This is a genomic window from Staphylococcus gallinarum, from assembly GCF_000875895.1.
Taxonomy (GTDB): domain Bacteria; phylum Bacillota; class Bacilli; order Staphylococcales; family Staphylococcaceae; genus Staphylococcus; species Staphylococcus gallinarum.
Window position 1 is genome coordinate 632,299 of the sequence record NZ_JXCF01000007.1, and the last position, 57,671, is coordinate 689,969.

Genomic DNA, 57,671 nt, shown 5'->3' on the forward strand with positions numbered 1-57,671 from the left:
ATCTCAGAGAAAACATAGTAAAAAAATCAGTTTCTACTATTATAATAGGAGAATTGTAAATTTTAGGCACTTAAAATAGCACAAACCCCGACATACTTCGGAATTTGTGCTTATTTAGTGCATTATTAAATTATTTAACTGTTAATAATTCATCATAAATGCCAGCTTCTTTTGCTGCTTCGATTAAAGTCGTACCAATTTCAGATGGTGTGTCTGCTGTTTTAACACCACAGCTATTGAGTGTTTTAATCTTTTCATCGGCAGTACCTTTACCACCAGAAATGATAGCACCAGCATGACCCATACGCTTACCTGGAGGCGCAGTTTGTCCACCTACGAAACCAACAACAGGTTTAGTCATATTAGCTTTAATCCACTCTGCAGCTTCTTCTTCCGCAGTACCACCGATTTCACCAATCATAACTACAGCTTTAGTTTCATCGTCTTCATTGAACGCTTTTAGGACATCGATAAAGTTTGTGCCGTTAACAGGGTCACCACCGATACCTACTGCAGTTGTTTGGCCAATACCCTCTTCAGTTAATTGGTGTACAGCTTCATAAGTTAGTGTACCTGAACGTGATACCACACCTACATGACCTTTTTTGTGAATGTAACCTGGCATGATACCAATTTTACACTCATCAGCAGTAATAACACCTGGGCAGTTAGGTCCTACAACACGTGTTTTCTTGCCTTCAGAATAACGTTTCACTTTAATCATATCCACAACTGGAATATGCTCTGTAATACAAATAGCTAAGTCTAGCTCCGCTTCGATACATTCTAAAATAGCATCTGCAGCAAATGGTGCTGGTACATAAATTACAGAAACGTTCGCACCTGTTTCTGCTTTTGCTTCTTCAACTGTATTAAATACTGGTACACCTTCTACAACTTGTCCACCTTTACCTGGCGTTACCCCTGCAACAATTTGTGTACCATATTCAAGCATTTGTTTTGTATGGAAAAGGGCAGTTGACCCTGTAATACCTTGTACAATTACTTTTGTATTTTTATCAATAAATACGCTCATCTTAGTGCTCCCATCCTTTCCTTACGCTTCTTTTACAAGTTTTACGATTTTTTGTGCGCCTTCTGCCATAGTTGCAGCTGGTTCAATTGCTAAACCTGAATCTTTAAGAATTTGTTTACCTCTTTCAACGTTTGTACCTTCTAAACGTACTACAAGTGGTAATGTAAGTTCTACTTCTTTAACTGCTGCAACAATACCTTCGGCAATAATGTCACATTTCATAATGCCACCGAAGATGTTTACAAAGATACCTTTAACATTTTCATCACCTAAGATGATTTTAAATGCTTCAGTAACCTTTTCTTTAGTTGCGCCGCCTCCTACGTCTAAGAAGTTAGCAGGATTTCCTCCAAAATGATTAATTGTATCCATAGTAGCCATTGCTAAACCAGCACCATTTACCATACAACCGATATCTCCATCTAAAGCGATGTAAGATAAATCATATTTAGAAGCTTCGATTTCTTTTGGATCTTCCTCTTCTAAGTCACGTAATTCTTGGATGTCTTTATGTCTAAATAATGCATTATCGTCAAAGTTGATTTTCGCATCCAATGCTAAGACTTCACCGTCACCAGTTGTTACTAATGGGTTGATTTCAACAATAGAACAGTCTTTTTCAATAAATACATTATAAAGCGAGATTAAAAACTTAGCTGCTTTATTAATTGATTCTTTAGGAATATTAATGTTAAATGCAATTCTTCTTGCTTGATATGGTGCTAAACCAACAACTGGATCAATTGTTTCTTTGAAAATCTTTTCAGGTGTTTTAGCAGCCACTTCTTCAATTTCAGTACCGCCTTCTTCAGAAGCCATCAAAGTGACCCTATCAGTTGCGCGGTCAATTACAAAACCTACATAATATTCTTTTTGAATATCGCAGCCTTCTTCTATGTAAAGGCGTTTAATTTCTTTCCCTTCTGGGCCAGTTTGATGCGTTACTAAAGTTTTACCTAGCAATTCATTTGCATAAGTTTCAACTTCAGAAAGTGATTTTGCAATTTTTACTCCGCCTGCTTTACCTCTACCCCCGGCGTGAATTTGTGCTTTAACCACATACACATCAGATTGTAATTCTTTTGCCTTTTCTACTGCCTCTTCAGCAGTAAATGCTACACGTCCTTCTGGGACAGCAACGCCCATAGAACGAAAAATTGCTTTACCTTGATACTCGTGGATATTCATTCTCCATCCTCCTGTTTCTTAGGTTAAGTTCATAATCAATTATAAGAAATGAAAGCGCTATTGTAAACTGATTTAGCACACTTCTTTTAATTAATTTATAAAATTGATTAATTGAAATGTGATTTAATTGGTTCAAATGATTTTCTGTGTTCACTGATAATGCCGTACTTCTTAATTCCATCAAGATGTTGTTGTGTACCATAACCTGCATTTTTTTCAAAACCGTAAACATTATATTTTTTTGAAAGTTGTTTCATATATTGATCTCTATGTTCTTTGGCCAACACACTAGCAGCAGCGATTGAAATACTTTTAGCATCTCCTTTAATAATAGAGGTTTGTGGGATATCAATGTCTAATGCCATGGCATCAATCAATAAATGGTCAGGTCGTACATCAAGTGCAGCAATAGCTCTTAGCATAGCCAATTTAGTAGCCTCGTAAATATTAAATGTGTCGATCTCTTCAACAGAAGCAGAGCCATATGCATAAGCATATACTTTAGACTTTAATTCTGTTTCTAACTCATTGCGTTTTTTGGCAGAAAGTTGCTTTGAATCATTTAAACCCGTAAATTGATGGTCTTTATTTAAGATAACAGCACAGGCAACAACTGGTCCCGCTAAAGGTCCCCTGCCTACCTCATCAATACCACAAATGAGTGCTTCACTATTCTGTTTTAAAATATCATTTTCATAGCTAGACATTTCAACATATTTATCTAACAGTGCTTGTTCTTTTTCTAATTGTTTAATTCTTCGTTTTATAGCATTTTGAACACCTTTACGCTCATCTTGATAATAAGATTGTTCTTGTATAGACGTAATAGATTGTTGATTTTTAAGTAAATTGGTAATTTCAGCAATAGTTTGTTTTATCATAATGACCTATACATCCATTTCTTTAAATATATCAAATGTATAGGTTCCAATTTTAGCGTTACGTACTTCATGTATAATCAAATCGATTACAGCTTCATAATCTATTTCATTACCACGTCTTAGTAATCCTCTTCTTCTACCAATTGCATCAAACCATTCTAATATTTCAGCATCTTTATCTACATCTACATTATAATGTTTAGTTAGCCCTTCAAAATCATGTTCCTTTAGAAATTCAAGACCATATATTGCTACTTCATCTAAATGGACAATACTATCCTTTATCGCACCTGTTATACTTAATTTTTTTCCTACAAGTTGATCTTCAAACTTCGGCCAAAGAATACCCGGTGTATCTAGCAATTGTAATGCATTTCCTACTTTAATCCATTGTTGTTGTTTAGTAACACCTGGTGTGTTACCCGTTTTAGCAATAGATTTATTAGCTAATTTATTGATTAGTGTCGATTTTCCTACGTTTGGTATGCCGACTATCATTGCTCTGATAGCTCGTGGTTTTAGTCCCTTTGCTTTTTCTCTTTCAAACTTTTCTTTTGTCGCTTTGATGGCTACCTGCTCTACTAATTTCAAGCCTTTACCATGTTTAGCATCAATTGCTATAGGATAATATCCTTTCGATTTAAAATACGACTCCCATTTTTCTAATTCTTTAAGGTTTGCCATATCTTTCTTATTTAAGATAACAACACGTGGTTTTTGTTGAATGACTTCATCTATCATAGGATTTCTTGAACTATATGGAATTCGAGCATCAACAAGTTCGAATACAACATCCACTTTTTTAAGTTGTTCTGATACCTCTCTTTTAGCCTTAGCCATATGTCCTGGATACCATTGAATTACCATAATTATCACCTTTCTCAATTTGAAAACTTCATTAATTTCAAACATATCATTTAATGTTCATACTTTAGCTTATATTTATTTTTAAATAGACTATAAAATAATAACATGTACATGCACGCTTTAAAATGAATGACAGTATCTAAATTCATTATTAATCTTAATTTTACAATATAATTGAGTTATATACCTTATAAATCTATAAATACATAAGTTATTGAGATTTACTTACGAATTGATTGGGGTATAGCTAAAAATATATAGTATTATTAATTAAACAGTAAAATATATTTTATGTATTCAATGCTTATTATCATCGAGATTTACTTGAATCATAAATTACTTACTAAACATCGCTATAGGAGATAAAAAATGCGGCGCAAATTGTTATACATCATTTTGTTTATTAGCTTGGCTTTGATCGGTCATAGTTACATATTATATAGATTCATCGTCAATGGAGTCTTATTTACAGGCCCAAATGATGGCATGGAACAAATGGTACCGATACAGATGTTTTTATATGAAAACTGGAGCAACGGTAACTGGTTTTATTCTTCAAAATTCGGCTTAGGCGGAGATTTTTTCACAGATTTAAGTTATTACTTTTCAACCAATATTATATTTATACTTAATACTTTGGTCGTAGCACTGATTAAACTCGTTATTCCACTGCAGACAGAATCTGTTATGTTTTGGATAACCAATGATTTAATTGTATCTATTCTTAAATCGAGTTTAGCCATGTTAGCAACGTTTCTGTTTATGAAATATATTGCGCTTAATCGTAACATAGCAGTATTAACAGCGTTTGTATTTGTCATTTCTCCTTTATATTTTCGTTTCACGGTTTACTGGCCATTTTTTAGTGATATCTTCATTTTGTTACCACTGTTATTATGGTCTATTGAACGTATCTTAAAAAGGAAACAGTTTGGCTGGTTTATCGTCATTGTGACATTATCCTTAGTTAATAATTTCTATTTTGCTTACTATCAGTTACTTACTGGTTTAATTTATTTTTCTATTAGAATTATTTTTCGTCATCAACACGATATTTTATCAAGAAAAAGTACAATCAAATGTATTATCATTGCCGCATTATTGGCATTAGGAAACAGTTTATTCTTCTTTTTTCATGGAGTTCAAAGTTATTTAAATAATAGACGTATACCTTTTACAGGTACAGTCGACTGGTTTGAACATTTTGATCAAAACACGAATGTATTGTTTGATAATTATCTCATTGTAATTCTTTTTGTAACATTACAAGCTTTACTTACTTTCAAACTGTATAAACATTATTACTTTAAGTTATTTGCTTGTCTTACCATCGTATGTATCGCAGCTAATTTTTTACCATTTGTCGACCAATTATTTAATGGTTTTTCTGCACCACAAAAACGTTGGCATTACTTATTAGCATTTAATTCTGCAACAATAATTGGTTTATATGTTAAGTATTTTCGAACTTTAACAATTAAAAGCTATATTTTTCCATCAATTATAGCGTTAGCATGTATTTTTATAAGTAGTTGGTATTATCAAGAAGTCGTAGCATGGCTTTATTTTACACCTGTCGTAACGATAATTGGTCTACTTATTTTATTAGTGAAAGAGCCAGCAATCCGTGTTAAATTTACAAATTTCTATATCATCGCAGTAATGATTTTAGCTGTTTTAGTCAGCTTTGTATTTACTAGAAATCAAATATATTTTGAAGATCACGTTAACAGAGCTAACCGTTTTTATGCTACTTCTAGTCTCTATGATTCTCAGTTGCAACAACAACTTGTTAAAGCAATGAACGCGAGTAAAAAGGCAGATGAACGTATAGATTGGCGTGTAAACGAACAAGATAATACACCGATGTATCAACATTTTAAAGGTATGAGTGTGTACTCTAGTATTTTTGATCATAATATTCTAGATTACTATTACGACGATTTACAAATCAATCTAAAGAACGAATCTGTTAGTCGTTATCAATCAACGAATGGACGACAAAATGTTGCGAGTTTATTTTCAGAACGATTTTTAATGTTAAAATCATATCAATCTAATGTGCCGTATTATTTTAAAAAGATAAAATCACGAGGCCAATATCAAATATATGAAAACACCTTAAACTTACCGACCGTTAGAGTGACAAACAAAGTATATCGAGCTGAAGGTTTATACAACCCTATTGATCGAGAACACGCAATGTTAGATGGTATTGTAATATCTCATAAAGGTGAAAACTATCCTCAAAAAGCTAAAAACCTTTTGAATTCAACGACAATGAGTCATAAAAACATAAAATTAAGGCAAAATCATAGGATACAACTTACTAAAGCAACTGGTTCGCTACAATTAAAAATACCTAAAAATATCAGACAACAATATAAAGATTTTTACTTATCATTAATAGTTAAACGCGGCAATCCAGACAGTAATTATCTCGTAAATGTAAATGATTATATCAATAACCGCTTGTACAATAATTCTACATATCGTACAGGTGTCGATCATCAATTATACAGAGCGACACCCGACAAAAATGGAAATATTAATATCACCTTGAGTCCAAGGGGGAATTATCAATTTCAATTAAAAGGATTGTATGGAGAGAATTATCAACATCTTAAAAAAGCATATAATGTTAAAAAAAATCATGGTTCATATAAAGATATTAAAAATGGTGTAAAGGTTAAATTACAGCCTCACAAAAAGGGTATTGCAACTATAAACATTCCATATAGAGAAGGCATGTCTGCTTATATCAATGGACACAAAGTAACACCCTTTAAAGTGAATTACATGATGACAGGCGTTAAAGTGCCTAAACATTGTGATGAAATCATTATTAAATATCGCCCAAAATGGTGGTATAGTATGATTTTTATTTCTATAATAACAATTGTTATGAGCTTTATTTGGGTGAAAAAGATTAAAAAATGATTATATTTTTGGCAGAAGGAGTTAGTTGGAGATGAGGTTTATCCATGTTTAGCAAGCTTTGGAACAAAAAACATACCAGATTTGCATGTATATTTGCTATGGGGTTGATTGTTGCATTATTTACGTTCGCCCCTTACATCTATCGTTTTTTCTCACAAGGCATTGTGTTTAGTGGTTCAGGCGATGGTTATAGACAAATGATGCCATTTCAAATGTATTTATATGAACATTTTACAAAATTCAAAAGTTTCTATGACCATTCATTTGGTTTAGGTGGTGACTATGTTAAAGGGTTATCTTACTATTACGCTACATCACCCTTTACCTTAATTAATTTCATAATCATTTGGTTATGCGATTTTGTCTTTAAAATTAATCCACATCACATTGAATTTTGGGCATATAATCAGTTGATTGTTTCGTATTTTAAAGCTGCAATTACATTTGTTTGTGCGTTTTATTTTTTTAGATACTTAAAATTTAAATTTAATCATACATTAGTTGCTGCCTTTTTATATGCAGCTTCTACAGTTGTCATTCACTTTAATTTCACTTGGTCATATTATGGAGATTTATTAATTTTTTTACCCTTATCATTATTAGCAATTGAAAGATTCTTTAAAGAAAAGAAAATAGGTTTATTTATTATTGCAATTAGCCTAACGTTATTTTCTAATTTTTACTTTAGTTATTATGAAGCAATCATTTTAATGAGTTATTATATTTATCGATGTCTATTTCCACATCCTTTAGATAAAGTGACCATCAAACAAAAGCTATGGATTATACCAATTGCAGTAATACTTAGCACTTTAGTAGGTATATGGGGATTTTATACTGGTGTTTCATCATTTCTTGCTAATGACCGAGTCAGTAACCCATATTTTAAAATACCTTTATTTACTGATTTTGCACGACAAAAACATTTTTTCTCATATGGTTTTTACATAACTGTATCACTACTTGCACTTATAGCATTGTTATCATTCAAATTATATAAGCATTATTATTATAGGTTATTTGCAATCGCGACTTGGATTATGTTGTTAGGTTCATTAACACCCTACTTTGACAGTATGTTCAATGGATTCTCAACACCAGAACGTCGTTGGATTTATATTTTCGCACTAACAACCGCAGGATTAATTGCCTTATTTATCCGTTATCTGAATGAAGTAACATTTAAATCTTTCGTTACCTCTAGCATTGTACCGTTGCTGATAATGACGACTAGCTTATATTTCAAACAAAATTTACATATCACTTGGATGTTGATATGTTTAATATTAATTGTACTAATCGCTATACTTTTAAAGTATAGACATTTACTACACAACAAATATAGTTTTTGGATAATTGCCATATTATTAGTAATTCAGCAAGCTGTTATCTTAACTAACGATCATCATAATAATGTTAAAAGTTATGAATCAACCTTGGACGCCATGTCTGCATCTAAATACAAGAGTCCTACCTTAACTAAAAAAATAAATAAAATTAATAAAAATCACCAAGATGATCCACTTAGTAGAATAGATTATATGTCTAAATATGGATTAAATTCACCTATGTTATACCACTATAATGGTATCTCACTATACTCAAGTATCTTTGATGGATCAATATTGAACTACTATGATAAAACGATGCAAATTAATATGCCTATAGATAAAAACAGTACTTACCGTTTATTGTCCAACCGAGCAAATTTAATGGCACTTTGGAACGTTAACGATCGCATACGTCGTCCTAATGATTTAAACATTCCGTATGGGTTTAAGATACAAGATACAATTTACCATTCGAAAAATGAGCCTTTTATTCATTCAACAAATCAGATTAACTATCCAAGTGCACATTTCACTGATAAAATCTATCGCAATTCAGAGCTAAAGACACCCATCGACAAGGAACACGCTATGTTAAATGGAGTCGTGTTCTCAGATTCTAATCAAAAAGCAAACAGTCATATTACACCAAGTAAAAACCTATTGCCAGAAACAACTCATAATTTACGGAATGCCTATCGAAGTGGACATAATAAAATAACTGTCACTGAAAATAATGGCGGTATGACATACCAATTTCCAAAAGAAATCAGCGACAAATATCAAGATATGTATTTAGAAATGGATGTAGAACTATTAACACCAAGCAAAAGACATTATGTAGGTGTAAATGAATATGCACAACAACGTAACGAACTAAACTATAAATATCGTCGCTTTGTAACACCTGTAACTATGCGAGTTAAAGCCGATCAAGACTTGAAAATAAGAATGCCTAAAGGTACATATCGACTCAATGTAAAGGGCATATATGGTGAAGATTATCGTACCTTAAAGCGTGCGACGCGTTCATTAGATAAAGTGGCTGTAAAACAAACACGAAACGGCTACACGATACGACATAACACAAATAAAGATGGATATGTAGTACTACCTATTGCATATAGTAAAGGCATGCAGGCCAAATCAGGATCACAAGCGTTACCAGTCAAAAAAGGTAATGGGATTATGACCGTTATACCAGTTAACAAAGGTCAATCAACTATTAAATTAACCTATACGCCTCCACACACAATGCTATTAATAATACTTAGTATACTTGGCATTATACTTAGCATCATTTTTACTAAAATAGTATCAAAATTGAAATAAACATTTTTTGATAATTATATCGAAACAGATTAAGAGATACTTTATATTTTTTATTTAACAGACATCATCATGTAATTTAGTGCTTTTGCTTAAATTACATGATGATGTCTTTGATTTTATAGTATTTTAGCGAGACGCAGTGGAAGAACAGGTCAAATTGAAAACTATAGGCGTAATCTGCTCCCTAGGTGAACAAATTGACCATACAAAGTATTAAATAAAAATAGAGGAATCTTATACAATAACTTGTACAAGATTCCTCTATATTTTCAAGTGATACCCAATTTGGCACACCTTTTTTATTTCTTATTTGCTGATTAACGAATTTCTTTAATTCTAGCAGCTTTACCACGTAATTCACGTAAGTAGTATAATTTAGCACGACGTACTTTACCGCGACGTTTAACTTCGATTTTTTCAATCTTTGGAGTGTGTAATGGGAATGTACGTTCCACACCAACACCTGAAGAAATTTTACGTACAGTGAAAGTTTCTGAGATACCTCCACCACGGCGCTTAATTACAACACCTTCGAATACTTGGATACGCTCACGAGTACCTTCAATGATACGTACGTGTACACGTAAAGTGTCACCTGGACGGAACGTTGGTAAATCTGTGCGTAATTGTGATTGTGTTACTGCTTCGATTAATTTGTGATTACTCATTATTTATTCTCTCCTTCAACCTATGTTCTTGCCTCGACAAAATATAGCAGCGGATCATAGTGATTTTTCGTGTATTGCACACTTAAAATATATTAGCATATCGCTAATCATTTTTCAATTGCTTTTTATATCTTTCAATAATCTCGCGGTCTTTATCTGTTAACTGATAGCTTTCAAGTAAATCCGGTCGTTTTTCGTAGGTTCTAATTAGTTTTTGTTCATGACGCCACGCATCAATATGCGCATGATTTCCAGAAACTAACACGTCAGGTACGCCTAATCCTTTATAGTCTCGAGGTCGTGTGTATTGTGGAAACTCTAATAAGCCATCTTGAAATGAATCATCCTCATGTGATTGTTGATTTCCTAACACGCCTGGTATCAATCGTACAATAGCATCAGTCATGACCATTGCTGGCAATTCACCACCAGTAAGCACATAGTCACCCATAGAAATTTCATCCGTCACTAAATGTTGCCGTATACGTTCATCATACCCTTCATAGTGACCACAAATAAATACAAGATGCTCCGCTTCGCTTAATTCTTGCGCGATATCTTGGTTAAACGGACGACCTTGAGGACACATTAAAACCACACGTGTGTCTGGGGTCTTATCAATACTTTCCATTGCATTGAATACAGGTTCAGGTTTCAATACCATGCCTTGACCACCACCAAATGGATAGTCATCAACTTGACCATGTTTATTTTCAGCAAAATTTCTAAAGTTTACAGTATTTACCTGTAACACTGATTTCTCTTGAGCACGTTTTAAAATCGAATGACTCAAAACGCCCTCAAACATTTCTGGAAAAAGTGTTAAAAAATCTATTTTCATTAATCTAACAATCCTTCCATTGGTGTTATTGTGATACTTCTACCTTCCACATCGACATCTTTAACCACATCAGCAATATACGGAATAAGATATTCTTTATTACCTTTAACAACCCAAACATCGTTAGCACCAGTTTCAAATATTTCTGTCACACGTCCAATTGCAGTTCCTTCATCATCAAATACAGTACAACCTATTATATCTGAATAGAAATATTCATGTTCGGCTAATTCTATCTCATCATGATCACGTTCTTGTAATAATGTTGCACCCTTTAAATATTCTATATCATTAATATTATTAATTCCTTCAAACTTAAGCATATGCAAGCCTTTATGCATTCTGTGGCTACTAATCTTAAACGTTTCTGCTTCTTTACCCTCAGCTTGAATTATTACAGATTCTCCCGGTTGGAATCGAGTATCTGTAAAATCAGAATGTGATTTAATCTTAATTTCACCTTTAACACCATGTGTGTTTACAAATTTACCAATTTCAACTTTCATTATTTTTCCTCCGTCATCATTACAACTATCTTCATAGGTAATGAAACTAAATAAAATTCGTAATCCATTATAACATGGATTGAGATAGCTGTAATACGTTATCGTATAGAAGTAGTGTTTACTAAAATAAATAAAAATTATTCAAGTAACTCGAACAACTAATACAGTATTTCTTATTAGCAAGCCGCTAATTTCAGGCAATAAGTATTTTATTTCTAAGCTTAATATTACGGCTTAAATCACCCTATTTACCGTTTAGCCTTCAAATTCAATATTGACCAATAAAAAAAGATGATTTCTACTTTAGATAAAAGTAAAAATCATCTTCTAGACTATGTTATAACCTTCTAGTTCTAACATATTTAAAATAAATCAATACGTTCGATTTATTATTATTTTTGTTCGTCGAATTTTTTCAAGATACCTTCTCTTGATAAGATGTTACGTACAGTATCAGTTGGTTTTGCACCTTGTGATAACCATTTTAATGCTAATTCTTCGTCGATTTTAACTTCTGGTGCATTTACATTGTTAGGGTTGTAAGTACCGATTTGTTCGATGTTACGACCGTCACGTGGCGCACGAGCATCAGCTGCTACAATACGATAGAATGGATTTCTTTTTGAACCTAAACGTGTTAAACGTAATTTAACTGCCATTTATATTCTCTCCTTTATGTTCTTAATATTTTTATTTTCTACAAGAAATAATATTAACAGTTCTGTAGTACTTTGTAAAGAGTTTTTTCTTTACCAATATTGAATCTATATTTTTAAACTGTGACTTTTAGTCATACACCTGATTTGTATTTAAATTTAAACTTTTGCACAACTTGACATGGTTTATTAAAAGCTATACATTGAAGTTAAATTAAATAACGCATGCACTAGGGGTGTTTTTTAAAACTGAGATGAGCAAAACTCAAACCCTTCGAACCTGATCTAGCTAAGACTAGCGTAGGAAAGTGTTACCAATATGATAATGAAACTGATAGTCTTTTTTGACGTATTCATATACTTTTTGATACACAACTTTCCTAGAGAGGGTTGTGTATTTTTTTATTTAATAAATCAATGATGAGGTGAATATATGACTAAAACAATTTTAATCACAGGTAGTAGCAGAGGGTTAGGTGCAACGATAGCAAGAACATTAGCTACACAAGGTCATAATGTAATTATAAATTATTTTAAAAGTAAAGACTTAGCTAAACAACTCGTACGTGAAATTGGTGAATCACAGGCTATCGCTTTACCAGCAGATATTACTGATAGAAACCAAGTTGATGAAATGATTGCACATGCAACAGAACATTTTGGGCAAATAGATGCGGTGGTAAATAATGCGCTTGTAGGATTTAAATTTGATCCCACTGCACAAAAAGCATTTATAGACTTAAGTTGGGATGACTATCAACAACAACTCGACGGCACGTTAAAAGGAGCATTCAATGTGACTCAAGCAGTCATTAAACAATTTATCACAAGAAAAACAGGAACAATTGTTTCGATTGGTACAAACCTTTATCAAAATCCAGTCGTACCTTACCATGAATATACCACTGCAAAAGCAGGTTTAATAGGATTCACACGAAATATCGCCGCTGAATTAGGTCAATATGGTATTAATGCAAATGTTGTATCTGGTGGTTTACTAAAGACGACTGACGCAAGTGCAGTGACGACACAAGAAGTATTTGATCTTATTGCTCAAACCACGCCATTAAGACAAGTCACATCACCTCAAGATGTAGCAAATATGGTAAGCTACCTCATTTCTGATCAAGCTAAAGGGATAACCGGTCAGAACTTTACAGTTGATGGTGGATTAACAATGAATTAAGAAATGGAGGATGAATCATCTTATGACACAAACTCGTCAACTTAACATCGGTGTACTAATTTATGGATGCGGTCATCATCAAGCGGCTTGGCGTATGAGCAATTCAAGTGTTGAACGTATAGGAGATATCTCGTATTATCAATCATTAGCTCAAATTGCAGAACGTGGATTATTTGATGCGATATTTTTTGCAGATAATCAATCTTTTCCAGCACAATCACCAAGTGATATGCCCGCATTTTGGTTTGACCCTTTGGTCAATTTAGCTGCAATAGCCCAAGTTACGCAACACGTTGGCTTAGTTGCAACGATTTCCAGTACCTTTGCTAATCCATATACAGCAGCTAGACAACTCTTAAGTATTGATCATATGAGTAACGGACGTGCAGGTTGGAACTTAGTAACATCTATGACTGATTTAGAAGCAGCAAACCACAGTATGGAGCGTCTACCAGATCATGATACGCGCTATGAAAAAGCAGACGAATTCGCTCAAGTCATGAATCCGTTATTAGATTCGTGGACAACGGCAGATTTCTTACATAATAAAGCAGAAAATACTTTAATCAACGCTGATGCAATTCAGCCAATTCATTTTAAAGGTCATTATTTCGATGTTCAAGGACCACTAACGACACCTGGAAGTCCTCAAGGCAAACCCATTGCAATGCAAGCTGGTGCCTCAGATCAAGGTATCACACTAGCAACTAAGTATGCAGATGCTGTCTATGCAGTCGCTTGGAACCTAAAGCAAGCTACAGCATTTCGCCAAAAATTAAATAACAAATTAACATCGGTTGGAAAACCAACGAACAGCTTAAAGGTGTATCCAGGTTTAGTTACCTATGTCGGAGAAACTTATGCTGAAGCTTACGCCAAAAAACGTCAATTGGACGAGTCCTTAGCCATTGATACAGCATTAAATCAATTAAAGTTCTTTATTCGCCAAGATTGTCATAGTTGGGATTTAGACGAACCTATTCCACCATTACCACCTGTAGAGAACTTTACAGGACCCAAAGGTCGTTACCAAACTGTACTAGAAATTATCAATGATAAAAATCCTACACTGCGTGAATTATTGGGTTACCTTAGCGCTGGTGGCGGACATTTAACGTTGATAGGTACACCTACTCAAATCGTTGACGAAATGGAAAAATGGTTTAATGCTAGTGTTGCAGACGGTTTTAACTTAATGCCACCGGTGTTCCCTAATAGTTTAGAAGATTTCGTTGATTATATCGTACCTGAATTACAAAAACGAGGACTTTATCGCATTGAATATGAAGGGACTACATTTAGAGAAAATCTTGGACTTTTGTAAAAATATTTCTGTAACTTTAACACATTGAAATACAATGCATTCAATTAGTATAATTAACTATGATTACATGTAGTAGCATTACAATAACAAGTGTACTATTGTTCTTGATAACCATTAGTTTATTACTCACATTAATAGTAATAATTCCATAGATAAATCAGCAATATGAATACAAAACATAAATAAAAAACCCCTTCAAAGTTATCAAATCATTGATTACCTTGAAGGGATTTCTCTTTTTCAAATTAATAGTAATATTGCAGAATTAGGTTAGTGGATTCAACTATCATCAAGCACTAACATTGTTTATCGCACTTTATTGATTGTTAAACGGTTAAATATCTTCTAGGACTAAACTACTAAGCAAATTGAATTAGAATGGTAAGTTCATACCATTTAACATATTCTCCATTTGCTTACGTTTACCTTTTTTACCTTTTCCGCCACCAGAAAATTGTTTCATCATTTTCTTCATATCATTAAATTGTTTCATCAATCTGTTCACTTCTTGTACTGAACGTCCTGAACCTTTAGCAATACGTTTCTTACGTGATACATTTAAACTATCTGGATCATTACGTTCAGCCGGTGTCATAGATTGAATAATCGCTTTAATATGGTCGATCTGTTTCTCATCCATATTTAAGTTATTGATACCTTTCATCTTGTTCATTCCAGGAATCATTTTCATAATATCATCAAGCGGACCCAGGTTTTTGACTTGGTCTAATTGTTCCAAGAAATCCTCAAGCGTAAATGATGAAGTGCGCATTTTCTTCTCAAGATCCTTAGCTTTATCAGCATCGACATCTTGTTGAGCCTTTTCAATTAAACTTAGCACATCACCCATACCAAGTATTCTTGAAGCCATTCTTTCCGGATGGAATGGTTCCAATCCATCTAATTTTTCACTCATACCCACAAATTTAATAGGTTTTTGAGTTACAGAACGAATTGAGAGTGCTGCCCCACCACGTGTATCACCATCTAATTTAGTCAGTGTTACGCCTGTTAATTCAAGTTGCTCATCAAATGATTGCGCTACATTTACTGCGTCTTGACCTGTCATGGCATCCACAACTAACATAATTTCATTCGGTTTCGTAATTTCTTTAACATCTGTTAATTCTTGCATTAACGCTTCATCAACGTGTAAACGTCCAGCTGTATCAATAATTACAAAATCCAAATGCTCTGCTTTAGCATGTTGAATTGCATTTTCGACAATTTGTTGTGGTTTAACTTGATCTCCTTCACTATAAACAGGAATATCAATTTGCTTACCAACGGTTTGCAATTGGTCAATTGCTGCAGGTCTATAGATATCAGCTGCTACGAGCAATGGTTTTTTATTATATTTCTTTCGCATTAATAACGCTAACTTACCAGCTGTAGTTGTTTTCCCTGCACCTTGTAAACCTACCATCATAACTACTGTTGGTGGTTTATTTGCCATTGTTATCGTTGAGTTTTCCCCACCCATCAATTGAGTCAGTTCCTCTTGTACGATTTTGATTACTTGTTGACCAGGTGTTAATGACTTCATTACATCTGATCCTAAAGCTCTATCTGATACAGTTTTGATAAATTCCTTAACAACTTTAAAGTTAACATCGGCTTCTAATAACGCCAATCGCACTTCTCGCATCATAACCTTAATATCGGCTTCAGTTACTTTACCTTTGCCTCGAATCTTTTGCATTGTGTCTTGCAAGCGATCGGATAATCCTTCAAATGCCATATCAAATACCCTCCTTTTTGCTTTATATTAATTTATGCTTATTCTAAATCTTCCAAAGCTTGTATATATTGTTTAATCTTCTCAGAATCATTTACATTTAATTTCATCTGTTCATATATTTCTTGTCTTAATTCAAAATTTTTATATAAACCTAACTTTGTCTCATAATCTTCAACTAGGTCGCCAGTTCTTCTAATATTATCATACACTGCTTGTCGACTCACATCAAACGTATCAGCAATTTCACTCAACGAATAATCTTGCAAATAAAATAATTCGAGATAATTGCGTTGCTTCTTTGTTAATAGTGCTTGATAAAAATCAAACAAGTAATTCATTCTAATCGTTTTAATTAAATCATTATTTTGGCTCATCTGATCGACCTTCTACTGAACCAGTGTTAAGTTGATCAGACGTCAACTCACTATCCCCATCTTCAGACACTTCTACATTTTGTTCAATCATATCTGCAAATAAACCGTAAACATAACTTTCTGGGTTAAATGGTTGTAAATCATCTAATTTTTCACCTAATCCAACATATTTAACAGGTATGTGGAGCTCATTTCTAATCGCTAAGACAATACCACCTTTAGCAGTTCCGTCAAGTTTCGTTAGCACAATACCTGTCACGTTTGTAACTTCTTTGAATGATTTAGCTTGTGAAAGTGCGTTTTGACCTGTCGTTGCATCTAAGCACAACAAGACTTCATGAGGAGCATCAGGTACTGCACGACCAATGACACGTTTAACTTTTTCAAGCTCATTCATTAGGTTGGATTTATTTTGTAAACGTCCAGCTGTATCACAGATTAAGATATCGACACCCTTACTTTTGGCTGCATTAATTGCATCATACATCACTGCAGCAGGATCTGAACCTTCACTTTGGCTCGTCACTTCTACACCAACACGCTCTCCCCAAACCTTAAGTTGCTCTATTGCACCTGCTCTAAACGTATCACCTGCGGCTAGCATTACCTTTTTACCTTCAGCTTGATATCGATGTGCTAATTTACCAATTGTTGTTGTTTTACCAACACCATTGACACCAACCATTAAGATGACATTCAATCTACCATCTTCTAGATTCATGACTTCTGAATGTTCATCGTCTTGATGATAAATTTCAACAATTTTTTCAACGATAACTTCACGTAAATCTTCAGTTTCAGTGATATTTCTACGCTTTGCTTCATCGCGTAATTCTTCAACTAATTGCATTACAGTATTAAATCCGACATCTGCCGTAATTAACATTTCTTCTAATGCTTCAAAGAAGTCTTCATCTACTTTACGGTAACGCGCGATTAAGTTGTTAAGTTGTGCTTGGAAATTTTCACGAGATTTTTCTAAACCAGCTCTAAACTTAGCACCTAATTGCTGTGCTTCTATTTCTTCAAAGTCTTCAATCGAAATCAAACCATCTTCATCAAAGTCTGCTTCTTTTAACTTTTTCGGTTTCTTCTTTTCCTTTTGCTCAACTTGTTCAGCAACCTCTGAATCTTCTTGAGGCTGTCCGTCTGATTCTAATTGTTCTAATTCTTCTTGTTGCTTTGGTTCTTCACTTGAACCCGAAAATTTATCCTTTAATCGTTTGAAAAAGCTCATGCTTGTTCCTCCTCCATGACTTTATCTATCGTATTTAAATTCACGCTTACCAATTTAGAAACACCTGATTCTTGCATTGTAACACCATATAAGCAATCTGAATATTCCATCGTTCCTTTTCTATGCGTTATAACTATAAACTGTGTTTGATCTGATAAGTCTTTCAAATATTGCGCATAGCGAATAACGTTTGCCTCATCCAAAGCTGCTTCTACTTCATCTAATATTACAAATGGCGCTGAGCGTACTTGTAAGATAGCGAATAATAAGGCAATTGCACTTAGAGCACGTTCTCCACCACTAAGTAACGAGAGATGTTGTAATTTTTTACCAGGGGGCTGTACGATTATATCTACACCTGCAGTTAAATAATCATCATCTGTCAGACGCAATTCTGCTTGGCCGCCACCAAATAATGACTTGAAGACCTCAGCAAAATAACCTTGTACTGCATGGAATGTTTCTTTAAAGCGGTCTTTAACTTCCTGGTCCATCTCTTCTATTATTTGTTCTAGTGTCGTTTTAGCTGCTCTTAAATCTGTACGTTGCTCGTTTAAGAAGGTATATCTAGAGTTTATTTCTTCAAATTGTTCAATTGCATTTAAATTGACTGGTCCAAGTTCCTCAATTGACATTTTAGTTAGTTTCACCTTTTTACGAAGCGCTTCAATATCATCATCTAATTCATATAGTTCACTCGCACGTTCATAAGTTAAATGGTATGTTTCGCTTAAATGATCAATCGCATGATTAATTAGGACATCTAAACGTGACTGTTCAGATTTAATATCTTGATACCTGTTTTCTATCGATAAAATATCTTGGTTTGCTTCACTCAATTTTTGATCAGTTGTTTCAATCGTTTCATTTAACTCCAAACGTTTTTGCTTTAATGTTTCAAGTTGTTCAGTTAATTGTGCTTTGGTTTCTTTACTGTCTGTAATTTTTGTTTGAATATTGTTAAATGCCGTTTCACCTGTAACTTCATCTGAATTGAACAATTCGATTTGTTCGTCTAAACGTTGTTGTTGCTCTGAAACTTGTTGTAGTTGTTGTTTTAATTTAGCATCCGTTTGCTTTTGCGTGTTTAAACGCTCTTTGACAACGGCTAAATCTGATTTCTTTTGATGTAATTGTTGTTGTATTTGATTTGAGCTTTCCTTTCCTTCTTTGGAAAGTTTTGTAAAAACATTTATATCATTTTCTAGTTTACCTAATAAATCTTTGATTTCTTGCAAACGCTGTTTTTTATCATTTAAGGTTTGCTTACTCGTCTCACTTTGATAACCATCGTTTTTCTCAAATTGAAATTCCTCATGTTCATCTTTTAAATGCGCTTCATTTTTACGTAGTCTATCCAATTCTAATTCATAACTATGAACTTTTTGTTTAACAGTATTATATTGTTGACCTATATCAAAATATCGCTCACTGTGTTTATCTGAGTCATCTTTAATTGCTTGATATTGTTGCTCAAATTCAACAGTTTGACGTTGATAATCTTCAAGTTGTGCGCGCATTGTAGCAAGTTCATCCTTTTGAGATAGGATACTTTTAGTCTTACGATCACCGCCACCAGTCATAGAACCACCTGGATTAACAATATCTCCATCTAATGTCACAATTCTCGTACGATAACGAATTGTTCTTGCTAAATCATTTGCATGTTTCAATTCTTTAACAATAATTGTATTGCCAAGTAAATTCTGGACAACATTTTGATAAGCATCACTAGTTGATACTGCTTGAGATGCTATATTGACAAATCCTTCAGCTTTTTGTGCTGCAGATAAAATTTCTTGGCTAAGTTGTCTCGGTTGAATGACATTTAACGGCAAGAAAGTCGCACGACCCAGTCCATGTTGCTTTAAATATTGAATTGCTTGTCGTCCATCCTTTTCAGTTTCTACAATAACATGTTGTAATGATGCACCTAATGCTGTTTCAATTGCCTTAGTTAAATCAGATGGTACTTGTACTACTTCCGCAACCGCACCATGAATACCAGAAAGTTTGTCCTTCTTCGCTTTTAAAATATGTTTTACACCATTGAAAAAGTAACTATAATCTTCTTGTTGTGTTGCCAAACTATCAATTCGAGATTTTAATTTTTCATTATAGCGATATGCTTGATGTAATTTGTCTTCATATGTTGTTTGTTGTTGTTTCAGTTGCGTCAATTTACGTTCACATTGAGCAGATTCAGTTTCTAATTCCTTTAATTCCTTTTGCGCACCTTTATATTGTTCTTCTACTGCATTTATTTCTGCTTGTATCGACTTTAATTGTTCAAATGCTTCAATTAATCTTGAATCTAACCTAGATTGTTTAGATTCATTTTCTTGAATTGTATGTTCTAAAAATCGAATATCATTGTTTACATCTGATTGTTCAGACATCAATTGATAATATTCGTCTTTAATTTGTTCTAGTTTTTCATCATGTTGTTCATCAGATACGTATAATTGTGATTCTAATAATTGTATCGTCTCGTTTAATTCCTTTTGTTGCGCTTTCAATTGACTCAGTTGTGTCTTGGCCTCATGTTGTTCTGCTTCTAGTTGTTCTTTCTGACTTTCTAAACTTGCTTGTTCTTCTTCAAAACGAGCATTCGTTTCTGATTGATTTTTTTTGCGTTCTTCAAGTAAATTGAGTTGGCCAGAATACTTTTCAACATCTTCTGTCGCTTTAACTAATTGATAATTTAGTGACTCCACTGTATCATCAAGCTGCTGTCTTTCAGATTTAAATTTATTTAAAGCATTAGTATGTTGTACTTTTTCAGCATCTTTTGCTTCTTGTTGACTTTTAAGTTGATTTAAATTGTCATCTAATTCATGAATATTTTTATTATAGTTTGCAATATCATGCACCGTTACAAGAACATCACTACGTTCCATTTCTTGAGAAAGATGCTTATATTCTTTAGCTATCGCCGCTTCTTCTCTTAATGGTTCAACTCTACCTTCTAAATCATATAAAATATCTTCCACTCTAGATAAATTGTCTTCAGTTTGATTTAGTTTCTGCATCGAAGCTGCTTTACGCTTTTTATATTTTAATACACCAGCAGACTCTTCTAATATTTGCCTTCTATCTACTGGCTTAGCATTTAATATTTCATCCACTCTACCTTGTGAGATAATACTAAACGCTTCTTTTCCTAATCCTGAGTCTAAAAATAAATCCGTAATATCCTTTAATCTAGCGCGGTCATTATTCAAATAATATTCACTTTCACCACTGCGGTACAATCTGCGCGTAACTACAACATCTGTGGCATCAATTTGTAATTTACCAGCACTATTATCAAGCTTCAATTTTACTTCCGCATAATTTTGAGCCTTTCGATGTTCAGCTCCTGAGAAAATGATATCTTCCATCTTCGCCCCGCGTAACGACTTTGCAGATTGCTCTCCTAGCACCCACTTAATCGCATCGGTTATATTACTTTTCCCACTACCGTTAGGCCCTACTATCGCTGTAACACCCTCATCAAATTGTACGTTTGTGTGTTCAGCAAACGACTTAAACCCAACAGCATCTATTGATTTCAAATATACCATGCTATTCTCCTTAAAAAATTACATTGCATTGATTAAATAAACAATGTATTGATTATTCCAAACTGCTTTAATAACAAAGCTATTTAACTTTATTCTTTAATGATTTATAAGCACGTTCTGCTGCTTTTTGTTCTGATTCCTTTTTGGTTTTACCTTTACCTTCAGCTACTGCTGTTCCTTCTAGGATTACTTCTGAAGTAAATAAGCGGTGATGTGCTGGACCCTCTTCATTTATTAATCTATAAGTTACATCACCCTTATTTTGACGATGTACATACTCTTGAAATTGTGTTTTAAAGTCTACCACGCCTTCAAGTTCATCATCTTCAACAAACGGGAAGATTGTCTTTTCTGCAAATTTCCATACAGATGGCAAACCTTGATCTAGATATAACGCACCTACAAAAGCTTCGAAAGCATCAGACACGAGCGACGGTCTCGTACGACCACCCGTTTTTTCTTCACCTTTACCTAATAGAATTAAATCATTTAAGTGAATTTTTTTCGCAAATATTACAAGTGAGGGCTCACAAACAATTGTTGCACGCATCTTTGTTAAATTACCTTCTGGCAATTCTGGGTATTTATCGAACAAATAACGTGAAACCGTCAATTCTAATACCGCATCTCCTAAAAATTCTAATCTTTCATTGTGATCTAAACGATTCATATTAAAATCATTTATAAAACTAGAGTGAGAAAATGCTTGTTGATATAAATCAATTTGATTAAAATTCAAATCTAATTCTTGCATTTTTTCAGCAAACCTCGTTTGGAATGCTTGAACCATTTCCTTTTTTTTATAATTGGTCAATCTCTTTCCTCCTCAGATTTAGAGCTAATCTATTATATACCCTTACATTTTACGTGATTTGTACATAAAACTAAAGAGAAAACTGTTTTAAAAAAACGATAGTAAAACAGCCAACAACACGTCGGGTATTTTACATTGATATTCTCTAAAAATAACAATCGTTGTACTTTTTTAACAATAAAAAATCTGAGCCGTATCTTATAACGACTCAGATATGTGTTTATTATTTTTCAATGCTATTAATAAATTTAACTGCATCACCAACAGTGTTGATTTTTTCAGCTTCTTCATCAGGAATTTCAGTACCAAACTCGTCTTCTAATTCCATAACTAATTCAGCGATATCAAGTGAGTCAGCGCCTAAATCATCTTTGAAAGATGCTTCTTCAGTTACCTTTTCAGCGTCAACTCCTAATCGGTCAACGATGATATCTTTTACTTTGTCAAAGTTTTCCACGTCGATTCACCTCCTTCTAAAAGTTTACTTATAGACTTTTTTATTTTCCCATTTTATCGATTGAAATACAAGTAGTATTTCAACGCTCCAAATGGGAAGTGAATAAATTTACAAGTTAATTCACAATCATCATGCAAAAGTGTAATTAAAATTACAACTTTTTTATAACATTTTTATAAATCGGCCTTTTATTTCAACCATTGACAATTCAATGGTTTTATTCCATAAACATGCCACCATTAACATGAATTGTTTGGCCTGTGATGTATTTTGCCTTATCTGAAGCTAAGAACGCAACAGTATTGGCAATATCTTTATCTTCACCAAAACGTGCTAATGGAATTTGATCTAACATTTGCTCTTTAAGCTCATCACTTAATGCATCCGTCATATCAGAAACAATGAAACCTGGTGCAACTGCGTTTACTGTGATACTTCTAGAAGCTAGTTCGCGGGCAACAGATTTCGTCATACCAATAACGCCAGCTTTTGTTGCTACGTAATTTGTTTGACCTGGATTACCAACGGCACCTACCACACTTGATAAGTTGATAATGGCACCACTTCTTTGTCTAAGCATTTGTGGTGTTACCTTTTGAATACAGTTAAATACACCTTTTAAATTTGTATCAATAACGTCGTCCCATTCTTGTTCCTTCATTCTCATAAGTAAGTTGTCACGTGTAATACCAGCATTGTTGACTAGTACGTCCACTGAGCCAAATTGACTTACAACTTCTTTAATCATTGCTTTAACTTCATCACCATTGGCAACGTTGGCTTGTATCGCAAAACTGTCTACACCTTTTGCTTTAATTTCTTCGACTACTGCGTCAGCTTTGTCTTTACTGCCCGCATAGTTCACGGCTACATTGTATCCTTCATCAGCCAATTGTAGTGCAATACTTCGACCTATACCTCTTGATGCTCCTGTTACTAATGCGCTTTTAGTCATTTTCATTCCACCCTTTTACGTCTTCTAATGTTTGAATTGAAGTTACTTTTACATCTCTGTTTATTTTTTTTATTAAACCTGATAATACTTTACCCGGTCCGATTTCTATAAAATGATCAACGCCTTGTGCAATCAACCATTCAGTCGATTCAATAAATTGAACTGGAGAATATAATTGTTTAATCATATTGGCTTTAATGATATTAGCATCAGTTTCTCCTTGTGCATGTACATTTTGAACCACTGGAAACTGTGCATCGTGCCATTCAAATTGATCTACATATTGTGCAAAGTCATCTTCAATCACTTGCATCATTGAAGAATGAAATGGCCCAGAAACTGCTAGAGGTAATACACGTTTCGCACCTCTAGATTTCCCTTCTGCTACTAATTGATCAATTAACGTTTTATGACCTGAAACCACAATTTGACCTGGCGAATTGATATTAGCAGGTTCAATAACTTCATCAGCTGTTGACAAATCTTTACAAATTGCGTTTACTTCATCAAAATCTAAACCAAGCACAGCTGCCATACTACCAACACCATCTGGAAAGGCTGCTGCCATCAATTGACCACGTTTGCGCACAATTTTCACAGCATCTTCAAATTTTAATACGCCGCTTGCAACTAAACTCACATATTCGCCTAAACTATGACCCATTGTATAGTCTGCATCAATATTTTCCAAAGCACTCAGCAAAGCTGAACTATGTGTTAATAATGCAGGTTGTGTATTTTCAGTTTGACCCAGTTTCTCATCTGAATCTGTAAACATTGTTTCTAATAAGTCAAAATCCACAGCAGATTGTGCTTCATTTAATATTGCAGTTGCCGCTTCGTTCTCATTGTATAAATCACTTGCCATTCCGACCTTTTGTGATCCTTGACCCGGAAAAATTATAGCTGTTTTACTCATTTTCTGCACCTACCGTTTCTTTCATTGTTTGAACAATTCGTTGTTCACCAGCAATTTTTGCTTGTTTGATAGCAGAATAAAATGCCTTTGCACTAGAACTACCATGTGCTTTTACGACTGTACCATTTAAACCTAACAAGACCGAACCACCATATTCTGCATAGTCCATTTTAGTCATTAACTGATTTAAATCTTTACGTAAAATTAAAGCAGCCATTTTATTTTTAAAACTACTTAACAATGTAGATTTAAACATTTTTCCTATAGATTTAGCAACACCTTCGAGATTTTTAAGAATCATGTTACCTGTATAACCATCAGTTACTACTACGTCTGCTACATCTTGCATTAAGCCTTTCGCTTCTACATTTCCCGCAAACTTAAATACTTGTTGCTCAGCCATCAATCCGTAAGCTTTTTTTGTTAAACTATTACCTTTTGCAGCTTCAGTTCCAATATTTAACAATCCAACTGAAGGATGTTCAATGCCACGAATCTTTTGCGCATAGATATGTCCTAATTGTGCATATTGTAATAAATGCTCTGGTTTAGCTTCCGCATTCGCACCAACATCCATAAACACAAATCCTTTACCTGAAATTGTAGGTAATGTTACTACCAATGCTGGTCGTTCTACACCTTTAATTCGCCCAACAATAAACAAACCTGCAGACATGAGCGCACCAGTGTTACCTGCAGATACGCACCCTTCTGCTTCACCTGATTTAACAGCTTCTGCCATTTTTACCATTGAACTATCTTTTTTACGTTTGATTGCGCGTACTGGCTCATCTTCCATAGTAATTTCTTCTGTACAATGTCTCACTTCAACTCTTTCATGTTGAATTGTACACTGAGCTTCATCACCGAATAAAATGATTTCTAAATCACTAAAATCATTTACCGCTTTTTTTACGGCATCTAAAACGATTTGTGGTGCATCATCTCCACCCATCATATCAATAGCTAATTTAACCATCTTGCTCATCCTCACTTATATAATACATTTTAAATGTACCCTTAAATACCAATGCATCTTTTACATATGAATTTACTTGTATTATAAAGTACTTACTTGTACTTTCAATTACGTGTGCTTCTGCACGTACTGTATCATTTAATTTTACTGTTTTTAAAAATTCTACATTACTTTCTTTCGTCAACACACTTGATTTATGTATAAGTGCCACACAAAGCGAATTTGCTTGTGCAAATAATACATGACCACGTGCAATTTGGTTTCTGGTAAATACTGAATCCTCGTCAATATCAATAATAGAAGTTGCTTCACGATTTGGTTGGACATTAATGACGTCCCCAATAATTTCACTGCCGTCGATTGAACGGATACGGTCGTGATTTTTCCTAGCAACTGTCTTGATTCTCTTTCGCAATTCCGGAATATTCAAGTATGTACGGTCCAACCTGATTGTTTGAATACTCACTGAAAACAACGTACTCAAATCCAAATCAGTAATAAAGGGATTTTTTTCTATTTCTTTTTTTATAGCTTCGCGTCGTTCTTGTTTTTTTAACTTCATTTTGCTCAACCCCTACTTTTTAGTACCAAGTCTTAAACATTCCTCACATATCATAACACTTTCTATTTGTTCTACTCAACAAATATCATTATTATCTTTAATTATTTTTCACAATTACTTTTTTAGTAAAGTAGCAAGTAAATAAATTTAGTAACTTAATATTTTTTTCTAAATGATATAGCCATTTTTAACAATAGAAAAATTACAAATTTATTAATCTTTAATTATTTTTAAAATAGTTATTGATTTTAACTAATATTAATTGCATAATGATAAGCAATTCATAAATAAAATATTAATTTGCTTTTTAATAATTTCGGAGGTATTTAAATGAAAAAATTTTTACTCGCAACATTGGCATCGAGTGCAACGATTGCATTGTTAAGTAATACCGTTGACGCTAAAGAGACATCAGCAAGGCAAACGATAACTGAAAGTCAATTAAAGCATCTAGATGATATAAACGTTACAAGCAACCAAGATATTGAAAAATTACTGCAAGATAATGCACAAAAATTAATTCAGAATAAAACGAAAGCTAAAGACGAGAGTTATGTTCGTTCTGCATTTGATCAGTATCATGTCGTCAAGAAAGAAGCTGATCAATCAGGTTCAACACACTATACGCTAGAACCAAATAAAGACAACGTAACAGCGTCTGATAGCCGAATTAAAGTACATGTAAATAACGATAATAAAGTTACTTTAATTAATGGTAATTTAGATAAGCCAAAAATCGAAACAACGAATAAAGTTCAATTATCTAAAAACGATGCAGAAGATAAAGCTCTCTCAGCCTTAGGGATCGATAAAAATAAAATTAGTAATATTAAAGGATATCCTGTTATTAGTGATAATAAACTTGATATTAATAGTGATAAGAAAAAACTTGTTTACGATGTTGAGATTAACTACATACACCCTAAACTTGCACATTGGAAAGTCCAAATTGACGCAAATACAGGTGACGTAATTCGAAAACAAAACTTAATCGAACATGCTAGTGCTACAGGTAAAGGTACAGGCGTAAATGGCGATGTGAAATCACCTTTAAATATTACAAACACACTAGGTAAATATACCTTACACGATACATCTCAAGATACTGAAATCGAAACGCGTTCAGCAAATAGTACTGAATCATTATCATTACCAATTATCAATGGTTCAACTAATTTCAATAAAGATAATCAAAAAGCTGGTGTCGATGCACATTATTACGCTAATTCAGTCTATCACTATTACTTAGACAAGTTTAATCGCAAAAGTTTAGATAATAATAATAAAAAAATTGATTCTGTAGTACATTATGGAAAGCAATATAATAATGCCGCATGGACTGGTCAATATATGGTTTATGGTGATGGAGATGGCAAACAATTTGCACCTCTATCAGGTGCTAAAGATGTAGTAGCTCATGAATTAACACACGCAGTAACTGAAAATACTGCAGCACTTGAATATCATGACCAACCTGGAGCTTTAAATGAATCATTCTCAGATGTCTTTGGCTATTTCAATGATCCTGATAATTGGTTGATGGGAGAAGATGTGTATACACCAGGTAAAGATGGCGACGGATTACGTAGTCTATCAAATCCAGAGAAATATAATCAACCTGCTAATATGGCTGATTATTATAAAGGCACAGACGATGAAGGCGGCGTACATATCAATAGTGGTATCCCTAATAAAGCTGCTTATCTAACTATAAAATCAATTGGCAAATCAAAAGCAGAACAAATTTACTATTTAGCATTAACACAATACCTAACACCTAAATCACAATTCACTGATGCAAAAGCCTCATTAAAAGCGGCTGCAAATCAATTATATGGTGATAATAGTACTGAAACACAAGCAATTGAAAAAGCTTGGAATGATGTAGGCGTTACAGACTAGTAACTGACAATTTGAAACATATTTTCTAATTTAAAAATGCCACGCCCAAAGATTGAATTAATCTTTGGGCGTGGCTATATTTATATTCCTCTATTGCACTTATTTATTCACATCATAATTTCGATTAAGCACATGTTTAGCATATCCATTACATACTAAATCACTACTAGTCAAAGCTCATATATAATAGATTATCTTGAATAAATGTCCTTAATCGCTCATATTGCGGTTCAAAGAACGCACCAGATTGGATTAACTCAGCAGCTTCATCCCTTGCAACTTCAAGCATTTTATAATCTTCAACTACATTGGCTACGAGGAAATCAGGCAGTCCACTTTGCTTTACACCAAAGAAATCACCAGGACCACGCATTTCTAGGTCTCTCTCACTCAATTCAAAGCCATCTGTCGTTTGAGTCATGATATTCATTCTTTCAATTCCTGTTTCAGTTTTCGGAGAAGCAATTAACACACAATAACTTTGATGTTCACTTCTACCAACACGACCACGCAACTGATGTAATGTAGACAACCCAAAACGATCAGCATCATAGATCATCATAAACGTAGCATTGGGTACATTGACTCCTACTTCGACAACAGTAGTTGATACTAAAATATCAATCTCATGATTACTAAATCGTTGCATCACTTCATCCTTATCATCAGATGATAACTTACCATGTAAGAGCCCTACTTTTCCTTCACCATAATATTGTTCTAATGATTCATATAGTGCTACTACGTTTTGTACGTCTTCTAAATGCTCAGAACTTTCAATCAAAGGACAAATGACATAGGCTTGTCGCCCTTTTCTTAATTCAGCTGTCATTTGATTTAACACACTGTCATACGCTTCATGCTTAGACCATGAGGTAATAATTGGCTTTCTTCCTTTTGGTAACTGCTTTATTGAGGATACATCCATTTCTCCAAAGACAGATATTGCCAATGTTCTAGGTATTGGTGTGGCAGTCATAAAGAGTACATTAGTCATCGCACCCTTTTCTCTTAATAATTGTCGCTGATTCACACCAAAGCGATGTTGTTCATCCGTAATTACCAAACCAATATTATGAAATATAACATCATCCTGTATTAATGCATGTGTCCCTATAATACAATCGATTTCATTATTTTCAAGTTGTTCTAAAAGTAGTTTTCTTTTTTTCCCCTTTACCGATCCAGTAAGCAGTGCTACATTCATGCGATCACCAAATATTTCAACTAAACTTTCAGCGTGTTGTTCTGCTAAAATTTCAGTTGGCACCATCAATGCAGACTGATAACCCGCTGTTTTTAAAGCATACATACAAATAGCTGCAACCACTGTTTTACCTGATCCAACGTCTCCTTGTAGTAAACGGTGCATGCGTAATGGTGCCTTTAAGTCTCTGAAAATTTCATTCACACTATTTTTCTGAGCATCCGTTAATTCAAATGGTAAATCTTTAATGAATTGTTTGACTAATTCAATATCATAATCTACTTCGATTGCTTCATCTGATGTTTTTTCAATTCGATTCAACCACTGCATTCTCAATTCAAACATAAATAACTCAGTAAAGGCATATGTACGCCTTGCTTTAAGCAATGATTGTTTATCAGGAGCAAAATGCAACGCATGTAATGTATCATTTAATGTTTCTAATTTATATTTTGCCCTTAACTCATCTGATAGCCACTCATGAATTGTAACTTCACCCAAAACCTGTCGAATCATTTCTCTTAAAGGTTTCTGTTTGATACCTTCTTTTATTCGATATACCGGTTCAAATTGAGTCTCTGATTCACTACTTTGAGTAAAAAACATCCGCATTCCATTGATTTCTTGTTTACTACGGTTCCATTTACCTTTTACTGTAACCATACCGTGCAATTCTATTTTTTTCTTTAAATACGGTTGATTAAAAAAAGTACACTTAACCGCAATATGATTTACCATAATATGCACAGTCAATTTAGATTTATTTCTACCAAAAAAAGCGACAGTAGGCGTTGAATAAACTTCACCCACTACTGTCACTGTCGCCTGATCTTCCGCCTGATTTAAATCTATTACAGTATTATCATCATAGCGTGTCGGTAAATATAATACTAAATCTTCTACCGTATAAATATTCAATTCATTTAGTACAGCCAAACGTTTAGGTCCTAAACCCTTTATCTGTGCTAAAGGGAAAGGACTATCTATTAAGTTGATTTTCGACATTTTAATCACCAAATATTTCTTGTTTTAATCGTTGGCCTGTAGGTGTACCTGCTAGACCTCCTCTTCCAGTTTCACGCAGAGCAGATGGCATCGTTTGGCCAATCTTATACATTGCTTCAATAACTTCATCCGTAGGTATTCTTGAAGTCACGCCAGCTAATGCCATATCGGCAGACACGATTGCATTTGAAGCGCCAGCGGCATTTCTTTTTACACATGGCACTTCAACTAAACCTGCAACTGGATCACATACTAAACCTAGCATATTTTTCAAACAAATTGCAAAGGCTTCGGCAGATTGTTGTGGCGTTCCACCTGCTAATTCAACTGTTGCACCAGCCGCCATTGCAGCTGCAGAACCTACTTCAGCTTGACAACCACCAGCAGCCCCTGAAATGGATGCATTATTAGCTACGACAAAGCCGAATGCACCAGAAGTTAATAAGAAATTTAACATATCCTTTCTACTAGGTTCTAGACGAGGTTTTAAACCAAATAATACACCTGGTACAACTCCCGCAGAACCTGCAGTAGGCGTTGCACAAATTTTCCCCATAGCTGCGTTAACTTCGTTAGTTGCAACTGCTTTACTTACAGCATCTAATAACGTTGGCCCTGCCAATGACTTACCTGATTTAATGTACTCTTGTAATAAGACTGCATCTCCACCAGTTAATCCTGTTGTAGAGGTTACACCTTTTAGTCCTTCTTCTAAGGCATTTTCCATTGTTTGTAAATTTTTATCCATATGAGCATATATTTCTGCTTCTGATAATCCTGTAACTTCCATCTCTTGCTCTAACATAATTTCGTGAATTTTTTTATTTTGTGATTCACATAATGCAATTAATTCTTCCACACTTTTAAACATGTAATAACCTCCATCATGCGTCTCCCATGAGTGAAACCGTCACTACACCATCGACGTTTTTAATTTTTTCTATTATTTCATCGTTAATCGCATCATCTAACTCGCAAGTCATTAATGCTTGGTCTCCTTTTTCTTTTCTTGAAACTTGCATACTACCAACATTAATACTTGAATCTCCTAAGATATTTGCTACACGTCCGATTGTTCCAAAAGTATCCTTATGGAATACTAACAATGCAGGATAATTACCGCTAATAGCAATGTTAAATCCATTGATAGCTACAACTTCAATTTTACCTCCACCTATTGAGACACCTTCAACCGAAATTTCCTTTTCACTATCTCTCATATTAATAATCGCCGTATTTGGATGCGATCTTTCTTCAGCCATCTCAATAAAGTTAACCTTGACACCCATTTCTTCAGCCGTTTCTAAACTTGTCCGTATTCTATCATCATCTGTATCATAGCCAAGCAAACCACCGACTAATGCTACATCTGTACCATGGCCTCTATATGTTTCCATAAATGAACCATATAAATAGATATCTACTTGCTTAGGTAGATAATTAAATAAATCACGCGCTACAAGTCCGATTCTAACCGCGCCTGCTGTATGAGAAGAAGATGGGCCGACCATTGTAGGACCGATAATATCAAAGACTGTTTTATACTTCATAATTTATACCCCACTCTTATTTTTAATGTTTCTAATGTGTTGCGCTTACATTTTTGAACGTTGCTATTATTATAACAACTTACTAATCGTTTATAAACCAATTCCGGTTGTAATAATCACTTAAAAACTAAAGCATATTATAGCGCACAATTAATTGTGCACTTATAAGCAAAGCCAATAGTTAATAATAATGGAATTTACTTTTGCAATCAATATGCTAACACATAAAAATATACGCAATTAGATTAATACATCTAACTACGTATATTATGTACCTTACTTTTTAATAGTCTACCTTCACTATTCTACCGAAAATAAATATGGATAAACGGGTTGATCTCCTTGATGAACATCAAGTTCAACATCTTCATAATTTGCTTCTACCCATGATACAATCGCTTCTGTTTCTGATTGATTCGCCTCCGCACCAACTATAAGTGTGACAATTTCACTATCTTCAGCAATCATCGTTTCTAATAAACTTTGCGCTGCATCAATTAACACTGGGTTGCTAGTTACAATTTTATCCTCAATCAAGCCCATAAATTCATCTTTCTTAATTTCAATGCCGTCTATTTTTGTATCACGTACAGCATATGTAATTGCACCCGATGATACCACACTAAGTGTTTCGTTCATACGCGCTTTATTATCTGACAATGAATCTGCTTCATCATAATTGAATAAAGCCGCAATACCTTGAGGTATCGATTTACTTGGTACGACTACCGCTTCAGCATCTACAATGCTAGCTGCTTGTTCGCTCGCCATCATTATATTTTTATTATTTGGTAATATAATTGCACGTTTACATTTAGATTGTTCAATTACTTTAACAATGTCCTCTGTTGATGGATTCATCGTTTGACCACCACTTATAACATGCGTTGCGCCCATTGATTTAAATAACTCAGAAATACCATCACCCATTGAGATGGTAATCACTGCCGTTTCGACTTCATGTGATGCAGTGTTGTTTGATGAATTGCTCTCTTCTTTTTTAACAACTTCTCGATGTTGTTCACGCATATTTTCCACTTTAAGCTTTATCAATTCACCATATTGTTGACCGTAATTGAATACATCACCAGGTTTTTCAGTGTGTACATGAACCTTAACAATTTCATCATCATTAATTACGAGTAAAGAATCTCCAAATGCACTCATGTCATTTCTAAATTGTTGTTCATCGAATGCTTTTTTATCTTTACCAAAGCGTACCATCATTTCTGTACAATAGCCGAATTCAATATCCTCTGTATTAATTACACCATGAAAATCATGTGCTTCATTGACTAATGTGTCTTTATCTAATTTTGTAACTTGTGCATCTATTGTTTCGCCTTTTAATGCACTTAAAAAGCCTTCATAAACAAGTACTAAACCTTTACCACCACTATCTACTACACCTACTTCTTTAAGTACAGGTAATAGATTCGGTGTATTTTCCAAAGATTTTTCGGCTTCTGCTACGATAAATGACAATAATTCTATACAATCCGTTGTTTCTGTAACTTTTGCTTGAGCTGCTGCTCCTGCATCTCTTGCCACTGTCAAGATTGTGCCTTCAACTGGCTTTAATATCGCTTTATATGCAGTATCTACCCCTGCTTGAAAGCTATCTGCTAATTGTTGTGCATTAATCACTTCTAAGTCTTCTAGCTGTTTACAAAATCCTCTGAAAATCTGAGATAAAATAACACCAGAATTACCTCTTGCCCCCATAAGTAATCCTTTAGAAAAAGTTTTACCTAATTCTCCTATATGTTGAGATAAATTTTGCTCTACTGCTTCTCTACCTGATGTCATTGTTAAATTCATATTCGTCCCTGTATCACCGTCTGGTACTGGGTAAACATTTAATGAATCAACTAAATCCGCATGATTTGATAAATTTTGCGCTCCTTGAATTATCATTTCAGCAAATAATTTACCATTAATTTCGCTAACCATTGTACGTTATCCTCCTAGTTTTTCACGCCATTATTCACTCGTACACCTTGTACAAATATATTAATTGAGTTTACTTTTACTTTTAATGTTTGTTCTACTGTATATTTTATTGTTGATTGTAAATTGCTTGCGACTTCAGAGATTTTTGTTCCGAAACTCACAATGATATACATATCTATATTTACTAAACCATTTTCTTCCTTAACAATAATTCCCTTTGCATAATTATCGTATCCTAAAATTTCTGCTATGCCATCTCTAACTTGTTGTCTAGAAGCCATGCCTACAATCCCATAACATTCTACTGCTTTACTGCCTACGACCGAAGCTATTACCTCATTTGAAATGTCTATACTACCATAATCATTCGTGATCTCTAATGTCATCTTTATAGGCCTCCTAGTAATTTGTTATTAAATCATATTTAATTTGCTTCTGATGATAATTTATTATATTTATCCACATTGTACAATTATAGCATAAATTGATTTTAACAAAAGCATTACTGTTATAAAACAGTAATTTTTTTCATGAAAATATTGCTATATAAAAATATCTATGGTACATTATTTGAGTATGTAGTAGATACGTGTATTTATATTTATTAAAGGAGGTACTTTCATGGGCAAACAATGTTTCGTAACAGGTCGTAAAGCTTCAACTGGAAACAATCGTTCACACGCTTTAAATTCTTCTAAAAGAAGATGGAATGCTAACCTTCAAAAAGTTAGAATTCTTGTAGACGGAAAACCTAAAAAAGTTTGGGTTTCTGCACGTGCTTTAAAATCTGGTAAAGTAACTAGAGTTTAATAAATATAATGCACGAAAAAGACCAGTCCTTATGTGGAGGATTGGTCTTTTTTTATTTATTTTATTGTAAAGTTATGACTTATCTCTACTACGAATCACTAATACATTGCCTTTAAAAATCTCAATCTTTCCAAAATCATCAGCTATTTCATTAGAAATCGTTAATGTAGAGCCCTTTAACAAAGTTTCATGATCTAAATTATATTTGAAATGAGTTAGTGAAATTTCAGTTGGTACTGTTGTTGGTACAAATGAGATATATGGTAACGTTGGATTGCGCTTTACAAAATGTTGCCCCGCCGACAAATAGCGAATCTCATTGCAGTCATCAATTAACGCTATTGTTAAGTCTTGCATTTCAAATTCAGGCTTTTCTAAAATTTGGATTGCACCTAAAAAATGATCTAATCTGCCACCCGTGGCACCATATATTTCAATTTCCCTATAACCATAGGCTATTGCTTGTTCCACACCCAATGCTAAATCCGTATCATCCTTTTCCGGATTCAACGGATTAAGTGTGATTTGCCGTTCAATCAAAGCACGTTCATCCTCATTTATAGAATCAAAGTCTCCTACCGCAAATTGTGGTGTGATCTTATGTTCAATTAATACTAATGTTCCACGATCTATCCCTATCCATCGCTCATTAGACTTTCTCTTTAAAATATCAATTGGTAAATTTCTATCCCCACAAAGCAAGTTGACTTTCATCTTTATCAACCTTTCAACAATTTAGTAACTTGTTTATAATCATCTTGTTTAAAGAAATAAGAGCCAGCAACTAGCATCGTTGCGCCATGTTCAATTACATTTTTAACGGTTTCATTATTTATACCACCATCTACTTCTATATCAAAATCGAGTTCCATTCTATCTTTAATAGAAGTTAATTGATCTAATTTTTCGATGCTATCACTGATAAAGCTTTGTCCTCCAAACCCAGGATTTACAGTCATCACTAAGACATAATCTACCATTCTAATAACTGGCAATATTGCATCTACAGGTGTGCCAGGGTTTAATACCACACCTGCCTTTATATTTTGCGATTTGATTTGTTCAATCACTCTATGAATATGCGGCGTTGCTTCTACATGTACAGAAATCATGTCTGCACCATGTTGTGCAAATAAATCAACATATTTCTCAGGTTCCTCTATCATTAAATGCACATCAATAGGTAATTTTGTCCCTTTTCTGACCGCATCCAAAATAGGAAGACCAATCGATATATTTGGTACAAATCGCCCATCCATAACATCGAAATGTACACCATCGACGCCTGCTGCTTCTAAATCCTTTAATTCTTGTTGTAAATTTAAAAAATCTGTTGATAATAAAGATGGATATAATTTTGCCACTAGTATCTTTCCTTTCTATTTGCTATCTCATTGAATAGTTGTACATAATGATCATATCTAAATTGTGCAATATTACCCAATTCAACTTCGGATTTTACCTGACATTTCGGTTCCTTGATATGATTACAATTTCTAAATTTGCACTGTTCACCGAATTCATTTATCTCTAAGAAATAATGTTTTACTTCGTCTTTTTGTATATGATCAAAATCCAATGCACTAAATCCAGGGGTATCAGCTATAAAGCCATTTGACCTTTCATATAATTCAACATGTCGCGTTGTATGTCTTCCTCGATTCAGTGATTTAGATATATGTTGTGTCTCTAATTCTAATTCTGGAAAATAATGATTGAGTAATGTCGATTTTCCAACTCCAGATTGTCCACTTAACACAGCTAATCCTGAACCCCATGCTTGAAACACATCATTAACATCGTCGTTAACACCTATAAATTGTGTTTTATAACCTATTGCTTCGTAAATAGCTAGATTCTGTTTAATCTGACTCGCAATAGTGTCAGTAGTTAAATCCTTTTTCGTTACTAAAATACGCGGACGCAAATGATATGAATGTGCAATAACTAAAAATCGATCTAATAATTGTGTTGAAAAATCGGGCTCCACCGCACTCATAACAATAATGAGATGATCAATATTACTTACAGGTGGCCTCTTCAATTCATTCTTTCTATCATGAACGTGGTGAATATAGCCTTCAGTTACATTCTCCACTTCAAAATCTACGACATCACCAACAATAGGCGAAAATTTATTTTTCCTAAATAATCCACGCGGCTTTGTATCATATAGTTCTCCATCTACATCTACACGATAAACGCCACTAATTGATTTTATGATGCGACCTGTCTTCACTTAGGCACCCCTCTTTTAAATACTATTACTTTATATATTATAGCAAAGCAAATTCATTTTAAATATGAATAAAGCATCTTTATAGAAAATTCATACATTTCTTTTTTAGTATGCTAAGAATTTAATCGTAAAAATTGACTATAATCATAGATTGATTACAAAAAGCATTCTCATATGGTACAACTTTCGAACTATATCACTACACAATTATACAAATACTTTAATAACTTTGTATTATCACACTAAACCATGAGCCTATTTTCATATAATTAAATACTGCTTTGAAATCACTATGACAATGAGACATATTAAACATTTTTATCTCAATAAATAACAAAAGCACCTAGAATAGTTTGATATTGAAACCAAACTGTTCTAGGTGCTTTATTTAAAGGCGATTTATATTCTAAAAATCATAAGGAATATCTTTATCTGCAACTATTTTATTATCAACACGAATTGTGTAACCTGCAGTCTTTCCTTTTTCAATCGTCATCGGAATTTTAACTGTCTTGTTATCTTTAATCTTGAAAGTTTGTGCAGCCGAAGTACCTGGATTGTCTTTATCTCTGATATATACTTTAACTTCTTGTGCTTTATCATCCTTACCTGAATATGGCACTTGATATGTCTCTGTATATTCTTTTGTTGCCTCTTCGTCTTTATCCTCAGATTTATCTTTGTCATCGCCCTTATCTTGATCATCATCTTTATCATCTGCTTTAGGAGCACCAGAAGATACTGTAAAGGCAATCGTAGAACCTTCATCTACTTCTTCAGCTTTTGGAGATTGACTAATAACATTACCTTTTTTAATCTTATCGTGTTCTTGTTCTTCATTGACTACAACTTTAAAGCCTTTACTTTCTAAAGCTGATTTTGCAGATTTAAATGATTTTTTCTCATAATTAGGAACATAAACTTGTTTCACACCTAATGATTCTATTAGTTGTATGCCACTATCTTTAATCTTCACTTTATCGCCAGGATTAATATTTTGATCTTCTATTAAACCTTTAGCAGTATTATTTTTAGTATAGCGCGTATCTACTTTCACATCATCGATACCCAGTTTTTTCAAACGATCAAGTGCTTCATCTTTAGAAACACCATACAAACTTGGCATTTCAACCATTTTCGGGCCTTTTGATAAAATGAGATCAACTTTACTATTTTGTTCAAGTCGTTCGCCCTTTTCCGGGTTTGTTTTAATGATTTTATTTTCTGGATATTTATCACTATATTCACGTGAAATCTTTCCTAGTTCTAGCTTATTGTCATTAAGTATTTTCTCTGCTTGCTTTTCTGTTTTGCCCGATAAATCTGGCGTTTCAAGATATTTATTGCCAAACATCCCCATTGCCATAAACCCAAACAAGCCAAATAGTAATAATACGAGTATCCCTGCATAGATAATCTTTTTACGTTTTGAGCGCTTTTTTGCCGGGACTGCATAAAATGGTTCTTCACTCGATTGAAACGCTTGCTGATTGACAATTGGAATTTGCATTGTTTGCTTTAAATTCTTATTTTTGTCTTCTTTTGTTTTGTTCGCCAACTCCGTTTTATCAATTGCGATGGTTTTCGTATTTGTTTCATCAGATTGATATGTCGGTTCTGATTGTCTTGACGAAGATAATGCTGTGTCTAAATCTGCTTCCATTTCATTTACAGTTTGGTAGCGATCTCGTTTATCCTTTTCAGTAGCTTTTAAGACAACGTTGCTCAAGGATTGTGGCACCTCTGAACGTTGTTCTGTAGCATTCGGCATAGGATCTTGAATGTGTTTAATTGCTATACCAACTGCAGTTTCTCCTGAAAATGGTGGTTTTCCGACTAACATTTCATACAAGACTACACCTATAGAATAAATATCTGTGCCATTATCCGTCATTTCTCCACGTGCTTGTTCAGGAGAAAGGTATTGAACCGTACCTAAAACATGATTGGTTTGTGTCATCGTGGTTTCACTTAACGCTTTAGCGATACCAAAATCAAGTATTTTCAATGTTAGATCATCAGTGACAAGAATATTTTGTGGTTTAATATCCCTGTGCACAATCTGAGTTTCATGTGCATGTTTAATTCCATCAATAATCTGCTTTGTAAATGAAATAACCGTTTGTAAATCAAGCGGTTTATGCTGTTGAATATACTCTGCCAAAGTAGGACCTTTAATATATTCCATTACTAAAAAGAAATTTTCATCATTTTCTGTTACATCAAAAACGTTAACAATATTATTATGCGATAACTGACTTAAGTTATGTACTTCACGCTCAAAACGCTTGATCGTCGCTTCCTTTTCCCCAGGAGGAATTCGAATTGCTTTAATCGCAACATTTCGGTCGAGTATTGAATCTTCAGCAAGATAGACTGTACTCATTCCTCCACCACCAAGCTTCTTAATCACTTTGTAGCGTTCATTTATTAAGTTGCCTATCATACTTTATCTCCTTCAATCTCAGCCAATATTACACTAACATTATCATTAGAATCATTAGCTAAAGCTAAGTTAATTAAATTCTGTCCATGTTGCTCTAAGTTATGATCTGTCATCAATTCTTCTTGGATTGCTTGATTCAAGGTGAAATCAGTCAATCCGTCAGAATTTAACAATAGATAGTCAAAGAACTTCGTTTTTTTAACAAAGACATCAGGTGTCACTAATTTATCCGTTCCCATAACCTTAGTAATAATATTTCGTTGTGGATGGTGAAATGCTTCTTCTGGAGTGATTTGTCCCATCATCACTAAGTGATTAACAAAGGAATGGTCATTTGTTATTTGTTCAATTTCTCTACTGTTGACCAAATATGCTCTGGAATCTCCAACATTGGCCACAACGATAAAATGATCAAAAACCAATGCACAAACACATGTAGTTCCCATACCTTTGTATTCAGGATTTTCTACTGATTGTCGATACAAGTCACGATTGATTGCTTTCAAAGTAGTTCTCAACCATGTTTCAGCTTGCTCCTCTTCTATTAGGTTTTCAGCTTCAAAGCGACGTTTTAACTCATCTGTTACAAATTGACTCGCAACTTCCCCTGCTAAATGACCGCCCATACCATCACATAACACTAATAATTGTTGCTCAGTTTGATTGTAAAAAACGCCACCTGCATCTTCATTTTTATCACGATATCTTCCCATGTCAGTAAAAAAATGTGCTTTTAGCATGTCACTACCTCGTTTCTACTTTTCGTTCCTTTGCTCTAAGTTGCCCACAAGCAGCATCAATGTCTGCACCTTGTTCACGGCGAATCGTTGCATTAATACCTAATCGTTTTAATTCTTTTTCAAATTTAAAGATATCTTCTTTTGGTGTTTTAACGTAATTTCTTTCTGGCACGTGGTTTACAGGTATTAAATTGACGTGACAGTTTAACTTCTGAATTAAATGCGCTAACTCTCTCGCATGCTCCACCTGATCATTAACGCCTCCAAATAAACCATACTCAAATGTTACACGTCTATTTGTTTTTTCTTGATAATATTTAATTGCTTCCATCAGTTTTTCAACATTATAAGCTCTATTAATCGGCATTAATTGTGAACGAATTTCATCTTTAGCGCCATGTAAACTCACTGCAAAATTAATTTGTATATCTTCTTCTGCAAAATCATAAATACGTGGAATAATTCCTGAAGTAGACACGGTAATATGGCGTGCGCCAATATTTAAACCATTATCATGATTCACTATTTTCAAGAAATCCATCATTTCATCGTAGTTTTCAAACGGTTCACCGATACCCATGATAACGATTTGAGAAACACGTTCATCTGTTTCATCTAATGCCTTTTGAACAGTTAGTACCTGTGAAACGATTTCTCCAGCTTCAAGGTTACGCTTTAGACCCCCAAGTGTAGACGCACAGAATGTACATCCAATTCGACAACCTACTTGTGTTGTAACACATACAGAGTTCCCATATTCATGACGCATCAACACTGTTTCAATTGTGTAGCCATCTTGTAATTCGAAGAGGAATTTTATTGTACCATCTCGACTTTCTTGTTTAACAACAGTTGTAAGTGTCGTCATTGCAAAGTTATCTTTTAAAATTTCTCTTAATTCTTTTGATAAATTTGTCATTTCATCAATACTATTTACACGTTTTTCATATAACCATTCAAAAATTTGTTTCGCTCTAAACTTTTGTTGACCATGGTCTTGTAACCAATTTTGCATTTCGTCATATCTTAATGAATAAATGGATTGCTTTTCAAAATTGGGAAGAAACTTATTCTTTTTCTTCTTCTCTGCAGTAATCATATATTAATTTTCCTTTCTTTTAATCCTAGTTATGAAAAAGCCATCTGAGTTAAAGTCTTGAGGTAATATTTGCATGGTTTTTACTTTTTCGCCAGTTATTGGATGTTCAAATCCATCAAATTCAAAGTCTTTATTTTCTTTTAAAAATGTATAAATTACATTTTCATTTTCTAATTGTTCTATTGTACACGTAGAGTAAACTAAAGTTCCACCTGGTTTCAAATTATGTTTAACATTATTCAAAATCTCCAACTGAATCTCTACTAAAGCATTGATTCCGTTTTGCGATTGTTCATATTTAATTTCAGGTTTATGTCTTAAAACACCCAAACCACTACATGGTGCATCAACTAAAATCTTATCATACACTTTATCATATTTTTCAGTCGCATCATGTTGAAAAGCAGAAATGTTAGATAATCGTAATTTTCTAATATTAAAATCAATCAAGTCAATTTTATGTTCGTGGATATCTGTGGCATCTACATGACCCGTTTGATTTAAAACTTCTGCGATATGACATGCTTTTCCACCTGGTGCACTACACGCATCAAGCACCATATCACCTTCATTGATATCCATGAGTTCCGCAACAAACATTGAACTCTTATCTTGGATAGATACTAGACCATCTTTAAACATACGTGATTCAATAATCGGTTTTCCACTTACATGTAAACAAATATCTAAATCTCTATCTTGTTCAACAATATAGTCATCATCAACTAAGCGTCTTATCGCATCATCTATTGAAATTCTTGTTAAATTTACTCGTACAGTCTGACCTACTTTTGTTAAATAAGAGGCAGCAATCGCTTCTGTTTTTTCTATACCAAAATGTGTTGTCCAGTGATCGACTAACCATTTAGGCAAGCTATATTGCAAGGCAATACGTTTCTTATCATCAGCAATTTCACTAAAATCAGGTAACTCGCTGCGCATTACATTTCGTAATATACCATTAACAACGTTACCATTATGTGGTCCACCTTTGTATTTTGCAATATTTACGGCTTCATTTATTATGGCATGTTCAGGTATCTTGTCTAAGTATACATATTGATAAATACTCATCCATAGTAATTGTCTGACCCAACCTTTTAATTTTGTTTGGACAAATGGTTTCAAGATATAATCTAAGGTATATTTTCTCTTCAATGTCCCATATACCAATTCAGTCAATAAGCCTTTATCCGCTCTAGTCAACTCATATTCAGATAAAACCTCATTGATAACAATATTACTATATGCTTTATCATTTAATATGTCTTGCAATGTCTCAAATGCTAAGCTTCTTACATTTATTTCAGATGTCATGTTAATACCTTCCCGACTAATGATGTTTGAACACCACTTAAATAGTTAGCAGCTAGCATACGTTTTTTTCCTGATACTTGGATATCAGTTAAAGCAATCGCATCATTTGATCCTGTAGCTACAATTATTGCTTTTTTAGTTGTTTCTATAATTGAACCTGGCTCGCCTGATTTCCCTTTTTCAATATGAGCGGCAAATACCTTCAAATTACCATCTTCAAATTGTGTATAGGCAACAGGCCATGGAGATAAACCTCGAATGTGATTGTAAATCGTTTCAGCAGATGCAGTCCAATCAATTTTCTCATCTTCTCTACTAATATTCGATGCGAATGTTGCTTTATTATCATCTTGTGGAATACTATCATTTGTACCATTTATAATAGAAGGCAATGTCTCTTTTAGTAAATCTGCACCTAAAAAGCTCAACTTATCATGCATTGTTCCAACATTATCTTGTGATTCAATTTCAATTTCACTCTGTGAAATAATATTACCAGCATCTAACTTTTTCACCATATACATAATTGTAATTCCTGTTGTTGGTTCACCATCAATTATAGCTTGATGTATCGGTGCACCACCTCGATATTTAGGTAATAAAGATGCATGTACATTGATAGCTCCAAGTTTAGGCGCCTTTAATAAAGACTCAGGTAATAATTGTCCGAATGCAGCTGTGACAATTAAATCTGCATTTAGGTCAATTAGAGTTTGTAAATCTTCAGAGTCTGATAATTTTTCTGGTTGATACACTGGGATACCATGTTGTACAGCAACTTCCTTAACCGGTGGTGGTGTTAGTTTACGCTTTCTTCCTACAGGTCGATCAGGCTGTGTTACAACCGCTATCACGTTATGTTCCGCAATTAACATTTCCAATACCTTTGTTGAAAAATCAGGTGTACCCATAAATATAATTTTACTCATTGTCAAAAAACGCCTCCACTTCAGCTTCAGATAATATTTTTTCTGCCTTATCCGTAAATAACTTACCTTCAAAATGATCAACCATATGGAGTATCATTCGAGCCACATCATCATATGCAGTCATTTCAACTTCATTACCTTGTTTATCGTTAGCCTTTATCACGATCATCTTGCTTCTTGTCACATTTCCATAAACATTAGGTAGACTTACAGAGCCCTCTAAATCCGTCACTTGTTCATTTGATTCATTAATTATTACTGGATTAATTAATTGCAATAAACCATCGATTTCCATATCTATAATCGCTACTTGTTGGTCAATACCAATTTGAGGTGCACAAAGTGCCGAAGCTTCCAAATCATACATTGTATCTTCCAAATCTAGTAACAATTGTTCTAATTCTGAATCAAAAGTTGTAACTGGTGCTATTTGTTTCTTTAAAATAGGATGTTGGTCACTAACAAGTCGTTTAATCGTCATCGAATCGGCTCCTTATAAAAATTCATCAAACTATTATAACTTATTTTAACTAAAAATGCATTACGCATATTCTAAACACGCAATAAATTCAATAACAATCTGCACGTTATTATTACTATTTTTTCTACGAACTATTGTCAAGTCATCATCTCATTAGTCAATCATACAAGCGAACATGTATTGTTTTATTTTTAAAAATAACTAAAGCTCGTCAGATTGAATTCTGACGAGCTTCATTATGTAGTATTAAATTCTACAGATTATTTTCATTTTTATTATCATACAGATAAGCGTTTAATCTGATTACCTTCAGCATCAAAATTTTCTAATGTTAACCAGTCTTCCATTATCATTTTGAGTGTTGGCCATTCAACATCTAACATGGATAGCCACACGGTATTTCTATTTCTATTTTTATAAATGACATGATTTCTAAAGGTACCTTCATATTTAAAGCCTAAACGTTGTGCTGCTTTAATAGATGGTTGGTTAAGCGAATCACATTTCCATTCATATCTCCGGTACCCTAACGTTTCAAATATATAGCCTGCCAATAAATAATGGACCTCTGTTGCAATTCTAGTTCTTTTCATCTTATTGGAAAAATGGACATGTCCCACTTCAATCGAAGCATTTTTTGGATTAATACGTAATAACGATAATAAACCAAGTGCTTCATTCGTATTATGGTCGACAATTGCAAAGAAATATGGATCTGTTGAGGCAATACGTTGTTCAATATATGCTTGAAACTGTGTATAATTTTGAGGTTGCTCATCTGGTAAATATGTCCAATTCGGTAAATCTTCTGGTGTGCTGAAATGATCAAATAAATCATCTACATGTTTCATGTCTAATTTTTCCAATCTACTATACTGTCCAGTTAAAGTTTGTACATTTGGAAATTCAGGCATATTAAATTCACGTAAAGCCTCACCAATTGGTTGGTCAAATTCATTATAATTCATTTACTTATCTTTCCCCTTTTTCTTTAGGTTCAAGTAATATAGCAAAATTCAAACGAAGTCATCTCCGTTTTATATAACGCTTGATTTATAAGGAAAACTATAACCATTCGTTACCTAAACACTAAAATTAGTTCCTATAATCATTCCACCTTTAACTGTAAAGCGAAATATAAAAATAGGCAATTATTTTTGTGTTAGATCAGATCGTCTGTCGTAGTATTAAAAAATTCAGCTAAAATTTGTACTTCTTCGTTTCCTAATTTAACCTTCTTAGTCTCAATTTGTTTAATGACTTCAGGACTTAATTTGGTATTATATAATGATGCTAAACGATTCGATAATTCTTCAATACTTAATCCAATCGCTTCTCTATTACTAAGTAAACTCATAAGCACAGCCCCTCATACATATTATTTGATTGAAAATCAGTTAACATATTTATGACGTTTAATTCATTTAATATCTAAAAACCACCTTAAAAAATATGAATACAATTTATATTGTTCTCGTTAATATTTAATATAACTGTAATTACAAATAAATGCAAACTAAAATTTGATATTTTTTTTATAAATTCATAAGAAAGTTGACTTAATCCTTATAATTTTAGTCGGTTTTATTTATTTTAAAATGTATTAAAATAAATAGCAAGGTTAATTAGAAATTATTTTAAGATTTTATTACCCTCATTTTAAAATACGAGAAACAATAAAAAACAACTCACTTTTATTAAATCATTAAAGTGAGTTGTTTAAACTTAATTATATTTAATTTTCTTAAACAGTATTATCTAATAGTGATTTAGTGGATTAACTAATCATTAATTAATAATTGTAGCGTTTTTATTACTCCACTCTCATCATTATTTTTTGCAATTAAATTAGCTTGTGCTTTTAATTCCGGGTATGCGTTATCCATTGCGACTTTATATTTCGCAGCTTTAAATAGGTCAATATCATTTAATCCATCTCCAAAAGCAATCGTTTCTGAAATTTCGATGCCTAAATGTTCTTGAATTTTATTTATAGTTGTTCCTTTATTGATTCCTTGCTTCGTAATATCAATCCAACTATCTTCTGAAGCAATGATATATACATTCTCATAACCTTTCGCAAGTAGTTGTGCAGTATATTTACATTTTTGTTGTGCATCATGTACTGTAATCTTTAAAAAATCATCTTTAATTTCTTCAAAACTTTCAATAAGGGTAACATTATGATAAGAACCACGAACAATTTGTAATTCGGAAGCATTCAAGTTATTTAATACAAATGCCGTCTCATCCGTACAGGCGATAATTGTCTGTGTTTCATCTATATGTCTTAAATCATCTATTATCTTTTTCCCTAAACGATTCTCGATTGCAGCTTTATATAGTACTTGCTTGTTATATTTAATTTTAGTTGCGCTATCACCAATAATATATACATCATTCGTGTGTTCACCTATTAACGCCTCAACCCTTTCACACTGTTTTCCCGTACAAAAAACAAATTTAATATCTTTTTCTGTCATTTGATTTTTGAGCAGGTGAAAACTTTCCCTATCAAAGGTACCTTCATTATTAAGAAATGTGCCATCCATATCGGTAACGACGAGCTTTAAATTCATAGAACCCCTCCAACAATTAAATAGTTACAATTTTATTATACCGGTATAATAATCTGAACTCAAACTATTTTTTTCTTTTATGAGTGTTCTAATAAAAAAGACCTAACCCTAAGTTGCACATCTTTGATATGTTTCCATAGGTTAGATCCTCTATTACCATAATTTATTTTAATTATTTCAAGTCTTTCTGTAAGTCGGCAGTTGAATGAACTGTCTGTCCTTTTTTCTGGCCTTTTTATATTTTCGTTAACTCTCAAACCCCTTATAACTACTGACAACAAAGCATTTATAACACTAAATTACATCATCATATTAGGATTTATGTCAATTTTTAAAGACAACTTTTCTTTAATATATTGGTCATGATAATAATCATCTAAATATTTTAAGGCATTATGCAAAGCAATTTCACTTTTATATTTTACTAATATTTGAAAGCGATATTCGTTATTGATACGAGCTAAGGCCGCTGGAGATGGTCCAAGGACAAATGCTTTTTCTGACAAATGTTGTAATAAAATCTGATGAATATGTTTTGATGCTTCCATTACTTTTTTCATATCCTTATGCGCAATCGTAAAATTAATTAAGAAAAAGTAAGGCGGATATTTTCCTAACTTTCTATAGTTCATTTCCTTTTCAAAAAAGGCCTGATAATCATTCGCTTGTACGTCTTTAATTGCATAATGATCTGGATTATAAGTCTGAATAATGACTTGTCCTTCTTTCTCATGTCTGCCTGCACGACCAGAAACTTGTGTCAACAATTGATACGTCCGTTCACTAGCTCTGAAATCTGGCAGATTTAACATTGTATCAGCATTTAATACACCTACCAAGGTTATATTGGGATAGTCTAAACCTTTGGCTATCATTTGTGTCCCAAGTAAGATATCTCCATTACCAGCTTCAAAATCATTTAATAGTTTTTCATGTGCCCCTTTACGTGAAGTTGTATCGACATCCATTCTAATAATCCGGGCATCATTAAAGGTATCTTGTAATAATTCCTCTACACGTTGTGTACCTGTACCAACTTGTCTAATATGTTCACTTTCACAACTCGGACAAATATGAGGTGCTGCTTCTTGATGTCCACAATAATGACATTTCAATTGATCCGTAGATTTATGATAAGTCAATGAAATATCACAATTCGGACATTGTGGCACATGACCACAATCCCTACATAACATAAACGAAGCATAACCACGTCGATTCAAAAACAATACAATTTGTTCATTGCGATCTAATCTTAACTGGATTGCTTCTTTAAGTTCTGTAGAGAACATCGAACGATTTCCAGAACTCAATTCTTCTCTCATATCTACAATATTTATTTCTGGCATAGCCTGTTGATTTACTCTATTCGGTAGTGAAAGTAGTTTATAGACATCTTTTTCAGCACGGGCAAAGCTCTCTAAACTAGGTGTTGCACTGCCTAAGACAAGTGGACATTGATGATATTGACTTCGCCATTCAGCGATATCACGTGCATGATATCTCGGATAGTCTTCTTGTTTATAAGAGGATTCATGTTCTTCATCAATAATGATCATCCCCAGTGATTTAAATGGCGCAAAAACGCTAGATCTCGCCCCTACACTTACACTTGCCTTACCGTCTCTAATCTTTTGCCATTCATCGTAACGTTCACCCTTTGACAAACCAGAATGAAGTACGGCTACCTCATCACCAAATCTACGCTTAAATCGCAATACCATTTGAGGTGTTAACGCAATTTCAGGAACAAGCATCATTGCTTGCTTTCCTGATTGTAATACCTGTTCTATTGTTTGAAGGTATACTTCTGTCTTGCCCGATCCAGTTACGCCATGTAACAAGAATGTTCGTTGCGTTCCAGATTCAATAGTTTTGGAGATGGCATCATATGCCGCTTGTTGATCTTGAGTTAGTTGTTGCTTCTTATCTTGTTCGAACACATTTGTTTCAAATGGATTACGTTCTACAATAGTTTCGAACTTTTCAATGTATCCTTTACGTACTAAAGTATCTACACTTGATTTCGAAAATCCCATCGCTTCAATATCTCTTAGTAGTACGATATGTTGACGTTCATCTGCAAGATAAGCGTATAGTTCATATTGTTTCTTAGATTTTTCTAAAGTATTAAGAACGTGATCAATATCAATATTTTCGACGATACGAAGTGCTTTTTGCTTTTTCTTTTTCAAACTTTGCGATAATTCCGTGTGCTCTTGTATTACACCTTTTCTTAATAATGGCAATAATTTATCTAAATCACCATTTGCTTGTGCTGCCTTATATAAATATTGGCCGCCATCATTAAATTGTTGCTTTAAGTGTTCTGGCAATTCATTTATTCTGTCTTCATTAACAATAAAATATTTTGTATATTTTGCCTTTATCGCACTCGGTAACATGACCTCGAGCATCGAAATTCGCTTCGTTACAAAATAAGTATTAAACCAATCCGTCAACTCTATTAACTCTGGTGTTAATTCTGGCGTAATATCTTGGATTTCCTTTATTTCTTTTAACTTTGATATATCTATATCGTTATCTGGCTGTTCAGTAATTGCCATAATATAACCTTGTATTGTTCTAGGACCAAATGGTACTACAACACGCATACCAATTTGAATCATCGATTGCATTCTAGAAGGCACGAGATAATCAAAGGTGAAATCTACACTTTTAGAAGGTATATCAACGATTACTTTTGCTATCATGTTACTGCCACCTTGTCTCTAAACTGTCAATTATATGTTCTGCAAGGATAACCTTTTTCTCCTTACCTAAACTTAATGCATCGCCATCTTTAAAATACATCGTATAGTCATTATCATCTGAACTAAACCCTATTGTACGGTCTCCAACGTTATTTGCAATGATGACATCAGCATTTTTATGTTGCAATTTCTTTTGAGCATATGCTTCTATATTCTGTGTTTCTGCTGCAAATCCAACTAAATATTGATGTGCTTTGTGTTCACCTAAATACTTTAATATATCTTGAGTACGCTTAAATGTTACTGATAAGGTACCATCTTGCTTTTTCAATTTATGTTCTAGTGGATCTGCAGGAGTATAATCCGAAACTGCCGCTGCTTTAAACACAATATCTTGAGCACCATAACGCGTTTTTACTGCCTGAAACATATCTTCCGCACTTTGGACAGAAACAAATGTAATACCTTCTGGTGGCGTTAAATGCGTAGGTCCTGATACCAATGTCACCTTAGCACCACGTTTAGCTAATGATTCAGCTAAAGCGTAACCAATTTTACCGGAAGAACGATTAGAGAGATACCTTACAGGATCTAATTCTTCAATAGTAGGCCCAGCTGTGATGAGCGCATGCTTTCCATTAAAACTACTGTCAGCCAAACTATTGTCAATTAGTGTCTCATCAAAGAACATATTTAAACGCTCAACAATTTGCAATGGTTCTTCCATACGACCTTTTGCAACATAACCACATGCTAAAAAGCCCTCGCCAGGCTCTAAAAATTGATAACCATCTGCACGTAAAATAGACATATTATGCTGGGTTCTTTTATTTTCATACATATGCACATTCATTGCTGGTGCTACAAATTTAGGCGTTTCTGTAGCTAACAATGTAGATGTTACCATGTCATCAGCAATACCATGCGCAAGCTTTGCAATTGTGTTAGCCGTAGCTGGTGCTACAACAATTGCGTCTGCCCAATCACCTAAAGCAACATGTTGGATTTCCTCTGGATTTTGTTCAATAAATGTACTGGTATATACTGGGTTTCTACCGATAGCTTGAAAGGCCAAAGGAGTGACAAATTCTTGGGCATGGTCTGTCAACATCACCCTAACATCATAATTTGCTTGAGTTAATTTACTCGTTAAGTCAATTGCTTTATATGCTGCGATACCGCCAGTTACAGCAAGTAATATTCGTTTCATTACAACGTTCCTCCAACTTATATAAAAATTGTTCATCCATGCCTATCAAATACTTAAAACTAACTGTATTGATTTACATTGCACACATGCTCAGTTCATTACTCCATATTATACACAAATTATGGTTTAAATAAAAAAAGCACACCTTGATGCCACATGGTGTACTTTAAAAATATACAATCAATCGTTTAAAAAGCTTGTATATACGTTATTATATTCATGAATAATTTAGAAAGTGATTATTTAAATGTACCATCTGGGAAAACATCCCCATTGGCAATTTCTTCTAATGCTTTACCTACTGGTTTTTTCGCACTATATTTTTCTAATAATGATGATTCAGGATGCTCATCAATTTCACGAGCACGTTTTGCAGCTGTTGTTGCAATTAAATATTTAGAATTAATCTTTGCAGTTAATTGGTTTAATGGTGGGTGTAACATTATTTTTTTGCCTCCAATATCATTTTTCTATATTTCGCTTCAATGCGTTCACGTTTCAAATGTTCAGCGTCAACGATAGATTGAATACGTTGCTTTGCTAATTCAACCTCATCATTCACTACAACATAATCATACAAATTCATCATTTCTACTTCTTTACGTGCTTCTTTAACACGACTTTGAATCTTCTCATCTGATTCAGTACCGCGTCCTACTAATCTTTCACGTAAATGGTCTAAACTAGGTGGAGCAAGAAAAATAAATAATGCATCCGGGAATTTTTTACGCACTTGCTTAGCGCCTTCTACTTCAATCTCTAAAAATACATCGTGGCCTTCATCCATCGTATCTTTAACATATTGCACAGGTGTCCCATAATAGTTGCCTACATATTCAGCATATTCTATAAATTGATCTTCTTTAATCAAGGCTTCAAATTCTGACTTTGATTTGAAGAAGTAATCAACACCATCAACTTCTCCCTCACGCATATTACGTGTTGTCATTGAAATAGAATATTTATAAGATGTGGATGGATCATCAAATATTTTCTTTCTAACTGTACCTTTACCTACACCTGAAGGTCCAGATAGTACTATCAATAAACCTTTCTCATTGTCCATGACTTACGACCTCTCTAAGCTATACTTCTATTATTAACACATAATACCATATAAACCAATCCGTTGTATAGCATACTTTGCCACAAACTTCGCCCATGACCAATTCTTTTTGCCATGTTACAATATACTGAATGAATAAAAATAAGGTGGCTGATAACAATGGCATATGATGGTTTATTTACAAGAAAAATGGTGGAATCATTACAATTTCTTGTAGATGGTAGAATCCACAAAATTAACCAACCTGAAAACGACACAATTATCATTGTCGTTCGCCAAAATAGAAAGAATCATCAACTATTACTTTCTATCCATCCAAGCTTTACTAGAATGCATCTCACACATAAAAAATACGACAATCCATTTGACCCACCTATGTTTGCTCGCGTATTTCGTAAACATCTTGAGGGCGGATTTATCAAAGCAATTCGACAAATAGGTAATGACCGTCGTGTAGAAATAGATGTTCAAAGTAAAGATGAAATTGGAGATACTATAAATAGAACAATCATTTTAGAAATAATGGGTAAACACAGTAATTTAATCTTAGTAGACGATACTCGAAAAATAATTGAAGGTTTTAAACACTTAACACCAAATACAAACCAATTCCGTACAGTAATGCCTGGTTTCAAATATGAAACACCTCCCACTCAAAATAAAATCAATCCTTATGATATGAGTGGTCAAGAGGTCTTGAAATACATTGATTTCAATAGTGGTAAAATTGCTAGACAATTATTAAATCATTTTGAAGGTTTTAGTCCACTCATCACTAATGAAATTGTAGATCGACGTCAATTTATGACTGCCGAAACTTTACCAGCAGCTTTTGATGAAGTTATCGCACAAACTAAATTACCAGCAACACCTGTTTTTCATAAGAATCATGAAACTGGTAAAGAAGATTTTTACTTCATGAAATTAAATCAATTTTATGACGATGTGAGTGAATATGAAACAATACATGACTTATTAGATCGTTATTATGATGCTCGAGGAGAACGAGAACGCGTTAAACAGCGCGCTAATGATTTAGTGAAATTTGTGCAGCAACAATTAAATAAATATCATAATAAATTAAATAAACTTTATGATGAACAAGAAGGTACTAAAGAGAAAGACGAACAACAATTATATGGTGAATTAATTACTGCGAATATTTATCGAATAAAGCAGGGTGATGCTACAGTTACGGCATTAAACTATTATACTGGTGAAGATGTTACAATACCTCTAAATCCAACTAAGGCACCTGCAGTGAATGCACAATATTATTACAAACAATATAACAAATTAAAAACTCGTGAACATGAATTAAAACATCAAATAGAACTCACACAAGAAAACATTTCATATTTTGAAAGTATCGATCAACAATTAAGTCATATTTCTGTAAATGAAATTGATGATATTCGCGATGAATTAGCTGAACAAGGTTTTATGAAGCAACGTAAACAAAGTAAAAAGAAGAAAAAGCAAACCATAGAACTGCAAACCTATACTTCATCTGCTGGAGATACTATTCACGTAGGTAAAAACAATAAACAAAATGATTATTTAACGAATAAGAAGGCAGCCAAGAACCATATTTGGTTCCATACAAAAGACATCCCTGGTTCACATGTCGTTATCCTAAACGATAAACCATCCGAAGAAACAATTAAAGAAGCGGCAATGTTAGCTGGTTATTTCTCAAAAGCTGGTAATTCAGGACAAATTCCTGTAGATTATACTGAAATTAAAAATGTGCATAAGCCTTCAGGTAGTAAACCCGGTTTCGTCACATATGATAATCAAAAAACATTATATGTTACGCCTGATTATGACCATATTCAAAGTATGAAAGTTAACTAAATATTGTTTAAAAGATTTATGATTATAACGCACCATATATAAAACCAATAAAAATGCGTGCCAATTTTATTTATCTAACTAAAATTGGCACGCATAAAATTTAAAGCCTTTAAGTGAACGCTCTATTTCGTTTCACTTAAAGGCTTTTCATATAGCAATTTGTCAATTTTATAATATCGATTATCCAGTCAATTAGACATAGCCTTAGCTCATTATAAAATATTGGGTAAACACAAAATAGTACCATTTATACTATCGACTATTGCTAATCATTAACTAAATCAATAGGCATTTGTGTTTAATCACTTCAAATATCAATTTGTTTTAGCCGTTATACATCAATAATTTCAATCGTATTATGCTTTACGATAATTAACAGAAAAATTAATATGTTATTTATTCTGGTAATGCAAGCTGAAAATTAACCCCAAATTGATCTTGTACCCAAGCAAATTCTCTAAATGGTGGCATAGAGGTCTTTGGCATAAGTATCGCACCTCCACTTTTCAAACCGTTAAACAATCGCTCCATTTCCATAGCATTTTCAACAGTTACATAAAGGGACATAGCTGGGTTCATATCTACATCTACACCGTTCACATTATCGATAGCCATAAAAATTTGATCCTTCAATCTAAATATCGCATGTTGAACTTTTCCTGTTGGTGCATTATCACTTTCAGTATATTTAACTAGTGATAAAATTTCAGCATCTTCAAACAAATTAACATATAAATCAATTGCTTTTTCTGCTTGGCCATTAAACATTAAGAATGTCGTAATTTTTGGTATTGCCATAATGTTTGCCTCCTCATTTAATTTACATAAATCGTATTATCGCATTATTATTCTATAAAAAAATGCATTTACCATCTGTAAATATTGCCGTTTTTAAGAAAGATTCATAAAGCCATTACCTAATACATCTCGCACATCATGAATCACTAAGAATGCATTTTCATCCTCTTCATTAATAAGTTTTTTCACTCTCGTCACCTGAGATTGGGGTACGACGACATAAAGCATGCTAGTTTCATTTTTACCATAACCACCTTTACCATTCAATAATGTTGAACCTCTACCGGTAAATTGGTTAATTCTATCACTAATAATTTCATTTTTTGCCGAAATCACAGTAACAGCTTTTTTCGGATTAAATCCTTCTATTACAAAAGATGTTGCTCGTTCCGTCACAAATAACATAATAATCGTAAATAAGACATTCGTTAACGGTAATACAAATAAGAATGAAAGCACAACTAAACCATCTAATACAAATATTGCTTGTGATGTTTTAATATCTAAGTATTTATTTAACATCTTAGCAACAACAGATGTACCACCAATCACTCCTCCTGACGCAATAACTAATCCAATGCCAACGCCAACAAGCACACCACCAAATGTAGCATTAACAACAAAATGATGCACACCTGTATTCCAACTTTCCGTTAAATCTAGAAAAATTGAAATTGCAGTATTAGAAATTAATGTATATACTGCTGTTCTTAAACTTAAAAATTTCCAACCAACTAAAATGACGATTGTATTAATAATTAGAGAAGATACTGCCGGAGAAAAACCAAAGCTATACTTTAGTGCTAAGGAAATCCCAACTGTACCCCCATCTCCCAAATTGGAACCTAAAATGAAACAATTCACGGCAATCGCACTAATAAATGATCCAATTAAACATACGAAGATATTCTTAGTATGATCTTTCAATAATTGACGTAACAATTGCATAGACTTCCCCCTTTTTACTGTTACTTGTTAATATGCCCATAATTTATAAAAATATGTATTCACTACCTAAAGATATCGATGAATGGAAAATACTATCAACATCATAATAATATAAAACTTACTTTAGGCATATGCTACTAGTTTTGTTTGCGAGACTCCTAAGGGAACAGGACAAGCTGAAGACTACAGGCTGAAGCTGTCCCCTAGGAAAGCGAGCAATTACAAAACTACAAGATACACTAGAAGTCTACCATTTACTATGGTGTATAAATCAAAATTCATCACAGTATATGAAAATAACTTGTGTTTGTAATCAACAGGCATATGATACTAGTTTTGTTTGCGAGACTCCTGAGGGAACAGGACAAGCTGAAGACTACAGGCTGAAGCTGTCCCCTAGGAAAGCAAGCAATTACAAAACTACAAGATACACCAAAAATAAAACCTAACTCATGTGTAGATTTGTGTATGCTGACCACTTTAACGTTACTAGAATAATGCTAATACGCATATACAGCGATTAATATTTTGACTTTATATTCAAAGCAGTTAAAATAAATATAAACTAACTTGGAGGAATGATTCATGACTTTTTATATAATTCCCTTACTTGTAGCAGCTTTAGTCTTACTTATAGGTTACCTCATTATTAAAATTATGATCCGTTAAACACATCACAATTTCATCTTAGACAAATCGATAGAACTCATATTCATCGATTTGTCTTTTTTTAATTAAATATCTTTAAACCAATTTACATACTACCTCACAATATGAAACACATCATATCATTTCTAACAGTAACCAGATTAACCTTCTAACTACACCCATCTCACATACAAATCAAAAAACCGACAAAGACTAAAGCTTTGCCGGCAATTTAACTTAATATAATTATGATTCAAAAACACTAAAGTACTAATAATTCAAAACTAAATATTAAAGTTTACCCTTTTCTTTAATACTTGACTTACACTTTTTATAAATATTCTTCTCTGATGACTTAGAAAGTAATTCATTTTCTTCATCATCATATTGTTGATTTCTATAATCTTCGTCTTTTTTTAAAAATTTATTTAAGTGTGCAAAATGATTATATGCATCATTCGGGTCCTTTGTCATAACATCCCCTCCGACTATATATTATGACAAGTTATCTCTCCATTCAACTAATGTCTCTATTTCAGATTCAGAAATTTCACCTTTTTCATTTGCCACTTCTATAAGTTCATTATAATCACTTAAAGTATAGAACGGTATACCCGCTGCCTCAAATTGTTCATCTGCTTTTTTCAAACCATAAGTGAAAATTGCCACAACACCAATCACCTCTGCACCCGCTTCTTTAAGTGCATCGACGGCAGTAATTGATGATCCACCAGTTGAAATTAAATCTTCTACCACGACTACTTTTTTACCTTCACTCTGTGCACCTTCGATTTGGTTTTGTTTACCATGACTTTTGCTCTTAGAACGTACATAATTCATTGGTAAATTCAATGTTTCAGAAATATATGCTGCATGTGGTATACCAGCAGTTGCTGTGCCAGATATAACTTCAACTTCACCAAATTGAGTTTGAATAAGTTCTACTAAACCATCTCTGATTTCTCTTCTAACTGAAGGGTAACCTAATGTCACTCTGTTATCACAATAAATCGGTGACTTAATACCTGAACTCCATGTGAATGGATCATTTGGCGATAGTGATACTGCTTCTATTTCTAGTAATGATTGAGCGATTTGTTTTGCCATATTTAACCTAACCAACTTTCTTTAATTTTATGATAGCTTTCTACTGGATTGTCACTTTGAGTGATCGGACGGCCTACAACAATATGTGTTGAACCGAGTGCCTTTGCTTCTTGTGGTGTTGTGATACGTTTTTGATCATCTGTACTCGTATTTAATGGTCTAATTCCTGGTGTTACTTTTAAGAATGATTCACCTAATTCTGTTGCTAATAATGATGCCTCTAATGGAGAACAAACTACACCATCTAACCCTGATTCTTTTGCTAGTGTTGCATAATTCAATACTGCATCTTCGATAGAAGTTTGTATGTTTTGTTCTTGTTGTAACATTGTTTCTGTCGTTGAAGTAAGTTGCGTTACAGCAATTATTTTAATATCTTTATTATATTTTCGTATACCTTCAACAGCACGCTGCATCATTTCAGAACCACCTGCAGCATGTACATTAACTAAATCTACGTTTAGTTTACTTAACCCTTCCATCGCTTTTCCCACAGTATTGGGAATATCATGTAACTTTAAATCCAAGAATATATCGTGACCGCGAGATTTAATTGAATTTATTAAACTTGGTCCCGTTTGATAAAAAAGTTCCATACCTACTTTCACAAAAAGCGACTCATCAAATTGATCTAAAAACTGATTTACAGCTTTTTCAGATTCAAAATCCAAAGCAATTATTGGTAATTGGTTCATCATTTGTCCTACAC

General features: G+C 33.5%; 51 protein-coding genes and 1 riboswitch. Of the genes, 7 read left to right on the forward strand and 44 right to left on the reverse strand.

Translation table 11 applies throughout. The features are described from left to right. Positions 1-130: 130 nt before the first annotated feature. The 4 genes from sucD to ylqF form a co-directional block, all read right to left on the reverse strand. Complete coding sequence (gene sucD, locus SH09_RS06755) at positions 131-1,036, reverse strand: succinate--CoA ligase subunit alpha (RefSeq protein WP_042738864.1); 906 nt, start codon at positions 1,034-1,036, stop codon at positions 131-133. A gap of 21 nt (positions 1,037-1,057) precedes the next feature. Continuing rightward, the gene (sucC, locus tag SH09_RS06760) at positions 1,058-2,224 is read right to left on the reverse strand and encodes an ADP-forming succinate--CoA ligase subunit beta (RefSeq protein WP_042738865.1); all 1,167 of its coding nucleotides are present in this window, start codon (positions 2,222-2,224) and stop codon (positions 1,058-1,060) included. Between the two features lie 107 nt (positions 2,225-2,331). Next, a complete protein-coding gene (locus SH09_RS06765) occupies positions 2,332-3,105 on the reverse strand; it encodes a ribonuclease HII (protein ID WP_042738866.1) in 774 nt (257 codons plus the stop codon). A gap of 6 nt (positions 3,106-3,111) precedes the next feature. Next, positions 3,112-3,972 carry a ribosome biogenesis GTPase YlqF gene (gene ylqF, locus SH09_RS06770; protein WP_042738867.1) on the reverse strand — a complete coding sequence of 287 codons (861 nt, stop codon included), beginning with the start codon at positions 3,970-3,972 and terminating at the stop codon, positions 3,112-3,114. A 369-nt stretch (positions 3,973-4,341) separates the two neighbouring features. On the opposite strand from ylqF, the gene SH09_RS06775 reads away from it, so the two are divergent. Both SH09_RS06775 and SH09_RS06780 read left to right on the forward strand, forming a co-directional pair. Continuing rightward, positions 4,342-6,912 carry a YfhO family protein gene (locus tag SH09_RS06775; protein ID WP_042738868.1) on the forward strand — a complete coding sequence of 857 codons (2,571 nt, stop codon included), beginning with the start codon at positions 4,342-4,344 and terminating at the stop codon, positions 6,910-6,912. Positions 6,913-6,956: 44 nt separating this feature from the next. After that, on the forward strand, positions 6,957-9,572 hold the full coding sequence (locus tag SH09_RS06780) for a YfhO family protein (protein WP_042738869.1): 2,616 nt from the start codon (positions 6,957-6,959) through the stop codon (positions 9,570-9,572). A 317-nt stretch (positions 9,573-9,889) separates the two neighbouring features. Here SH09_RS06780 and rplS read toward each other — a convergent pair whose 3' ends face one another. The 4 genes from rplS to rpsP all read right to left on the reverse strand — a co-directional run bounded on the left by rplS (position 9,890) and on the right by rpsP (position 12,246). Further along, positions 9,890-10,240 (reverse strand): 50S ribosomal protein L19, encoded by a 351-nt coding sequence (gene rplS, locus SH09_RS06785; RefSeq protein ID WP_042738870.1) that lies wholly within the window; start codon positions 10,238-10,240, stop codon positions 9,890-9,892. Positions 10,241-10,343: 103 nt separating this feature from the next. Then, positions 10,344-11,081 (reverse strand): tRNA (guanosine(37)-N1)-methyltransferase TrmD, encoded by a 738-nt coding sequence (trmD, locus tag SH09_RS06790; RefSeq protein ID WP_042738871.1) that lies wholly within the window; start codon positions 11,079-11,081, stop codon positions 10,344-10,346. Beyond that, positions 11,081-11,587, reverse strand: coding sequence for a ribosome maturation factor RimM (rimM, locus tag SH09_RS06795; RefSeq protein WP_042738872.1), 507 nt, complete (start codon positions 11,585-11,587; stop codon positions 11,081-11,083). The genes trmD and rimM overlap by 1 nt, the downstream gene beginning before the upstream one ends. A gap of 392 nt (positions 11,588-11,979) precedes the next feature. Further along, positions 11,980-12,246: a 30S ribosomal protein S16 gene (rpsP, locus tag SH09_RS06800; RefSeq protein ID WP_042738873.1), complete on the reverse strand. Its 267-nt coding sequence runs from the start codon at positions 12,244-12,246 to the stop codon at positions 11,980-11,982. A gap of 219 nt (positions 12,247-12,465) precedes the next feature. Continuing rightward, positions 12,466-12,567: riboswitch (TPP riboswitch) on the forward strand. Positions 12,568-12,676: 109 nt separating this feature from the next. Here rpsP and SH09_RS06805 point away from each other — a divergent pair. After that, complete coding sequence (locus SH09_RS06805) at positions 12,677-13,429, forward strand: 3-oxoacyl-ACP reductase (protein ID WP_042738874.1); 753 nt, start codon at positions 12,677-12,679, stop codon at positions 13,427-13,429. Positions 13,430-13,451: 22 nt separating this feature from the next. Continuing rightward, a complete protein-coding gene (locus tag SH09_RS06810; protein WP_042738875.1) occupies positions 13,452-14,753 on the forward strand; it encodes an LLM class flavin-dependent oxidoreductase in 1,302 nt (433 codons plus the stop codon). Between the two features lie 373 nt (positions 14,754-15,126). Here the strand turns inward: SH09_RS06810 and ffh are convergent, their stop codons facing one another. From ffh to fapR, 10 genes are all read right to left on the reverse strand, one after another. Continuing rightward, positions 15,127-16,494: a signal recognition particle protein gene (gene ffh, locus SH09_RS06815; RefSeq protein ID WP_042738876.1), complete on the reverse strand. Its 1,368-nt coding sequence runs from the start codon at positions 16,492-16,494 to the stop codon at positions 15,127-15,129. 38 nt (positions 16,495-16,532) lie between these two features. Next, positions 16,533-16,868, reverse strand: coding sequence for a putative DNA-binding protein (locus SH09_RS06820; protein ID WP_042738877.1), 336 nt, complete (start codon positions 16,866-16,868; stop codon positions 16,533-16,535). Continuing rightward, entirely contained in the window at positions 16,855-18,105 is a 1,251-nt protein-coding gene (gene ftsY, locus SH09_RS06825) for a signal recognition particle-docking protein FtsY (protein ID WP_042738878.1), read from the reverse strand. Before ftsY ends, SH09_RS06820 begins: the two co-directional genes overlap by 14 nt. After that, positions 18,102-21,671 carry a chromosome segregation protein SMC gene (gene smc, locus SH09_RS06830; protein ID WP_042738879.1) on the reverse strand — a complete coding sequence of 1,190 codons (3,570 nt, stop codon included), beginning with the start codon at positions 21,669-21,671 and terminating at the stop codon, positions 18,102-18,104. The genes ftsY and smc overlap by 4 nt, the downstream gene beginning before the upstream one ends. Positions 21,672-21,750: 79 nt before the next feature. Beyond that, entirely contained in the window at positions 21,751-22,461 is a 711-nt protein-coding gene (gene rnc, locus SH09_RS06835; RefSeq protein ID WP_119627757.1) for a ribonuclease III, read from the reverse strand. 247 nt (positions 22,462-22,708) lie between these two features. Continuing rightward, a complete protein-coding gene (locus tag SH09_RS06840; RefSeq protein WP_042738881.1) occupies positions 22,709-22,942 on the reverse strand; it encodes an acyl carrier protein in 234 nt (77 codons plus the stop codon). Positions 22,943-23,159: 217 nt separating this feature from the next. Continuing rightward, complete coding sequence (gene fabG / locus SH09_RS06845) at positions 23,160-23,897, reverse strand: 3-oxoacyl-[acyl-carrier-protein] reductase (protein ID WP_042738882.1); 738 nt, start codon at positions 23,895-23,897, stop codon at positions 23,160-23,162. Then, on the reverse strand, positions 23,890-24,816 hold the full coding sequence (fabD, locus tag SH09_RS06850; protein WP_042738883.1) for an ACP S-malonyltransferase: 927 nt from the start codon (positions 24,814-24,816) through the stop codon (positions 23,890-23,892). The genes fabG and fabD overlap by 8 nt, the downstream gene beginning before the upstream one ends. Next, on the reverse strand, positions 24,809-25,795 hold the full coding sequence (plsX, locus tag SH09_RS06855) for a phosphate acyltransferase PlsX (RefSeq protein ID WP_042738884.1): 987 nt from the start codon (positions 25,793-25,795) through the stop codon (positions 24,809-24,811). The genes fabD and plsX overlap by 8 nt, the downstream gene beginning before the upstream one ends. Beyond that, positions 25,788-26,357: a transcription factor FapR gene (gene fapR / locus SH09_RS06860; protein WP_042738885.1), complete on the reverse strand. Its 570-nt coding sequence runs from the start codon at positions 26,355-26,357 to the stop codon at positions 25,788-25,790. Before fapR ends, plsX begins: the two co-directional genes overlap by 8 nt. A 330-nt stretch (positions 26,358-26,687) precedes the next feature. Here fapR and SH09_RS06865 point away from each other — a divergent pair, with 330 nt between their 5' ends. Then, positions 26,688-28,259 carry a M4 family metallopeptidase gene (locus SH09_RS06865; protein WP_042738886.1) on the forward strand — a complete coding sequence of 524 codons (1,572 nt, stop codon included), beginning with the start codon at positions 26,688-26,690 and terminating at the stop codon, positions 28,257-28,259. 166 nt (positions 28,260-28,425) lie between these two features. Here SH09_RS06865 and recG read toward each other — a convergent pair whose 3' ends face one another. The 5 genes from recG to SH09_RS06890 form a co-directional block, all read right to left on the reverse strand. Beyond that, positions 28,426-30,471, reverse strand: a complete 2,046-nt coding sequence (gene recG, locus SH09_RS06870) for an ATP-dependent DNA helicase RecG (RefSeq protein ID WP_042738887.1) — start codon at positions 30,469-30,471, stop codon at positions 28,426-28,428. A 1-nt stretch (position 30,472) separates the two neighbouring features. Further along, entirely contained in the window at positions 30,473-31,342 is an 870-nt protein-coding gene (gene sdaAA, locus SH09_RS06875; protein ID WP_042738888.1) for an L-serine ammonia-lyase, iron-sulfur-dependent, subunit alpha, read from the reverse strand. 13 nt (positions 31,343-31,355) lie between these two features. Continuing rightward, a complete protein-coding gene (gene sdaAB, locus SH09_RS06880) occupies positions 31,356-32,021 on the reverse strand; it encodes an L-serine ammonia-lyase, iron-sulfur-dependent subunit beta (protein WP_042738889.1) in 666 nt (221 codons plus the stop codon). Positions 32,022-32,321: 300 nt separating this feature from the next. After that, on the reverse strand, positions 32,322-33,974 hold the full coding sequence (gene fakA / locus SH09_RS06885; RefSeq protein WP_042738890.1) for a fatty acid kinase catalytic subunit FakA: 1,653 nt from the start codon (positions 33,972-33,974) through the stop codon (positions 32,322-32,324). Between the two features lie 14 nt (positions 33,975-33,988). After that, a complete protein-coding gene (locus tag SH09_RS06890; protein WP_042738891.1) occupies positions 33,989-34,360 on the reverse strand; it encodes an Asp23/Gls24 family envelope stress response protein in 372 nt (123 codons plus the stop codon). Positions 34,361-34,595: 235 nt separating this feature from the next. Here SH09_RS06890 and rpmB point away from each other — a divergent pair, with 235 nt between their 5' ends. Further along, the gene (rpmB, locus tag SH09_RS06895) at positions 34,596-34,784 is read left to right on the forward strand and encodes a 50S ribosomal protein L28 (protein ID WP_002483503.1); all 189 of its coding nucleotides are present in this window, start codon (positions 34,596-34,598) and stop codon (positions 34,782-34,784) included. A 72-nt stretch (positions 34,785-34,856) separates the two neighbouring features. Here the strand turns inward: rpmB and SH09_RS06900 are convergent, their stop codons facing one another. The 16 genes from SH09_RS06900 to gmk form a co-directional block, all read right to left on the reverse strand. After that, positions 34,857-35,498 (reverse strand): thiamine diphosphokinase, encoded by a 642-nt coding sequence (locus SH09_RS06900; protein WP_042738892.1) that lies wholly within the window; start codon positions 35,496-35,498, stop codon positions 34,857-34,859. A gap of 5 nt (positions 35,499-35,503) precedes the next feature. Further along, positions 35,504-36,148, reverse strand: a complete 645-nt coding sequence (rpe, locus tag SH09_RS06905) for a ribulose-phosphate 3-epimerase (RefSeq protein WP_042738893.1) — start codon at positions 36,146-36,148, stop codon at positions 35,504-35,506. Continuing rightward, a complete protein-coding gene (rsgA, locus tag SH09_RS06910) occupies positions 36,148-37,023 on the reverse strand; it encodes a ribosome small subunit-dependent GTPase A (RefSeq protein WP_042738894.1) in 876 nt (291 codons plus the stop codon). The genes rpe and rsgA overlap by 1 nt, the downstream gene beginning before the upstream one ends. Positions 37,024-37,429: 406 nt before the next feature. Continuing rightward, positions 37,430-39,469 (reverse strand): Stk1 family PASTA domain-containing Ser/Thr kinase, encoded by a 2,040-nt coding sequence (pknB, locus tag SH09_RS06915; protein ID WP_042738895.1) that lies wholly within the window; start codon positions 39,467-39,469, stop codon positions 37,430-37,432. Next, positions 39,466-40,209: a Stp1/IreP family PP2C-type Ser/Thr phosphatase gene (locus SH09_RS06920; protein ID WP_042738896.1), complete on the reverse strand. Its 744-nt coding sequence runs from the start codon at positions 40,207-40,209 to the stop codon at positions 39,466-39,468. Before SH09_RS06920 ends, pknB begins: the two co-directional genes overlap by 4 nt. 4 nt (positions 40,210-40,213) lie before the next feature. Next, complete coding sequence (rlmN, locus tag SH09_RS06925; RefSeq protein WP_042738897.1) at positions 40,214-41,308, reverse strand: dual-specificity RNA methyltransferase RlmN; 1,095 nt, start codon at positions 41,306-41,308, stop codon at positions 40,214-40,216. A gap of 3 nt (positions 41,309-41,311) precedes the next feature. Continuing rightward, the gene (gene rsmB, locus SH09_RS06930) at positions 41,312-42,625 is read right to left on the reverse strand and encodes a 16S rRNA (cytosine(967)-C(5))-methyltransferase RsmB (RefSeq protein WP_042738898.1); all 1,314 of its coding nucleotides are present in this window, start codon (positions 42,623-42,625) and stop codon (positions 41,312-41,314) included. After that, the gene (fmt, locus tag SH09_RS06935) at positions 42,622-43,554 is read right to left on the reverse strand and encodes a methionyl-tRNA formyltransferase (RefSeq protein ID WP_042739033.1); all 933 of its coding nucleotides are present in this window, start codon (positions 43,552-43,554) and stop codon (positions 42,622-42,624) included. The genes rsmB and fmt overlap by 4 nt, the downstream gene beginning before the upstream one ends. Then, positions 43,547-44,035 (reverse strand): peptide deformylase, encoded by a 489-nt coding sequence (locus SH09_RS06940; protein WP_042738899.1) that lies wholly within the window; start codon positions 44,033-44,035, stop codon positions 43,547-43,549. Before SH09_RS06940 ends, fmt begins: the two co-directional genes overlap by 8 nt. A gap of 278 nt (positions 44,036-44,313) precedes the next feature. Further along, entirely contained in the window at positions 44,314-45,003 is a 690-nt protein-coding gene (locus SH09_RS06945) for a GNAT family N-acetyltransferase (RefSeq protein ID WP_042738900.1), read from the reverse strand. Between the two features lie 194 nt (positions 45,004-45,197). Beyond that, positions 45,198-45,392 carry a helix-turn-helix domain-containing protein gene (locus SH09_RS06950; RefSeq protein ID WP_042738901.1) on the reverse strand — a complete coding sequence of 65 codons (195 nt, stop codon included), beginning with the start codon at positions 45,390-45,392 and terminating at the stop codon, positions 45,198-45,200. A 424-nt stretch (positions 45,393-45,816) separates the two neighbouring features. Further along, positions 45,817-46,614: a Cof-type HAD-IIB family hydrolase gene (locus SH09_RS06955; RefSeq protein ID WP_042738902.1), complete on the reverse strand. Its 798-nt coding sequence runs from the start codon at positions 46,612-46,614 to the stop codon at positions 45,817-45,819. Positions 46,615-46,913: 299 nt separating this feature from the next. Further along, the gene (gene priA, locus SH09_RS06960; protein WP_042738903.1) at positions 46,914-49,328 is read right to left on the reverse strand and encodes a primosomal protein N'; all 2,415 of its coding nucleotides are present in this window, start codon (positions 49,326-49,328) and stop codon (positions 46,914-46,916) included. A 1-nt stretch (position 49,329) separates the two neighbouring features. Beyond that, on the reverse strand, positions 49,330-50,538 hold the full coding sequence (gene coaBC / locus SH09_RS06965) for a bifunctional phosphopantothenoylcysteine decarboxylase/phosphopantothenate--cysteine ligase CoaBC (RefSeq protein WP_042738904.1): 1,209 nt from the start codon (positions 50,536-50,538) through the stop codon (positions 49,330-49,332). A 239-nt stretch (positions 50,539-50,777) separates the two neighbouring features. Then, positions 50,778-50,981: a DNA-directed RNA polymerase subunit omega gene (gene rpoZ / locus SH09_RS06970; RefSeq protein ID WP_042738905.1), complete on the reverse strand. Its 204-nt coding sequence runs from the start codon at positions 50,979-50,981 to the stop codon at positions 50,778-50,780. Then, positions 50,981-51,604, reverse strand: a complete 624-nt coding sequence (gene gmk, locus SH09_RS06975; RefSeq protein WP_042738906.1) for a guanylate kinase — start codon at positions 51,602-51,604, stop codon at positions 50,981-50,983. The genes rpoZ and gmk overlap by 1 nt, the downstream gene beginning before the upstream one ends. A 159-nt stretch (positions 51,605-51,763) precedes the next feature. Here gmk and SH09_RS06980 point away from each other — a divergent pair, with 159 nt between their 5' ends. After that, positions 51,764-53,461, forward strand: a complete 1,698-nt coding sequence (locus SH09_RS06980; RefSeq protein WP_042738907.1) for an Rqc2 family fibronectin-binding protein — start codon at positions 51,764-51,766, stop codon at positions 53,459-53,461. A 396-nt stretch (positions 53,462-53,857) separates the two neighbouring features. Here the strand turns inward: SH09_RS06980 and SH09_RS06985 are convergent, their stop codons facing one another. The 5 genes from SH09_RS06985 to pyrF form a co-directional block, all read right to left on the reverse strand. Then, positions 53,858-54,259 carry a VOC family protein gene (locus SH09_RS06985; RefSeq protein WP_042738908.1) on the reverse strand — a complete coding sequence of 134 codons (402 nt, stop codon included), beginning with the start codon at positions 54,257-54,259 and terminating at the stop codon, positions 53,858-53,860. 93 nt (positions 54,260-54,352) lie between these two features. Next, a complete protein-coding gene (locus SH09_RS06990; protein WP_042738909.1) occupies positions 54,353-55,207 on the reverse strand; it encodes a YitT family protein in 855 nt (284 codons plus the stop codon). A 939-nt stretch (positions 55,208-56,146) separates the two neighbouring features. Next, positions 56,147-56,329 carry a hypothetical protein gene (locus tag SH09_RS06995; protein WP_042738910.1) on the reverse strand — a complete coding sequence of 61 codons (183 nt, stop codon included), beginning with the start codon at positions 56,327-56,329 and terminating at the stop codon, positions 56,147-56,149. A gap of 21 nt (positions 56,330-56,350) precedes the next feature. After that, a complete protein-coding gene (pyrE, locus tag SH09_RS07000) occupies positions 56,351-56,962 on the reverse strand; it encodes an orotate phosphoribosyltransferase (RefSeq protein ID WP_042738911.1) in 612 nt (203 codons plus the stop codon). 2 nt (positions 56,963-56,964) lie between these two features. Then, positions 56,965-57,657, reverse strand: a complete 693-nt coding sequence (gene pyrF, locus SH09_RS07005; RefSeq protein ID WP_042739034.1) for an orotidine-5'-phosphate decarboxylase — start codon at positions 57,655-57,657, stop codon at positions 56,965-56,967. Between the last annotated feature and the right edge of the window lie 14 nt (positions 57,658-57,671).

Bases quoted from the DNA above. Each gene is read 5' to 3' on its own strand.
- sucD (WP_042738864.1), bottom strand. From the start codon at position 1,036: ATGAGCGTATTTATTGATAAAAATACAAAAGTAATTGTACAAGGTATT.
- sucC (WP_042738865.1), bottom strand. From the start codon at position 2,224: ATGAATATCCACGAGTATCAAGGTAAAGCAATTTTTCGTTCTATGGGC.
- SH09_RS06765 (WP_042738866.1), bottom strand. From the start codon at position 3,105: ATGATAAAACAAACTATTGCTGAAATTACCAATTTACTTAAAAATCAA.
- ylqF (WP_042738867.1), bottom strand. From the start codon at position 3,972: ATGGTAATTCAATGGTATCCAGGACATATGGCTAAGGCTAAAAGAGAG.
- SH09_RS06775 (WP_042738868.1), top strand. From the start codon at position 4,342: ATGCGGCGCAAATTGTTATACATCATTTTGTTTATTAGCTTGGCTTTG.
- SH09_RS06780 (WP_042738869.1), top strand. From the start codon at position 6,957: ATGTTTAGCAAGCTTTGGAACAAAAAACATACCAGATTTGCATGTATA.
- rplS (WP_042738870.1), bottom strand. From the start codon at position 10,240: ATGAGTAATCACAAATTAATCGAAGCAGTAACACAATCACAATTACGC.
- trmD (WP_042738871.1), bottom strand. From the start codon at position 11,081: ATGAAAATAGATTTTTTAACACTTTTTCCAGAAATGTTTGAGGGCGTT.
- rimM (WP_042738872.1), bottom strand. From the start codon at position 11,587: ATGAAAGTTGAAATTGGTAAATTTGTAAACACACATGGTGTTAAAGGT.
- rpsP (WP_042738873.1), bottom strand. From the start codon at position 12,246: ATGGCAGTTAAATTACGTTTAACACGTTTAGGTTCAAAAAGAAATCCA.
- SH09_RS06805 (WP_042738874.1), top strand. From the start codon at position 12,677: ATGACTAAAACAATTTTAATCACAGGTAGTAGCAGAGGGTTAGGTGCA.
- SH09_RS06810 (WP_042738875.1), top strand. From the start codon at position 13,452: ATGACACAAACTCGTCAACTTAACATCGGTGTACTAATTTATGGATGC.
- ffh (WP_042738876.1), bottom strand. From the start codon at position 16,494: ATGGCATTTGAAGGATTATCCGATCGCTTGCAAGACACAATGCAAAAG.
- SH09_RS06820 (WP_042738877.1), bottom strand. From the start codon at position 16,868: ATGAGCCAAAATAATGATTTAATTAAAACGATTAGAATGAATTACTTG.
- ftsY (WP_042738878.1), bottom strand. From the start codon at position 18,105: ATGAGCTTTTTCAAACGATTAAAGGATAAATTTTCGGGTTCAAGTGAA.
- smc (WP_042738879.1), bottom strand. From the start codon at position 21,671: ATGGTATATTTGAAATCAATAGATGCTGTTGGGTTTAAGTCGTTTGCT.
- rnc (WP_119627757.1), bottom strand. From the start codon at position 22,461: ATGGTTCAAGCATTCCAAACGAGGTTTGCTGAAAAAATGCAAGAATTA.
- fabG (WP_042738882.1), bottom strand. From the start codon at position 23,897: ATGACTAAAAGCGCATTAGTAACAGGAGCATCAAGAGGTATAGGTCGA.
- fabD (WP_042738883.1), bottom strand. From the start codon at position 24,816: ATGAGTAAAACAGCTATAATTTTTCCGGGTCAAGGATCACAAAAGGTC.
- plsX (WP_042738884.1), bottom strand. From the start codon at position 25,795: ATGGTTAAATTAGCTATTGATATGATGGGTGGAGATGATGCACCACAA.
- fapR (WP_042738885.1), bottom strand. From the start codon at position 26,357: ATGAAGTTAAAAAAACAAGAACGACGCGAAGCTATAAAAAAAGAAATA.
- SH09_RS06865 (WP_042738886.1), top strand. From the start codon at position 26,688: ATGAAAAAATTTTTACTCGCAACATTGGCATCGAGTGCAACGATTGCA.
- recG (WP_042738887.1), bottom strand. From the start codon at position 30,471: ATGTCGAAAATCAACTTAATAGATAGTCCTTTCCCTTTAGCACAGATA.
- sdaAA (WP_042738888.1), bottom strand. From the start codon at position 31,342: ATGTTTAAAAGTGTGGAAGAATTAATTGCATTATGTGAATCACAAAAT.
- sdaAB (WP_042738889.1), bottom strand. From the start codon at position 32,021: ATGAAGTATAAAACAGTCTTTGATATTATCGGTCCTACAATGGTCGGC.
- fakA (WP_042738890.1), bottom strand. From the start codon at position 33,974: ATGGTTAGCGAAATTAATGGTAAATTATTTGCTGAAATGATAATTCAA.
- SH09_RS06890 (WP_042738891.1), bottom strand. From the start codon at position 34,360: ATGACATTAGAGATCACGAATGATTATGGTAGTATAGACATTTCAAAT.
- rpmB (WP_002483503.1), top strand. From the start codon at position 34,596: ATGGGCAAACAATGTTTCGTAACAGGTCGTAAAGCTTCAACTGGAAAC.
- SH09_RS06900 (WP_042738892.1), bottom strand. From the start codon at position 35,498: ATGAAAGTCAACTTGCTTTGTGGGGATAGAAATTTACCAATTGATATT.
- pknB (WP_042738895.1), bottom strand. From the start codon at position 39,469: ATGATAGGCAACTTAATAAATGAACGCTACAAAGTGATTAAGAAGCTT.
- SH09_RS06920 (WP_042738896.1), bottom strand. From the start codon at position 40,209: ATGCTAAAAGCACATTTTTTTACTGACATGGGAAGATATCGTGATAAA.
- rlmN (WP_042738897.1), bottom strand. From the start codon at position 41,308: ATGATTACTGCAGAGAAGAAGAAAAAGAATAAGTTTCTTCCCAATTTT.
- rsmB (WP_042738898.1), bottom strand. From the start codon at position 42,625: ATGACATCTGAAATAAATGTAAGAAGCTTAGCATTTGAGACATTGCAA.
- fmt (WP_042739033.1), bottom strand. From the start codon at position 43,554: ATGAGTAAAATTATATTTATGGGTACACCTGATTTTTCAACAAAGGTA.
- SH09_RS06940 (WP_042738899.1), bottom strand. From the start codon at position 44,035: ATGACGATTAAACGACTTGTTAGTGACCAACATCCTATTTTAAAGAAA.
- SH09_RS06945 (WP_042738900.1), bottom strand. From the start codon at position 45,003: ATGAATTATAATGAATTTGACCAACCAATTGGTGAGGCTTTACGTGAA.
- SH09_RS06950 (WP_042738901.1), bottom strand. From the start codon at position 45,392: ATGAGTTTACTTAGTAATAGAGAAGCGATTGGATTAAGTATTGAAGAA.
- SH09_RS06955 (WP_042738902.1), bottom strand. From the start codon at position 46,614: ATGAATTTAAAGCTCGTCGTTACCGATATGGATGGCACATTTCTTAAT.
- priA (WP_042738903.1), bottom strand. From the start codon at position 49,328: ATGATAGCAAAAGTAATCGTTGATATACCTTCTAAAAGTGTAGATTTC.
- coaBC (WP_042738904.1), bottom strand. From the start codon at position 50,538: ATGAAACGAATATTACTTGCTGTAACTGGCGGTATCGCAGCATATAAA.
- rpoZ (WP_042738905.1), bottom strand. From the start codon at position 50,981: ATGTTACACCCACCATTAAACCAATTAACTGCAAAGATTAATTCTAAA.
- gmk (WP_042738906.1), bottom strand. From the start codon at position 51,604: ATGGACAATGAGAAAGGTTTATTGATAGTACTATCTGGACCTTCAGGT.
- SH09_RS06980 (WP_042738907.1), top strand. From the start codon at position 51,764: ATGGCATATGATGGTTTATTTACAAGAAAAATGGTGGAATCATTACAA.
- SH09_RS06985 (WP_042738908.1), bottom strand. From the start codon at position 54,259: ATGGCAATACCAAAAATTACGACATTCTTAATGTTTAATGGCCAAGCA.
- SH09_RS06990 (WP_042738909.1), bottom strand. From the start codon at position 55,207: ATGCAATTGTTACGTCAATTATTGAAAGATCATACTAAGAATATCTTC.
- SH09_RS06995 (WP_042738910.1), bottom strand. From the start codon at position 56,329: ATGACAAAGGACCCGAATGATGCATATAATCATTTTGCACACTTAAAT.
- pyrE (WP_042738911.1), bottom strand. From the start codon at position 56,962: ATGGCAAAACAAATCGCTCAATCATTACTAGAAATAGAAGCAGTATCA.
- pyrF (WP_042739034.1), bottom strand. From the start codon at position 57,657: ATGAACCAATTACCAATAATTGCTTTGGATTTTGAATCTGAAAAAGCT.